Annotated in this window: 60 protein-coding genes (2 of these 60 only partly in view); 28 read left to right on the top strand and 32 right to left on the bottom strand. The window is 68.4% G+C overall.

The window, feature by feature from the left end; genetic code table 11:
* Together EV645_RS05405 and EV645_RS05410 are read right to left on the bottom strand one after the other, a co-directional pair.
* Positions 1-427 carry the 5' portion of a M4 family metallopeptidase gene (locus EV645_RS05405; protein WP_130440338.1) on the bottom strand. Its footprint begins 1,628 nt before the window's first position, so the window shows 427 of its 2,055 coding nt (coding positions 1-427); its start codon is at positions 425-427; its stop codon lies off the left edge, out of view.
* Between the two features lie 253 nt (positions 428-680).
* Complete coding sequence (locus EV645_RS05410) at positions 681-2,633, bottom strand: thioredoxin domain-containing protein (protein ID WP_130440340.1); 1,953 nt, start codon at positions 2,631-2,633, stop codon at positions 681-683.
* Positions 2,634-2,682: 49 nt separating this feature from the next.
* Between EV645_RS05410 and EV645_RS05415 the strand changes: the two genes are divergently transcribed.
* Positions 2,683-3,210, top strand: coding sequence for a nitroreductase family protein (locus EV645_RS05415; RefSeq protein WP_198681473.1), 528 nt, complete (start codon positions 2,683-2,685; stop codon positions 3,208-3,210).
* Here the strand turns inward: EV645_RS05415 and EV645_RS05420 are convergent.
* The 3 genes from EV645_RS05420 to mca all read right to left on the bottom strand — a co-directional run bounded on the left by EV645_RS05420 (position 3,207) and on the right by mca (position 5,616).
* A complete protein-coding gene (locus EV645_RS05420; protein ID WP_242000224.1) occupies positions 3,207-4,241 on the bottom strand; it encodes a copper resistance D family protein in 1,035 nt (344 codons plus the stop codon). The two genes, EV645_RS05415 and EV645_RS05420, sit on opposite strands and share 4 nt — an antisense overlap.
* Before the next feature lie 138 nt (positions 4,242-4,379).
* Positions 4,380-4,721: a hypothetical protein gene (locus tag EV645_RS05425; protein ID WP_130440342.1), complete on the bottom strand. Its 342-nt coding sequence runs from the start codon at positions 4,719-4,721 to the stop codon at positions 4,380-4,382.
* A gap of 31 nt (positions 4,722-4,752) precedes the next feature.
* Entirely contained in the window at positions 4,753-5,616 is an 864-nt protein-coding gene (mca, locus tag EV645_RS05430; protein ID WP_130440344.1) for a mycothiol conjugate amidase Mca, read from the bottom strand.
* 58 nt (positions 5,617-5,674) lie between these two features.
* Between mca and EV645_RS05435 the strand changes: the two genes are divergently transcribed.
* The 3 genes from EV645_RS05435 (at position 5,675) to EV645_RS05445 (ending at position 7,501) form a co-directional block, all read left to right on the top strand.
* Positions 5,675-6,103 carry a DUF4307 domain-containing protein gene (locus EV645_RS05435; RefSeq protein WP_130440346.1) on the top strand — a complete coding sequence of 143 codons (429 nt, stop codon included), beginning with the start codon at positions 5,675-5,677 and terminating at the stop codon, positions 6,101-6,103.
* Positions 6,104-6,322: 219 nt separating this feature from the next.
* Positions 6,323-6,835: a transcription elongation factor GreA gene (gene greA, locus EV645_RS05440; RefSeq protein WP_130440348.1), complete on the top strand. Its 513-nt coding sequence runs from the start codon at positions 6,323-6,325 to the stop codon at positions 6,833-6,835.
* 126 nt (positions 6,836-6,961) lie between these two features.
* The gene (locus EV645_RS05445) at positions 6,962-7,501 is read left to right on the top strand and encodes a class I SAM-dependent methyltransferase (protein ID WP_277877024.1); all 540 of its coding nucleotides are present in this window, start codon (positions 6,962-6,964) and stop codon (positions 7,499-7,501) included.
* Here the strand turns inward: EV645_RS05445 and EV645_RS05450 are convergent.
* The 4 genes from EV645_RS05450 to EV645_RS05465 are packed head-to-tail and all read right to left on the bottom strand — an operon-like array spanning position 7,429 to position 10,312.
* Positions 7,429-7,863 (bottom strand): VOC family protein, encoded by a 435-nt coding sequence (locus EV645_RS05450; RefSeq protein ID WP_130440352.1) that lies wholly within the window; start codon positions 7,861-7,863, stop codon positions 7,429-7,431. The two genes, EV645_RS05445 and EV645_RS05450, sit on opposite strands and share 73 nt — an antisense overlap.
* A complete protein-coding gene (locus EV645_RS05455; protein ID WP_242000225.1) occupies positions 7,860-8,468 on the bottom strand; it encodes a TetR/AcrR family transcriptional regulator in 609 nt (202 codons plus the stop codon). The genes EV645_RS05450 and EV645_RS05455 overlap by 4 nt, the downstream gene beginning before the upstream one ends.
* A 33-nt stretch (positions 8,469-8,501) precedes the next feature.
* A complete protein-coding gene (locus EV645_RS05460; protein ID WP_130440354.1) occupies positions 8,502-9,338 on the bottom strand; it encodes an ABC transporter permease in 837 nt (278 codons plus the stop codon).
* The gene (locus EV645_RS05465; protein WP_130440356.1) at positions 9,335-10,312 is read right to left on the bottom strand and encodes an ATP-binding cassette domain-containing protein; all 978 of its coding nucleotides are present in this window, start codon (positions 10,310-10,312) and stop codon (positions 9,335-9,337) included. Before EV645_RS05465 ends, EV645_RS05460 begins: the two co-directional genes overlap by 4 nt.
* Before the next feature lie 148 nt (positions 10,313-10,460).
* Here EV645_RS05465 and EV645_RS05470 point away from each other — a divergent pair, with 148 nt between their 5' ends.
* Positions 10,461-11,711: an MFS transporter gene (locus EV645_RS05470; RefSeq protein WP_130440358.1), complete on the top strand. Its 1,251-nt coding sequence runs from the start codon at positions 10,461-10,463 to the stop codon at positions 11,709-11,711.
* Positions 11,712-12,653: 942 nt separating this feature from the next.
* On the opposite strand, the gene EV645_RS05475 is transcribed toward EV645_RS05470, so the two are convergent.
* Together EV645_RS05475 and EV645_RS05480 are read right to left on the bottom strand one after the other, a co-directional pair.
* A complete protein-coding gene (locus EV645_RS05475; protein WP_130440360.1) occupies positions 12,654-13,616 on the bottom strand; it encodes a hypothetical protein in 963 nt (320 codons plus the stop codon).
* 132 nt (positions 13,617-13,748) lie between these two features.
* Complete coding sequence (locus EV645_RS05480) at positions 13,749-15,242, bottom strand: MFS transporter (protein WP_242000226.1); 1,494 nt, start codon at positions 15,240-15,242, stop codon at positions 13,749-13,751.
* A gap of 88 nt (positions 15,243-15,330) precedes the next feature.
* On the opposite strand from EV645_RS05480, the gene EV645_RS05485 reads away from it, so the two are divergent.
* Together EV645_RS05485 and EV645_RS05490 are read left to right on the top strand one after the other, a co-directional pair.
* A complete protein-coding gene (locus EV645_RS05485; RefSeq protein WP_130440362.1) occupies positions 15,331-15,774 on the top strand; it encodes a MarR family winged helix-turn-helix transcriptional regulator in 444 nt (147 codons plus the stop codon).
* On the top strand, positions 15,767-16,786 hold the full coding sequence (locus tag EV645_RS05490) for an alpha/beta fold hydrolase (protein ID WP_130440364.1): 1,020 nt from the start codon (positions 15,767-15,769) through the stop codon (positions 16,784-16,786). The genes EV645_RS05485 and EV645_RS05490 overlap by 8 nt, the downstream gene beginning before the upstream one ends.
* On the opposite strand, the gene ilvA is transcribed toward EV645_RS05490, so the two are convergent.
* Complete coding sequence (ilvA, locus tag EV645_RS05495) at positions 16,771-17,973, bottom strand: threonine ammonia-lyase (RefSeq protein ID WP_130440366.1); 1,203 nt, start codon at positions 17,971-17,973, stop codon at positions 16,771-16,773. The two genes, EV645_RS05490 and ilvA, sit on opposite strands and share 16 nt — an antisense overlap.
* Positions 17,974-18,016: 43 nt before the next feature.
* Here ilvA and EV645_RS05500 point away from each other — a divergent pair, with 43 nt between their 5' ends.
* The gene (locus EV645_RS05500; RefSeq protein ID WP_130440368.1) at positions 18,017-19,168 is read left to right on the top strand and encodes an aminoglycoside phosphotransferase family protein; all 1,152 of its coding nucleotides are present in this window, start codon (positions 18,017-18,019) and stop codon (positions 19,166-19,168) included.
* Positions 19,169-19,185: 17 nt separating this feature from the next.
* Here EV645_RS05500 and EV645_RS05505 read toward each other — a convergent pair whose 3' ends face one another.
* The 6 genes from EV645_RS05505 to EV645_RS05530 form a co-directional block, all read right to left on the bottom strand.
* Complete coding sequence (locus EV645_RS05505; protein ID WP_130440370.1) at positions 19,186-19,833, bottom strand: hypothetical protein; 648 nt, start codon at positions 19,831-19,833, stop codon at positions 19,186-19,188.
* Between the two features lie 176 nt (positions 19,834-20,009).
* Complete coding sequence (locus EV645_RS05510) at positions 20,010-21,089, bottom strand: hypothetical protein (RefSeq protein ID WP_130440372.1); 1,080 nt, start codon at positions 21,087-21,089, stop codon at positions 20,010-20,012.
* 19 nt (positions 21,090-21,108) lie between these two features.
* Entirely contained in the window at positions 21,109-22,254 is a 1,146-nt protein-coding gene (locus tag EV645_RS05515) for a hypothetical protein (protein WP_130440374.1), read from the bottom strand.
* 11 nt (positions 22,255-22,265) lie between these two features.
* Positions 22,266-23,069, bottom strand: coding sequence for an ABC transporter permease (locus EV645_RS05520; protein WP_130440376.1), 804 nt, complete (start codon positions 23,067-23,069; stop codon positions 22,266-22,268).
* On the bottom strand, positions 23,069-23,851 hold the full coding sequence (locus EV645_RS05525; protein WP_130440378.1) for an ABC transporter permease: 783 nt from the start codon (positions 23,849-23,851) through the stop codon (positions 23,069-23,071). Before EV645_RS05525 ends, EV645_RS05520 begins: the two co-directional genes overlap by 1 nt.
* Positions 23,852-23,969: 118 nt before the next feature.
* The gene (locus tag EV645_RS05530) at positions 23,970-24,917 is read right to left on the bottom strand and encodes an ABC transporter ATP-binding protein (RefSeq protein ID WP_130440380.1); all 948 of its coding nucleotides are present in this window, start codon (positions 24,915-24,917) and stop codon (positions 23,970-23,972) included.
* Positions 24,918-24,972: 55 nt separating this feature from the next.
* On the opposite strand from EV645_RS05530, the gene EV645_RS05535 reads away from it, so the two are divergent.
* A complete protein-coding gene (locus tag EV645_RS05535; RefSeq protein ID WP_130440382.1) occupies positions 24,973-25,362 on the top strand; it encodes a hypothetical protein in 390 nt (129 codons plus the stop codon).
* Here EV645_RS05535 and EV645_RS05540 read toward each other — a convergent pair whose 3' ends face one another.
* Positions 25,363-26,091, bottom strand: a complete 729-nt coding sequence (locus tag EV645_RS05540; RefSeq protein ID WP_130440384.1) for an SDR family oxidoreductase — start codon at positions 26,089-26,091, stop codon at positions 25,363-25,365.
* The gene (locus tag EV645_RS05545; RefSeq protein ID WP_130440386.1) at positions 26,088-26,861 is read right to left on the bottom strand and encodes a type II CAAX endopeptidase family protein; all 774 of its coding nucleotides are present in this window, start codon (positions 26,859-26,861) and stop codon (positions 26,088-26,090) included. The genes EV645_RS05540 and EV645_RS05545 overlap by 4 nt, the downstream gene beginning before the upstream one ends.
* Positions 26,862-27,099: 238 nt before the next feature.
* Between EV645_RS05545 and EV645_RS05550 the strand changes: the two genes are divergently transcribed.
* The 9 genes from EV645_RS05550 (at position 27,100) to EV645_RS05590 (ending at position 34,077) form a co-directional block, all read left to right on the top strand.
* The gene (locus EV645_RS05550) at positions 27,100-27,699 is read left to right on the top strand and encodes a MarR family winged helix-turn-helix transcriptional regulator (protein WP_130440388.1); all 600 of its coding nucleotides are present in this window, start codon (positions 27,100-27,102) and stop codon (positions 27,697-27,699) included.
* Positions 27,696-29,309 (top strand): MDR family MFS transporter, encoded by a 1,614-nt coding sequence (locus EV645_RS05555; RefSeq protein ID WP_130440390.1) that lies wholly within the window; start codon positions 27,696-27,698, stop codon positions 29,307-29,309. The genes EV645_RS05550 and EV645_RS05555 overlap by 4 nt, the downstream gene beginning before the upstream one ends.
* Positions 29,310-29,495: 186 nt before the next feature.
* Entirely contained in the window at positions 29,496-30,089 is a 594-nt protein-coding gene (locus EV645_RS05560; protein ID WP_130440392.1) for a hypothetical protein, read from the top strand.
* Positions 30,086-30,388, top strand: a complete 303-nt coding sequence (locus EV645_RS05565; protein ID WP_130440394.1) for a hypothetical protein — start codon at positions 30,086-30,088, stop codon at positions 30,386-30,388. The genes EV645_RS05560 and EV645_RS05565 overlap by 4 nt, the downstream gene beginning before the upstream one ends.
* Positions 30,389-30,458: 70 nt before the next feature.
* Complete coding sequence (locus EV645_RS05570; RefSeq protein ID WP_130440396.1) at positions 30,459-31,040, top strand: hypothetical protein; 582 nt, start codon at positions 30,459-30,461, stop codon at positions 31,038-31,040.
* Between the two features lie 8 nt (positions 31,041-31,048).
* Positions 31,049-32,209: a hypothetical protein gene (locus EV645_RS05575; RefSeq protein ID WP_130440398.1), complete on the top strand. Its 1,161-nt coding sequence runs from the start codon at positions 31,049-31,051 to the stop codon at positions 32,207-32,209.
* A gap of 67 nt (positions 32,210-32,276) precedes the next feature.
* On the top strand, positions 32,277-32,939 hold the full coding sequence (locus EV645_RS05580) for a nucleotidyl transferase AbiEii/AbiGii toxin family protein (protein ID WP_130440400.1): 663 nt from the start codon (positions 32,277-32,279) through the stop codon (positions 32,937-32,939).
* Positions 32,936-33,292 carry a hypothetical protein gene (locus tag EV645_RS05585; RefSeq protein ID WP_130440402.1) on the top strand — a complete coding sequence of 119 codons (357 nt, stop codon included), beginning with the start codon at positions 32,936-32,938 and terminating at the stop codon, positions 33,290-33,292. The genes EV645_RS05580 and EV645_RS05585 overlap by 4 nt, the downstream gene beginning before the upstream one ends.
* Positions 33,292-34,077: a nucleotidyl transferase AbiEii/AbiGii toxin family protein gene (locus EV645_RS05590; RefSeq protein ID WP_130440404.1), complete on the top strand. Its 786-nt coding sequence runs from the start codon at positions 33,292-33,294 to the stop codon at positions 34,075-34,077. The genes EV645_RS05585 and EV645_RS05590 overlap by 1 nt, the downstream gene beginning before the upstream one ends.
* Here EV645_RS05590 and EV645_RS05595 read toward each other — a convergent pair.
* From EV645_RS05595 to EV645_RS05605, 3 genes are all read right to left on the bottom strand, one after another.
* Positions 34,074-35,297, bottom strand: a complete 1,224-nt coding sequence (locus tag EV645_RS05595) for an AI-2E family transporter (protein WP_130440406.1) — start codon at positions 35,295-35,297, stop codon at positions 34,074-34,076. The genes EV645_RS05590 and EV645_RS05595 overlap by 4 nt on opposite strands.
* Before the next feature lie 30 nt (positions 35,298-35,327).
* On the bottom strand, positions 35,328-36,698 hold the full coding sequence (locus EV645_RS05600) for a glutamate mutase L (RefSeq protein WP_130440408.1): 1,371 nt from the start codon (positions 36,696-36,698) through the stop codon (positions 35,328-35,330).
* Positions 36,699-36,886: 188 nt separating this feature from the next.
* Entirely contained in the window at positions 36,887-38,041 is a 1,155-nt protein-coding gene (locus tag EV645_RS05605; RefSeq protein ID WP_130440410.1) for a cystathionine gamma-synthase, read from the bottom strand.
* A gap of 178 nt (positions 38,042-38,219) precedes the next feature.
* Here EV645_RS05605 and EV645_RS05610 point away from each other — a divergent pair, with 178 nt between their 5' ends.
* Positions 38,220-38,801 carry a hypothetical protein gene (locus EV645_RS05610; protein WP_130440412.1) on the top strand — a complete coding sequence of 194 codons (582 nt, stop codon included), beginning with the start codon at positions 38,220-38,222 and terminating at the stop codon, positions 38,799-38,801.
* Between the two features lie 8 nt (positions 38,802-38,809).
* Positions 38,810-40,561, top strand: a complete 1,752-nt coding sequence (locus tag EV645_RS41770) for a hypothetical protein (RefSeq protein ID WP_157997010.1) — start codon at positions 38,810-38,812, stop codon at positions 40,559-40,561.
* Between the two features lie 186 nt (positions 40,562-40,747).
* Here EV645_RS41770 and EV645_RS05625 read toward each other — a convergent pair whose 3' ends face one another.
* Together EV645_RS05625 and yczE are read right to left on the bottom strand one after the other, a co-directional pair.
* Positions 40,748-41,044 carry a DUF1905 domain-containing protein gene (locus EV645_RS05625; RefSeq protein WP_198681475.1) on the bottom strand — a complete coding sequence of 99 codons (297 nt, stop codon included), beginning with the start codon at positions 41,042-41,044 and terminating at the stop codon, positions 40,748-40,750.
* Positions 41,045-41,047: 3 nt separating this feature from the next.
* Entirely contained in the window at positions 41,048-41,704 is a 657-nt protein-coding gene (gene yczE / locus EV645_RS05630; protein ID WP_130443535.1) for a membrane protein YczE, read from the bottom strand.
* Positions 41,705-41,766: 62 nt separating this feature from the next.
* Between yczE and yczR the strand changes: the two genes are divergently transcribed.
* Together yczR and msrA are read left to right on the top strand one after the other, a co-directional pair.
* Entirely contained in the window at positions 41,767-43,209 is a 1,443-nt protein-coding gene (gene yczR / locus EV645_RS05635; RefSeq protein WP_130440416.1) for a MocR-like transcription factor YczR, read from the top strand.
* 184 nt (positions 43,210-43,393) lie between these two features.
* Entirely contained in the window at positions 43,394-44,038 is a 645-nt protein-coding gene (gene msrA / locus EV645_RS05640) for a peptide-methionine (S)-S-oxide reductase MsrA (RefSeq protein WP_130440426.1), read from the top strand.
* Positions 44,039-44,091: 53 nt separating this feature from the next.
* On the opposite strand, the gene EV645_RS05645 is transcribed toward msrA, so the two are convergent.
* Both EV645_RS05645 and EV645_RS05650 read right to left on the bottom strand, forming a co-directional pair.
* On the bottom strand, positions 44,092-45,006 hold the full coding sequence (locus EV645_RS05645; RefSeq protein WP_198681476.1) for a lysylphosphatidylglycerol synthase transmembrane domain-containing protein: 915 nt from the start codon (positions 45,004-45,006) through the stop codon (positions 44,092-44,094).
* A 90-nt stretch (positions 45,007-45,096) separates the two neighbouring features.
* Positions 45,097-46,131 carry a glycosyltransferase family 4 protein gene (locus EV645_RS05650; protein WP_130440430.1) on the bottom strand — a complete coding sequence of 345 codons (1,035 nt, stop codon included), beginning with the start codon at positions 46,129-46,131 and terminating at the stop codon, positions 45,097-45,099.
* A 161-nt stretch (positions 46,132-46,292) separates the two neighbouring features.
* Here EV645_RS05650 and EV645_RS05655 point away from each other — a divergent pair, with 161 nt between their 5' ends.
* A complete protein-coding gene (locus EV645_RS05655; RefSeq protein ID WP_130440432.1) occupies positions 46,293-48,572 on the top strand; it encodes a CDP-alcohol phosphatidyltransferase family protein in 2,280 nt (759 codons plus the stop codon).
* 12 nt (positions 48,573-48,584) lie between these two features.
* Here the strand turns inward: EV645_RS05655 and bfr are convergent, their stop codons facing one another.
* From bfr to EV645_RS05675, 4 genes are all read right to left on the bottom strand, one after another.
* Entirely contained in the window at positions 48,585-49,064 is a 480-nt protein-coding gene (bfr, locus tag EV645_RS05660) for a bacterioferritin (RefSeq protein WP_130440434.1), read from the bottom strand.
* Positions 49,051-49,260 carry a (2Fe-2S)-binding protein gene (locus EV645_RS05665; protein ID WP_130440436.1) on the bottom strand — a complete coding sequence of 70 codons (210 nt, stop codon included), beginning with the start codon at positions 49,258-49,260 and terminating at the stop codon, positions 49,051-49,053. The genes bfr and EV645_RS05665 overlap by 14 nt, the downstream gene beginning before the upstream one ends.
* 59 nt (positions 49,261-49,319) lie before the next feature.
* A complete protein-coding gene (locus EV645_RS05670) occupies positions 49,320-49,649 on the bottom strand; it encodes a nucleoside triphosphate pyrophosphohydrolase (RefSeq protein ID WP_242000382.1) in 330 nt (109 codons plus the stop codon).
* 309 nt (positions 49,650-49,958) lie between these two features.
* Positions 49,959-51,914 (bottom strand): heparinase II/III domain-containing protein, encoded by a 1,956-nt coding sequence (locus EV645_RS05675; protein WP_130440438.1) that lies wholly within the window; start codon positions 51,912-51,914, stop codon positions 49,959-49,961.
* Positions 51,915-52,049: 135 nt separating this feature from the next.
* Here EV645_RS05675 and EV645_RS05680 point away from each other — a divergent pair, with 135 nt between their 5' ends.
* Positions 52,050-52,655 carry a chloramphenicol phosphotransferase CPT family protein gene (locus EV645_RS05680; RefSeq protein WP_242000227.1) on the top strand — a complete coding sequence of 202 codons (606 nt, stop codon included), beginning with the start codon at positions 52,050-52,052 and terminating at the stop codon, positions 52,653-52,655.
* On the opposite strand, the gene EV645_RS05685 is transcribed toward EV645_RS05680, so the two are convergent.
* Complete coding sequence (locus tag EV645_RS05685; protein ID WP_130440440.1) at positions 52,626-53,144, bottom strand: DinB family protein; 519 nt, start codon at positions 53,142-53,144, stop codon at positions 52,626-52,628. The genes EV645_RS05680 and EV645_RS05685 overlap by 30 nt on opposite strands.
* Positions 53,145-53,295: 151 nt before the next feature.
* On the opposite strand from EV645_RS05685, the gene EV645_RS05690 reads away from it, so the two are divergent.
* The 4 genes from EV645_RS05690 to EV645_RS05705 form a co-directional block, all read left to right on the top strand.
* Positions 53,296-54,120 (top strand): alpha/beta fold hydrolase, encoded by an 825-nt coding sequence (locus EV645_RS05690; RefSeq protein WP_130440442.1) that lies wholly within the window; start codon positions 53,296-53,298, stop codon positions 54,118-54,120.
* An 81-nt stretch (positions 54,121-54,201) separates the two neighbouring features.
* A complete protein-coding gene (locus EV645_RS05695; RefSeq protein ID WP_130440444.1) occupies positions 54,202-55,017 on the top strand; it encodes an alpha/beta fold hydrolase in 816 nt (271 codons plus the stop codon).
* A gap of 138 nt (positions 55,018-55,155) precedes the next feature.
* On the top strand, positions 55,156-55,656 hold the full coding sequence (locus EV645_RS05700) for a GNAT family N-acetyltransferase (RefSeq protein ID WP_130440446.1): 501 nt from the start codon (positions 55,156-55,158) through the stop codon (positions 55,654-55,656).
* Between the two features lie 10 nt (positions 55,657-55,666).
* Positions 55,667-56,365, top strand: the 5' portion of a protein-coding gene (locus EV645_RS05705; protein ID WP_130440448.1) for an NADPH:quinone reductase. 324 nt of this gene lie beyond the right edge of the window; the window shows 699 of its 1,023 coding nt (coding positions 1-699); its start codon is at positions 55,667-55,669; the stop codon falls past the right edge of the window.

Raw genomic sequence — 56,365 nt, forward strand, 5'->3', positions numbered from 1 at the left:
GGCCCTTGTTGCCGGAGGCCTTGAACTTCGCGGCTTGCGCGCCCTTGGCGAGCGCCGCCGACTGGGACAGAGTCGGCTTGGTGGCGACCTCGACGGTCTTCGCGCCGCGGTTGTAGGTGACCTGACCGATCGACTCGCCCTTGCGCTTGACGATCAGGTCACCGCCGACGACCTTCAGGCCGTTGAACGTACGGTCGTAGCGGACATACTCGGTGCCGTCGGCATCTTTCACCACGTCGCGAACCTTGAGCTGCTCGCCACTGCCGAGACCGAGAGCTGCGGCCGTCTGCGCGGTCAGCGCCTGTTCGGCCTGGACGGCAGCGGGCTGGTTGAACCCGGATGCCGGAAGCGGAACCGCCCGGTCGGCGGCACCCGCGGTCGAAGCGGTGATCGTCGTGGCAAGACCCGCTGCCGCGACGATGGCCACCGCCCCTGCTGATGTCAGTCGTCTCAAGACAACATCTCCTCACGGTGTGGTCGCTGTTTGGGCGCAGCGACCGAATTCAGTTGGGGACGCGCCGGATGCTGACCCAGCAGTGCCACTGCCTCATTTGTGACACTGTGTGTCGAATCATGCGATTTCTGTTACATCCGACGTGAGGACCGACTGTTGCGGTCCGGTCGCCGTGAGTCAAGAGATTTGACCGAAACGAAGGGGAAAACCTGCGTTCGGCGAGGGGTCAGTCCGCCGGACGCAACTCGCGCCGAAGGTGTTCCGGCAACGTGACGGGCAGCCGGCAGGTGAATTTCTGACAGACGTACGCCGCGCGCTGGTCGCGACCCTCCATCAGTGGTACGGCGAGACCGGGCTCGCCCGCGACGATCGCCGTACCCCAGGGCGCGTCGGTGAACGCGATCCTGATCAACTCGGGCTGCAGGCCGACGACGGCGATCTCAAGGGGGCCGCCGGCAATCGTCTCGGCGACCGCGAGCGCCCGGCCGGCGAATCTCGGCGCCCGCTCAGCGATGGCCGCCGACGCCTTCAATGCTTCAAGAGCTGCCGTCTCGTACCGGACCGATCCGGTCAGACTCGCCAGCGTGGTGAACGCCTCGGCGGCCAAGCTGACACCGGACGGCGTGGCATTGTCCGTCGGATCCTGCGGCCGCCAGACGAGCTCCTCCGCATCCGCCGCAGTGTCAAAATAGGAGCCATCAGCAACAAACTGCTCCAGAACCCTGTCCAGCAAGGACTCCGCCGTCTCGAACCACTCGACCTCACCCGTCGCACCCAGCAATGTCAAACAGGCTTGGGCAAACGCCGCATAGTCCTCGAGTACGCCGTCCGCGCTCCCGCGAACACCATCCCGCGACGTCCGATACAGCCGCCCGTCGAGATGTACGTCCCGGATCAATCCAGCCGCGGCGACAGCAGCCTCGACGTACTGCGGTTTGCCGAGCACCACGCCCGCGCGGGTGAGGGCCGTGATCGCCAGACCGTTCCACGCGGCAACTACCTTGTCGTCGCGACCCGGGTAGGTGCGGTTGCTCCGTGCCTGCTTCAACGCTTGCCGAATGCGCTGCCAACGCCCGGCATCGTCGGGATCCTGCCGGAGCTGGAGCACCGACGAGCCGTGCTCGAAGGTGCCGGTGACGTCGCAGAGGTCGATGACCCAGTCGGCATCTTCCGTGCCCAGCACCTCGTGCAGCTGATCCGGCGTCCAGGCGTAGTACTTGCCCTCTTCCCCGTCCGTGTCGGCGTCGAGCGCCGATGCGAACCCGCCCTCCGGCGTACGGAGCTCTTCCAACAAGAAGTCCGCGGTCTCCTCGGCGATCCGCTTCGCGAGCGGATCCGCTGACCCGGTCCACCACTGCGTGTAGACGTCGAGGAGGAGCGCGTTGTCGTACAGCATCTTCTCGAAGTGCGGCACGGTCCACTGGCCGTCGACGGAGTACCGCGCGAACCCGCCGGCCAGCTGGTCGTACATCCCGCCGCGCGCCATCCGGTCGCAGGTGTGCGCGACCATCGCGAGCGCATCCTCGTCGCCGGTACGCCGGTGATGGCGCAGCAGGAAGTCGAGCACCATCGACGGCGGGAACTTCGGCGCCTGCCCGAACCCGGCGTCGACCGGATCGAAGTCGGTCTTCAGCAGCTGCACCGCCCGGTCCAGGTCGAACTCTCCCCCCGTCGGCTGCTGCTGCGCGCCGAGTTGCTCGACCACCCGCTTCCCGATCCCGTCGATCTGCTCGCGCCGGTTCGTCCAGGCGTCGGTGATCGCCTCCAGCACCTGCCGGAACGACCCCATCCCACCGCGCGCCTCCTTCGGGAAGTACGTCCCGCAGAAGAACGGCTCGCCCGCCGGCGTCAGAAACGCCGACATCGGCCAGCCGCCCTGCCCGGTCATCGCCACCGTCGCCGCCATGTAGATCGCGTCGACGTCCGGCCGCTCCTCCCGATCCACCTTCACGCTCACGAAGTGCTCGCTCAGGTAGGCCGCCGTCTCCGCGTCCTCGAACGACTCATGAGCCATCACATGGCACCAGTGACAAGCGGAGTACCCGACCGACAGGAAGATCGGCACGTCCCGCTCCCGCGCCTCCGCGAACGCCCGGTCCGACCACTCCCGCCACTCGACCGGGTTCTCCGCGTGCTGCCGCAGATACGGACTGGTCGATCGCCCGAGCTCGTTCGCCATGCCCCCACCGTACGGAATGGACCGCTCGGCGCAGCAGTTGGACTGGTGCATGCCCGTGCACCCGTTGCTCGCCAGCCGTTTCAGCCCGCTGTGGTTCGACTCTGGCTGGACCGTTACCGACGACGACGTCGAGCTGCTCCTCGACGCGGCCCGATGGGCGCCGTCCGCGGGCAACTCCCAGCCCTGGGCGTACTTCGTCGCACGCCGCGGCGAGCCCGAGCACGATCGCGTGGTCAAGCACCTCGCTCGCAGCTCCGCCCGCTGGGCGCCGAGCGCGTCCCTGCTGATCGTCACCATCGCCCATCGGTACGTCGAAGACACCGATTGGGCCTACTCCGACTTCGCGGACTACGACCTCGGCCAGTCGGTCGCGCACCTGACCCTGCAGGCCCACGCCATGGACCTCGCCTGCCGCCAGTTCCGAGCCTTCAACCTCGAGACCCTGACCGACGACCTGAAACCGGGCGCCGGCTGGCATATCGTCTCCATGATCGCGATCGGCCGCGCCGCCGAGGACCGCCCGGCAGACCGCGAACGACGCACTACCGAGGAACTCCGGACTGCCCCCTGGGACTAAATCGTCTGGGACAGGGCGATCGACAGGCCCAGGGCGAGCGCCATCACGAAGAGTTCCACGCCGACGATGCGCCAGAACGGCTGGCCGCCGTCGACGAGGTCGCCGTGGGCGCGGCCGCGGTGGAGGGCGGACAGGACGATGAGGAGCAGGAAGGCGGCGATCTTGACGATCAGCAGGGCGCCGTACGCGTCGCCGGTGAGCGGGTCGAGGATCGAGCCCCAGCCGCCGCCCTTCGCGGCCAACCGTCCGGCGGCGCTGATCAGGCCGCTGAGCAGCACGGCGATCGACGAGATGTAGGCGACCTGCCCGTAGCGCTCCAGCACGATCGGCAGCCCGGTCCGGCTCGCCCGCCCGTACCGGACCAGCCCCGCGAGCCCGCCGACCCACGTGGTTGCCGCGATCACGTGGAGGACGAGCGCCGCGCCGGCCAGTACGACGTACGACTCGTTCCGTGGGTACGCCGTGACCGCGGTCGGGATCAACGCGGCGATCGCGACCAGTACGCCGAGCCCTGCCGCCGACGACGTCTGCACCCGGCGGATGCCGATCGCCAGCGCGAGCACGAGAATGCCCGTGATCAGCAGCGCCTTGACCTCGGGCACGCCGAGCGCGTCGTCGAACCGCATGCGCAGCAACCCGACAGGGGTGTCGAGCAGGATCGCCGCGGTGACGACCGCGTTGGCGAACGCGCAGACCGCCCAGATGATCGCCGAGTTGCTCGCGTCCCGGACCGCACGCCGGCCCTGTACGCCGAGGGGACCGCCCTCGATCCGGAGCAGCACGACCGCCGCGAGCAGCGCGCCGGCGCAGCCGACCGTTGCCAACGTGGACATCAGCTTGAGCAGCGGCAGCAGCCAGGAGATGAAGAGGTCCGGACCGCCGACCCCGCCGAGGTCACGCGGCTGGCTGCCGGCCGCGAACAGCGCGACCACCAGAGCCACGGAGGCGATGACGACAGCACCGACCCCGGCCGCGACCAGACGTCCGGGCATGCGATGCCGGGCGGCGCGGGTAGCGCGAGTCGCGCTCACCGAGCGGACCGGGGAGGGGCACCATTCAGCACCCGGCTCACTATAGGGTCACGCGGAGGTGGGCTGCCCAGTCCGACACCATCTCGTGACCAGGGTGTAGCCCAGCTCCCAGGAATCGGTTACCGCACTGTCATGGCGTCAGTGCTGAGAGTGTTCCTTCGACTCCTTCGAGTCCCCCGACGCTGCATCAGTCGCCGGCGAGGTCTCCGTCGGAGTCTCCGTCGGTGTCAGGGCCGAAGTCGTAGGCGCTGCATCGCCATCCTGGGACGGCGAGCTGTCCGGACTCGCTGGGTCGCCGGACGGTGCTGGGCCGTCCGCACCAGCGCGGTCCACGTCGATGCGCTTCAGCTGTTTGCCCATGTTGCGCCACAGAAGCACCGTGGCGGCACCGAGAGCGAGCACGATCAACAGCGCGACCCAACCGGGTTTCACCGTATTCGGGTCGATCTCGGCCGTCAGAAGGGAGGTCGTCGCTGTCACGCCACCAGTCTCTCACTGTCCAGCCCGCCCGTCAGCGCAGCCCCGCGAACAGGTCATTTTCAGGCAGCTCAGACTCGACCAGACTCCGCGCAAGCTCGTAGTCCTCGGTCGGCCAGGCCGCCTGGTGCACCTCGAGCGGCACGGTGAACCAGCCGCCGTCCGGGTCGATCTGCGTGGCGTGCGCCAGCAGTGCCCGGTCCCGGACCGAGAAGTACTCCGCGCACTCGACCCGGGTGGTGATCCGGCGCTCGTTCTCCGGGTCCGGCTTCCAGTCCTTCAGGCGCTCGGCGTACGGCGATTCGAGGCCGCGCGCGACCATCGCGTCGTGCAGTGCCTTCATCCGCTCGTAGTGGAACGTGTGGTGGTAATACAGCTTCAACGGCTGGAACGGCTCGCCGAGCTCCGGGTACGCGTCCTTGTCACCAGCCGCCTCGAAGGCAGCCACGGTGATCTGGTGGCACATGACGTGATCCGGGTGCGGATAGCCGCCGTTCTCGTCGTACGTCGTGACGACCTGCGGCCGGAACTCGCGGATCAGCTTTACCAGCGGCGCGGCGGCGTCCTCGACCTTGAGCGCGCCGAAACAGCCCTCGGGCAGCGGCGGCAGCGGGTCACCCTCCGGGAAACCCGAGTCGACCCAGCCCAGCCATTCCTGCCGGATGCCGAGGATCTCGCGGGCCGCGTCCATCTCCTTGCGGCGGATCTCGGTGATGTTCGCCAGCACCTCCGGGCGGTCCATCTTCGGATTCAGGATCGATCCGCGTTCGCCGCCGGTACAGGTGGCGACCATCACCTCGACGCCCTCAGCCACGTACCTGGCCGTCGACGCGGCTCCCTTGCTCGACTCGTCATCCGGGTGGGCGTGCACATGCAACAACCGAAGATCTCCACTCACAAGACACAATGGTCCTCCAACCTCCGGCAAAACCCACGACCGACCCCCTGGACTACCTGTGACCGAGTCATCTGCCGCCACCCCGACCTCCGACCTCAACACGCGGTACGGCAGGCGCGGGCGGTCCCGGCGGCCGCTCGTGATCGGCGGCCTGGGGGTCGTGATCCTGGCCGGTCTGGCGTGGCTGGTGTGGGCAGCCTGGGTGCAGTCGAATCCGCCGGTCACCTCGCAACTGAACGGTTTCGAGATCGTCTCGCCGACGAGCGCGAAGGCCACGATGCAGGTGGACCGGACCAAATCGGTGGAAGCCAGCTGCCGACTGCAGGCGAAGGCTGCCGACTTCTCGATCGTGGGAGAGGTGACCGTGACGGTGAAGGCGGATTCGCCCCGCCACCAGGTGCTCCCGGTCACGCTGACAACGCAACGCTCTGCAACCGCCGTCGTCCTCGTCGGCTGTACGACGGCGGACCAGCACCGCCCGCACTGACCCGCGCTCACGCCGGCCAACCTGACACGGCAACCGATTACCGCGATTCTCGCCACAGGGCGGCGAAAACCTTCCAAGCAAGCGTTTTCCAAGCGTTTGAGTCGCCCTAGAACCCCTGCGTGATCGGCGGTCTCTTGCTACGCTCGTTTGATTGGTCGCCGTCGACGACGGCGGCCAGCAGTATTTTCCTGCCCATTCCATCGACACAAGGAGCAGCCCGTGACGCAAAAGATCGCTGAGGACAGCGTTGTCTGGCTGACGCAGGACGGTTACGACCAGCTGAAGTCGGAGCTCGAGCACCTCAAGGGCCCGGCCCGCGCGGAGATCACGCAGCGGATCAGTGAGGCCAGGGACGAGGGCGACCTCAAGGAGAACGGCGGCTACCACGCCGCCAAGGACGAGCAGGGCAAGATCGAGGCCCGGATCCGGCAGCTCGAGGACATGCTCCGTCGCGCCCGGGTCGGCGAGACCCCGAAGGCCGGCGGCAAGATCGAGCCCGGCATGAAGGTGTCGATCACCTTCGCCGGTGACGACGACGTCGAGACGTTCTTGCTCGGCTCCCGCGAGTTGCTCGCGCTGGACGCGTCGGTCGACATCGACGTGTACTCGCCGCAGTCCCCCCTCGGAGCCGCGATCCTCGGCAAGAAGAAGGGCGACAAGGCCACCTACGAGGCGCCCAACGGTAAGCCCGTAACGGTCCAGATCGTCGCCGCGGAGCCGTTCACCGGCTGACCCACCAAAGCTCGCAAGCGCCCCGGTGGACACCCCACCGGGGCGCTTGCTTTTGAGGGTCAGGTAATCCGGAGGCGGCTTCGCGACCGCGACATCATCCGGGACCAGGACGGGCCCGCACTCGAGCTGGGGTGCGGGTCAGGCCGGTTGCTGCTGACCTACCTCGCCGAAGGTCTGGACGTGTCCGGGAGCGACATCTCGCGCGACATGCTCACGGCCTGCCGGCAGGACGCGGCACGGCTGGGCCTGGAGCCCACCTTGTACGAGCAGCCGATGCAGGAGCTCGCCGTACCAGGCAGGTTCCGGACCATCTACATCCCGTGCGGCAGCTTCTCCTGCATCATGGACCGGCAAGAAGCCCTCCAGACTCTCCGCCGGTGCCACGATCACCTCGCCGTCGGCGGCGCACTCGCGTTCAACGTCTTCCCGGTCGGCATCAACTACGCGGAGCCACCCGCCGACAACTTCCCCACTCCCTGGGCGCCCGCGATCCAGGTCGACCTACCCGACGGCGTCACCGTCACCGGCGACTTCACGCCGGCCCAGTTCGGGCCTGAGCACGACTACACGATGGCGATCACCGCCGTCCGCCGCTACTGCGCGACTGGGGCGAACAGCTCTAGCTGGATGTTGTCCTGGTCGCGGAAGACAAGGACGGAGGCGTAGGGCTCGTCGGCGATCGGGGACTGGGTGAGGGGCTTGTCGGCGACGTCGGCGCGGACAACGCCGTGGGCCTCGAGGTGGTCCTGCCAGGCTTCGAGGTCGGCGCGGGTCGCGACCGTGAAGCCGGCGTGGTCGAGCCCGGTCACGGACTCGGCGCAGAGGGCTCCGTTGTTGGTGTCGTGGTGATGCAGCGCGATCATCAGCTGCTGGTCCGCGTCGGCGAGAATGCGGCCGACACCGCCCTGGTGCGGTACGTCGAGGATCGGATGGACGTCGAACACGTCGCCGTACCACTGGACGCTCGCGTCGAGATCGGTCACGGTGAGAGCCAGGTGATGGAGTCTGGGCTGCGTGACTGTGGTCATGATTCCCCCTTGTGCTGCGTGGCGTCCCCGTACTGAGCGAGGAACATCCGGGTCACGTCCTCGATCAGACCGGTCCACCGATCGCCGCCCGGGTCGTTGGAGATCTGCTGGCCGACCAGGCCGGTGGTGATCGCGGTCCAGATGTCGAGGTGCCGTGGATCGTGCACGCCGTTGCGTGCGAGGAGGTCGCGGGCCAGCGCGAGTGCGCTGAGCGCGATCCCGTACGACTCGGGCGACGGCGTGAAGCCGGGGACCGAGTGCTGGAACAACAGTTGGTACCGCGGTACGTCGGACACGCAGAAGTCGCTGAACCGGCGCACCGCGGCGGCCATGTCCGCCACCGGATCGTCGCTGGCCGGCAACGAGCTCATGAACTCCACGAACGACTGTGCGGCCTGCGCGAACATCGCGTCCAGGATCGCGTTCTTGGACTCGAAGTACGCGTAGACCGTCGGCGTGGTGATCCCGGCGCGCTTGGCCAGCTCGCGCAACGACAGCGCGGCCAGCCCGTTCTCCCGCACCAGACCCCAGGCGGCGTCGAGCACCGCCGCCCGGGCATTCGCCCGACGGGCCGCACGCCAGTCCCCGTCCGAACTCTTTAACACAGTTCGGATTATTTGCACGGTGTTTAAATCTTGTCAATGCCCAGTGGCACTCCGGTACTTGCGGACCGCCAGCGGGGCGAAGATCGCGATGATCGCCGCACACCAGATCAGCGAGAGCCAGACCGGGTGCTGGGCGGGGAAACCGTCGGGGCTGGCGAACGGCGACGGGTTGCCGAACAGGTGCCGGCAGGCCGCGACGATCGAGGAGATCGGGTTCCACTCGGCGACCGGTTGCAGGGCGCTCGGGAGTTGCGGCGTCGGGACGAACGCGTTCGAGAGGAAGGTCAGCGGGAACAGCCAGATCAGCCCCGCGGACGCCGCCACCTCGGGGCCGCCGACGGACAGCCCGATCAGCGCACCCACCCAGAGCATCGCGAACGCGAACAGCAGCAGGATCGCGAACGCCGCCAGCGCCTGACCGAACCCGTTGTGCCAGCGCCAGCCGACGATGAATCCGCAGAGCACCATGATCAGCATCACGAACGCGTTGAAGACCAGGTCGCCGACCACCCGCCCGGCGATCACCCCGGACCTTGCCATCGGCAAGGACCTGAACCGGTCGATCAGCCCCTTCGACATGTCGTCGGCCAGCCCGACGCTCGCCGACGCGACCGCGAACGCCATCGTCTGCGCGAAGATCCCGGCCATCAGGAACTCCCGGTAAGCACGCGGTCCGGGAAAACCGGGGATCGGGATCGCGTTCCCGAACACGTAGGCGAACAGCAGCACGAACATGATCGGCTGGATGGTCGCGTAGATCAGCATGTCCGGCGTCCGCGGGATCCGCTTCAGGCTCCGCCACGCCAGGATCCCGGCATCCGACACCGCCCGCGCGACCGGACTCACCCGGGCCGGCACCTCGATACTCATATCGACTCCTTCTGCTCAGCCTCGTGCCCGGTGAGGGTGAGGAACACGTCGTCCAGCGTGGGCCGCCGCAGGCCGATATCAGCGATCCGGATCCCCGCGGCGTCCAGCGTCCGGATCACCTCGACCAGCGCACTCGAACCACCCGGAGCCGGCACCGTGATCCGGCGCGAGTGCTCCTCGAGCGACGTCGCTTCCGGATCGGCGATCCCGAGCGCGCTGGTGAGCAGCTCCAACGCCCGGGTCAGATCGGCCGCGTCGTGGACGACGACCTCGATCCGCTCGCCGCCGACCTTCGACTTGAGCTCGTCCGCAGTACCGCGGGCGATCACCGAGCCGTGGTCGACCACCGCGATGCTGTCGGCCAGCTCGTCGGCCTCCTCCAGGTACTGCGTGGTGAGGAGGATCGTCACGCCCTCACTGACGCGATCGCGGATGATCTGCCACAGGTCGAGCCGGGATCGCGGGTCGAGCCCGGTCGTAGGCTCGTCGAGGAACAGCACCTTCGGATGCGCGATCAGCGAGCCGGCCAGGTCGAGCCGACGGCGCATGCCGCCGGAGTACGTCTTCAGGATCCGGTCCGCGGCGTCGGTCAGATCGAACGTGGCCAGCAGCTCCTCCGCCCGGCGCTTGGCCTGGTCGCTCGGGAGCCGGTAGAGCCGGCCGAACATCCACAGGTTCTCCCGGCCGGTCAGTAGTTCGTCGACGGCGGCATACTGCCCGGAGAGGCCGACGAGCCCGCGAACGGTGTCCGCCTCCTTCACCACGTCGTGCCCGAGCACGCGGGCTGTGCCGGCGTCCGGCCGGAGCAGCGTGGTCAGCACCCGGACTGCCGTGGTTTTGCCTGCCCCGTTCGGCCCGAGCAGGCCGAGCACCGTCCCCTCCGGCACGTCGAGATCGATCCCGTCGAGTGCCTTGACCGTCGACTTCCTGCCTTTGAATGTCTTCACGAGGCCGGTCGCCTCGATTGCAGCCATCCGCACGTCCCCCTTCTGGATGTGACGCAGGCCACCATCCTGCCGGAGAGCGCCGACAATTTCACCCGGGAATTATATTGAGTCTCATCGACTCAACTTTGTTGATACTTGAGTCGACAGGACTCAACTCAGGCTCTACGGTCGCGGAATGGGCATCCTCCGTCACCCTGACTTCCGCCGGCTGTGGGCCGCCGACCTACTCAGTCAGCTCGGTTCCCGCCTGAGCATGAGCGCGATCCCGCTGCTCGCCGTACTCACGCTGAACGCGTCGACACTGCAGGTCTCGCTGCTCCGGACCTGCGAGACGGCGGCCTGGCTGGTCCTCGGCCTGTTCGCGGGCGCGTGGGCCGACCGGATCCGCTGCCGCCCGGTCCTCGTGTACGCCGACCTACTGCGGGCGCTGCTCTACGCGTCGATCCCGATCGCCTGGTGGTTCGACGTACTCACGCTCACGCAGGTGTACGCCGTACTCGTGCCGGCCGGGATCCTCACGGTGTTGTTCGACGTCGCGCACAATTCGTACCTGCCACGGCTGCTCGAGCGTGATCGCCTGCTGCCGGGCAACGCCAAACTGGCGGCCAACCACTCGATCGCCGCGGTGGTCGGCGCGGGCGCCGGCGGCATCCTCGTCCAGTGGCTCGGAGCGGCGCTGACCATCGGCCTCGACTCTTTGAGTTTCCTCTGGTCAGCCGTGTGGCTGCGCTCGATCCGGGCACCCGAGGCCGAGCCGGTCAAGCCCGAACGGCCTGACCTGCGGCGCGAGATCGCGGACGGGATGCGGCTCGTGTTCCATCACCCGCTGCTGCGGCCGCTCGCTCTGAACACCATGGTGACGATGCTCTTCCAGGCAGCGGCAGGCGCGATCATGGTCGTCTACCTGGTCCGCGCGGTTCATTTGCAGCCGGCAACGATCGGCGTACTGAGCATGATCGGCCTCTGCAGCGCGATCGTCGCATCCGTCGTCACCGAGCGACTCAGCACCCGGTACGGCGATGCGCGCACGCTGCTGCTGTCCTCGACGGGGATCGGTGTCGCGTTCACCGTGCAGGCAATGACCGCGCCGGGCTGGCAGGTCAGCTGGTTCGTCGTCGGCACGTTGCTCGCCGGCTTCTCCATCATCGTCAGCTACATCCTGCAGGTCAGCACGCAGCAACGGCTGTGCCCGCCCGAGCTCCAGGGCCGGGTGAGCGCCACCATGAGCTTCGTCAGCTGGGGCGCCACACCCCTCGGCAGCCTGCTCGGCGGGGCACTTGGCACAGCGTTCGGCCTGCACACCACGTTGTGGATCGCAGGCCTCGGCACCCTCACCGGAAACGCTGTCCTCTACCTCTCCCCACTTCGCACGCTACGCACGATCCCCTCCCCCAACCCCCACCAACCACTCCACCCCGCGCCGTGAACACCATGGGTTATCCCCTGGTGTTGCCGGTTCTCCCCCGTTCACAAGAGGTGAGAACCACCAACTCCACGGGATAACCCCTCGAATGCGGGCCTGGGCGGCGGGGCTGGCACAGCGGGGCGGGGCGGCCGCGGCGGGGCTGGCGGGACGGGGCTGGAGCGGCCTCGCCCCGCGCCGTTAACACCATGGGTTATCCCCTGGTGTTACCGGTTCTCCCCCGTTCACAAGAGGTGAGAACCGGCAACGCCACGGGATAACCCCTCAAATGCGGGCCTGGGCGGCGGGGCTGGCACGGCGGGGCGGGGCTGGCGCGGCGGGGCGGGCTGGCGGGGCGTGCTGGCGGGGCGTGCTGGCGCGGCGTGCTGGCGGGGCGTGCTGGCGCGGCCCCGCCCCGCGCCGTTAACACCATGGGTTATCCCCTGGTGTTACCGGTTCTCCCCCGTTCACAAGAGGTGAGAACCGGCAACGCCACGGGATAACCCCTCAAATGCGGGCCTGGGCGGCGGGGCTGGCACGGCGGGGCGGGGCTGGCGCGGCGGGGCGGGCTGGCGGGGCGTGCTGGCGGGGCGTGCTGGCGCGGCGTGCTGGCGGGGCGTGCTGGCGCGGCCCCGCCCCGCGCCGTTAACACCATGGGTTATCCCCTGGTGTTACCGGTTCTCCCCCGTTCACAAGAGGTCAGAACCGGCAACGCCACGGGATAACCCCTCAAATGCGGGCCTGGGCGGCGGCGCAGGGCTGGGCGGCTAGGCGGGGCTGGGCCGGCCGACGCGGGGGGCGGGGCTGGCATGGCCGGGCGGGGCGGGGCAGGGCGGGGGCGGCGGGGCTGGCTCGGCGGGCTGGCTCGGCGCGGCGGGGCGGGCTGGCGCGGCGGGGCGGGGCGGGGCGGGCGAGTCCGCGCCGCGCCGGGCCGCGGCACCACCCGGCGGGCGGGGCGGGCGGGGGTTAGTCGGAGGTGATTTGGGCGGTGCCGACGAGGACTTCTACGTCCAGGGCGGCGCGGCCGCGGCCGATCTCGACGTCCTTGGACTGGCCGGAGACGGCGCCGGACCAGGTGACGCGGCCGAGCTGGGCCTCGGTGTGGACGTGGACGTCGGAGCCGCGGCGGAGCGTGACCTGCGCCGTACCGGACTCGACGCGGACGCGGGAGCGGCCCTTGGTGATCTGGGCGTCCAGGGTGGCCGAGCCGGCCTGCACGAGTACGTCGATCGGGCCGTCGACGTCGGTGACCTTCGCCGTACCGGCGGTGACGCGGACGCGGGTCAGACCGGGCAGGCGCTCGGCGTTGACGCTGCCGCCGGTGACCTCGACCTCGACCTGCAGGCTCGGGTTGACGCGGACCGACAGCTCCTTGGCGAGACCGTTGACGTGCGCCTTCAGGTCGGTCGGGTTGCGCAGCATGCTGAACCCGTCGATCGAGACGCCCATGTCGCCTTCACTGCTGATGGCGAGCGTGTCCCCGTCGCGCTTGATCAGATGCGGCCCGTCGACAGCCACGCCGTTCACGGCCGGCTCACCGATCAGCCGGACCCGCCGCCCGATCGCCCGCACCGTAACCCGCTGTACCCCCGCCGGAACCGGCACGTTGCTGTGCTCCTCTTCAACCGGCTCAGCCTCGTCCTCGGCATCCACGACGTCCTGAACCGAGGACGGCTCGACGACCGGCTCTGCCACAGGCTCGGCGACTGGCTCGGCGACTGGCTCAGCCGTGGGTGAGTCGACTGCATCGGCCCAGACCGAAGTGGACGGCTCGTCGGCAACCGGAGCTTCTGCCGCCGGAGCCTCAGGCTCGGATGGGGTGGTCTTGATGGCGGCGATCAGGGTGGTGGCCTCCTCGGTGGAGAGGTGGCCCTTGGCGACCCGGTCGAGGATGTCCTTGACCTGCTGGTCGTAGCTCTGGTTGCTCATGTCCCCCAGTGCAGCACCCCGACGGGTCGAAACCAATCGGGGAATCCCCCGAAAAGCAGTGGTGCGGACCCCCGAAAGAAGTCCGCACCACTCATCTATAACCTCACAGCCCCGCGCGGGAGCCGGTTGTTGTCACGCCGCCGGCGTCATCTCCTCCGACGCCAGCTCGTCCTGTACGGCGGTCAGCTCGGCCGCCTCCTCCTCTTCGACGGCCCGGCGAGCCTTCAGCCCGCGCAGACCGGTCAGTGCGATCACCAGTCCGAGCGCCGCGATCCCCGTCACGACCCCCAGTCCGGCCTTGTACGCCGGCAGCATCCCGGCCGCCGTGGTGACACCGACCGACTGGCCGCTGATCACCGCGGTCACGATCGCCAGAACCACCGCGCCGCCGACCTGGTTCGAGGTGTTGAACAGCCCGGACGCGAGGCCCTGCTCGTGGTCCGGCACCCCGGACACCGCCTGGATGTTCAGCGACGGGAACCCGATCGCAAACCCGAGCCCGAGCAGCATGATCGTCGGGAACACCGTCGAGAAGTACGCCGACTCCGGGCCGATCCGCAGGCTCAGCGCGTACCCGGCGACGAACAGCCCCATCGCCAGAATGATCATCTTCTCGGTGCCGACCCGGTCCACGATCTTGCCGACGTTCGGCGAGAGCGTGGCGACCAGCAAGCCGGCCGGGAGGAAGCCCAGCGCGGTCTGGAACGACGACCAGCCGAGCAGGTTCTGGAAGTACATCGTGCCGATCAACTGGAAAGCGACGTACGAACCGAAGACGGTCAGGATGGCCAGGTTCGCCCGCCGCAGCGACGGGTTGCGCAGGATGCCGAGCCGGACCAGCGGGTGCTTGGTGCGCTGCTCGATCACGACGAAGCTCGTCAGCAGCACGATCGCGAGCGCGAACAGCCCGAAGGTCTGCACCGACACCCAGCCGGCGTGTTCGGCGCCGACGACGGCGTACACCAGGGACAGCATTCCGCCGGTGACGGTGACCGCACCCGGTACGTCGTACCCGCCGGCAGCGTCGTCACGCGGGCTGTTCGGGATCAGCTTGAGGCCGAACAGCAGCACGATCAGGGCGACCGGGCCGGGCATCAGGAAGGTCCAGCGCCAGCCGACCTCGGTCAGCGCGCCGCCGAGGATGAGGCCCATCGAGAAGCCGCTGGCGGCGCAGGTGGTGAAGATACTGAGGGCGCGGTTGCGATCCGGGCCCTCGTGGAAGGTCGTGGTGATGATCGAGAGCGCTGCCGGGGCCGTGAACGCCGCGGCGACACCCTTCACGAACCGCGCCGCGATGAGCAGTTCGGGGTTGCTCGCCAGCGAGCTCAGCATCGAGACGACGGCGAACACGGCCAGCGCGATCAGGAAGACGCGACGCCGGCCGAGCAGATCGGCGGTCCGCCCGCCGAGGAGCAGCAGGCCGCCGTACCCGAGCACGTAGCCGGTCACGACCCACTGGAGAGACGAAAGGGAGACGCCCAGGTCGGCGCCGATGGACGGCAGTGACATGCCGACCATGGACACGTCCAGGCCGTCGAGGAAGATCACGCCGCAGACCACGAGGAGAGCGCCCCAGAGGCGCGCGTCCCAGGTCATGCGGGCCGGTGATGTGGTTTGCGTAGTCACGAGGAGAGACTATTCCATGCACATGCATCTAATGTCTAGGCATTAAATGCGTTTGCATTGAATGCGCGTGCATGCTATCGTCACCGGCATGGCCGCTACGAAGGTCAGCGTTGGGACTGGTGAGACCAACGCCGATGTGCGCGAATGGCGCGAGCTCCTGGCTCGCCACGCCGACCTGACCTGTGCTCTCGACCGGGCGCTGCAGGTGGGCCACTCGCTGGGCATGAGTGAGTATGAGGTGCTCGAGCGCCTCGCCGAGCTGCCGGAGCACTCTGCGAAGGTGGCGACGATCGCCAAGTCCGTGCATCTGAGCCAGAGCGCCCTGTCCCGGGTGATCGGCCGCCTCGAGGTCGCCGGCCTGGTCGAGCGGCACATGTGCCCGGAGGATCGCCGCGCGATCAACGTCCGGCTGACTGACGAAGGTCTGCAGCTTCAGGGCGAAGCACAGCCGACCCAGCGTCGTGTTCTCGCCGATCGCTTGCACGCACCTCTCGTGAAGAGCTGCGAGCCTCTACCCTCGACGGGTGACTGAGACCTTCGACGACGCCCGCGAGGTCATCGCGGACCTGCATCGCATCGTGACGCCGTCAGGCGTCCAGGAGAGCTACGAACTCACAGCCGGTGGCATCGACCACTGCGTCTACGCCCGCGGCAGGGATCGCTCGAACCCGGTCATCTTCTTCATCCACGGCGGTCCGGCCTCGCCGCTCGCCCCGGCGGCCTGGCAGTTCCAGCGGCCGGTCGAGGAGTACTTCACCGTCGTCACCTACGACCAACGCGCCGCCGGTCGCACGCTGCGCGCGGTCGACCCCGAGACGATCTCGGACACCCTCACGGTCGCGCAGTACGCCGCGGACGCGATCGAGCTCGCCGAGCAGATCAGGGATCGGTACGGCGTCGAGAAGCTGATCCTGCTCGGGCACAGCTGGGGCAGCATCGTCGCCCTGCAGGCCGCGCTGACCCGCCCCGATCTCTTCTACGCGTACGTCGGGATCGGCCAGATCGTCGACGGCCACGCCAACGAGGGCCTGTGTTTCGAGTACGCAATGCAGCAGGCCCGCGCGCACAATCACACCGAAGCGCTCGAGCAGCTCGCGTCGATCGCGCCGTACCCCGGTGACGAGCCGGTGACCCGCGAGCGGATCATCATCGCCCGGCAGTGGGCGCAGTACCGCGGCGGCCTGTCGGCGTACCGCGAGGACTCGCTGTACTACTTCCAGGCGCCGCTGCTGTCACCGGAGTACACGGTCGAGGAGACCGAGACGATTGGCGAGGGCAACGAATTCACGTTGGGCCGCGTGCTGGACGAGATGCTCACGGTCGACTACACCGGGGTGACGGAGTTCCCGATCCCGGTGCTGATGTTCTTCGGACGGCACGACTACACGACGCCGACGAAGCCGGTGGAGGCCTGGCTCGAGGCGGTCGAAGCGCCTTATAAACAAGCGGTTTGGTTCGAGCACTCGGCACATCTCGCGCCGTGGGAGGAGCCGGGCAAGTTCCTGATCAGCCTGGTCGACCACGTTCGTCAGTTGAGCGTGTAGCTGTAGCCGTTGGCAACGAGTCCGGCGAGGACGCGTTCGCGATGGTCCTCGCCGCGGAGCTCGAGCTGCAGGGCGACCTCGACCTCCTCGAGACTCAGTGTCTCGGAGATCCGCTCGTGCAGGATCTCGATGATGTTCGCGTCCAGCGCGGCGAGCTGGTTCAGCAACGTGGCCAGTCCACCGGGTGTGTCCGGGATCCGCACCCGCAGCGACAGGTACCGCCCGGCCGCCGCCATACCGTGCCGGATCACTCGCATCAGCAGCAGCGGATCGATATTTCCGCCGGACAGTACGACGACGACCGGCGGCTTGAACCGTTTCGGCGCGTCGAGTACGGCGGCAACCGCGGCGGCGCCGGCCGGTTCGACCACGAGCTTCGCACGCTCGAGGACGAGTAAGAGGGCCTTGGACAACGAATCCTCGTCGACGGTCCGCACCTCGCCGACGTACGCCTGCACCGCCTCGAACGGCACCTTCCCCGGCAGCCCGACGGCGATCCCGTCCGCCATCGTCGCCATCTGCTCCAGTTGCACCGGCTCCCCCGCCTCGAGCGACGCCGGGTACGCCGCGGCCCCGGCCGCCTGTACGCCGACAACCTCGATCGGCATCCCGTCGCGCTGCATCGCGGCCGAGATCCCGGCCAGCAACCCGCCGCCACCGGTCGGTACGACGACGGTCCGCACCTGTGGGCACTGCTCGACGATCTCGAGCCCCGCGGTCGCCTGACCGGCCACGATGTCGGGATGGTCGAACGGATGGATCAGCACCGCACCCGTCTCGGCCGCGAACGCGCGCGCCGCGATCAGGCAGTCGTCGATCGACGTGCCGACGAAGCGGATCTCCGCGCCGTACGCCCGGGTCGCCTTCTCCTTCGGGATCGGCGCGCCGTGCGGCATGAAGACGGTCGACCTGATGCCGAGCAACTGCGCGGCGAGCGCGACGCCCTGCGCATGGTTGCCGGCGCTGGCCGCGACCACGCCCCGGCTGCGCTCGGCTTTCGACAGGCGGGCCATCCGCACGTACGCGCCGCGCAGCTTGAATGATCCGGTCCGCTGGAGGTTCTCGCACTTGAGGAACACGTCGCCGCCGACGAGTTCGCTCAACCACCGCGAGTACTCCAACGGCGTCGGCGCCACCACGTCGTGCAACAGATCGGCCGCCCGCGCAATGTCCCTGGCATCGATCACAAAATCACTTTACGTTTCGCGGTAGGCACATACGCTGCAGCTCATGAGAGTCACGGTTGTCGGCGTGTCCGAGGTGCCCCAAGAGATCGAGGTGCCGGACGGGACCCAGTTCCTCAACGTCGAGCCGGCAATCCGCGCGTTGCGGGACCAAGGCATCGGCACCGCCGTACTGACGTGTCTGTCCGAGGAGCCGCTCACCTATCAGGTGCTGCCCTCTGATGGCTTCGTCAGCTCGGACCTGGCGCCGTGGACAAAGCCCGAGTGGTACGACGAGGCGCTGCCATGGATCGCTGAGCAGGTAGAGGCGACCGGTCCGTGGACGCAGGTCCGCTCGTGGGGTCTGTCGAACGTCCTTCGCATCCCGACAATCGACGGTGATGTCTACTTCAAAGCAATCGCTCACTCCACCACGATCAAGCCGACCCGCCCGGACCCACTGCCTCTCCTGTTCGCGCACGAGCCCTTGTTCCTGCAGAAGGCCTCCGAGGACCACCCCGGCGGCGTCCCGGCGCCACTCGCCATCGACTCGCAGCGAGCTTGGATGCTGCTGCCCGACCTCGGCACACCACTGGCCGCCGAGACCGACGTCGACGTGTGGATCGACTTCGTACGCCGTCATGCGCGCCTGCAGCGCAGCTATGTGAATCACCCTGAACGCCTGCTGGAAATGACCTGCGCCGACCGCCGCCTCGCCGTACTCGACGCCGAACTGGAGCGCGTACTCGGCCCCACCCCGGCAACCGAGCGGCTCGAACCGCACGAACGAGCCCGGCTGCCTATCCGCGCCAAACAGTTGCGTGAGGCAATCACCGAGCTGTCGTCGATCGGCCTCCCCGAAACCCTGCTCCACGGCGACCTGCACCCCGGCAACGTGGCAGTCCGGGACGGTCAGGTGCTGGCCTTCGACTGGACGGACGCATCCTGGTCGCACCCGTTCCTCGACCTGGTGACGTTCATCGAGGAGGAGCGCTCACCGCTGTCGGCGGACCCGCGGGTCCTGGACGCGTACCTGAGCGAGTGGGAGGAGTACGCGACCCCCACAGACCTACGCCACGCCCTCGACCTCGCCACACAACTGGGCGCCCTCCACCAAACCATGACCTACGCCCACCTCCTCGACCACGTAACCGGCCCCAGCAAAGCCTCGATGCTCCGAGGCGGCGTGTGGTGGCTACGCCAACTCCTCAAGCCGTAACCAGGGCGCGGCACCGGTCAGCGGTGGAGGATTGCCAGTTGGTTGCGCATCCCGCGGCGTACGGGTGGGTCCAGGTGGCGATCCCAGTCGGGTCTGCGTTCGCCTCGTAGGAGGGCGTAGTACGCGAGCGCCTCGGCCAATGCTGCCTCGCGCAAATACCCGCGGGCGACCGGCTGCTTGCCCCGCCCGTTGGGTCGCGGACGACGTTCGTACGCCGCGTTGGCGGTGAAGATCCCGAGCCCGTAGAAGACGGTGATGAGGTCGGTGAGCGGCTCATGGTCAGGTCGGCGCGTGAGCGTGATCCGGTCGCCGCCGAGCAGCAGTTCGTGCCCGACCTCGTGCGCGTAGATTGCGATCAGCGCGACCGGATCGGCGGCCAGCGCGGGTGACAGTTCGATCTGGTTCTGGTCGGCACCGCGGCTCCATCGACCGTGCTGTTCCTTCACCACGGCAGTCGTCCCGCGGTTCGACGGGCGACGTACGCCATTCAGTTCGAAGCTCAGCCCACACTGCCCAGGCCGCAGATCCATCCACCCATCAACCCGACCGCACAGCTCGGTCGCCGCGGCCCGGCTCCCGTCGTACCCGTCCGGAATGACATCGGCCGGCAGCGCGATCGGCCGAAGCAGGACATCCCGGCCGAACTCCGCGACCAACCAGTCCATCGACGACCGGATCCAGCGGCGACTACCACCAGGCAGCCGTTCCCGCGGCGCCTTCAGTTGGGACCTTACTTGCTGGCTTCGTCGCATCATCCCGATCGGATTCCTCACCCGCCGGATCATGCCTGCCCGGCGTCACGCCAAACCTTCCGGGGTCGTTCCGTCACCGTCGGTTGACATCAGCCCAGCGGAGCACCCTCTTGGATCGACGCGATCTCGGCGTCCTTCACCATCGCCGCGAGCCGCGCGAACGTACGCATCCGCACCGACCGGTCGAGCTCCGTCGGCATCACCGGCAGGATCGACACCGGCCACAACTCATGTCGCCGCAAGCAGTACGCCGCCAGCGCCTCCGACGCCCCGCGCTCCCCCAGATACCCGAGCGTCTGCAGCGCCGAACGCCGACCGGGCACCCGCTCGACCGCCTGGTTCGCGAGGAAGATCCCGAACCCGTGGAAGATCGCGAACAGATCGGTCACCGCCTCATCATCCGGCCGCTGCCGGTCGATCAGGTGATACCCCCACAGCACCTCGTGCCCGAGCTCGTGAGCCGTCGCAGCCACCACCGCAGACGGGTCCGCGAGTACGTCGGCCGACAGCATCACCGCAGTACCGTCGAGGTCGCCGCTGCGCAGGTCCAGCCAGCAGGCGCGCGATCCGCTGCCCGGCGGCTTCGACCAGACAGCCTCGGCTCGGTCGCACAAAGCGGCCCGCCGATCGAGGTCGGTCTCCTGGACGATCGCCGTACTGCGGTTCAGCTCGGCCTGCAGCTCCCGCTCGGCAAGCACACCGATCTCGGGCGCAAAACCCGCGGCAGCGAGGGCATCGACCTCGGCCGGCGTCATTGTTGCCCGCAGCCCCGACACCGCCACGATGTTCGCGCGCTGCTCCGCCCGAAGACGGTGAACGGCCGCGCTGCGGGCGGCGGCGCGGACCTCGTCCATCCGGAAGCTGAAGCGGATCCGGTCGTCGGGCACCTCCAGCCAGGCGCAGACCTTCAGGCAGAGCTCACGGGCCGCACGCTCCGAACCGTCGTACCCGCGGGGCACGAACTCGCTCGGCAGCACCGGCGGACGACGCAGCGGCTCGACCCCGAACCGTTCGGTCAACCAGTCCAACGTGTCTTCGATCCATTGTTCGGGTCCCCCAGGCAGCATGACCTTCGGCCCATAAATGAGCCCCCGGTCCCGTTGCCGGCGCCGCCACGCACCGATCAGATTCATACCGAACTGACGCGACCCGACGGCTGCCCGTTCCATCGCGACTATTGCGGCTGGATCACCACCCGAGGACGGAGGGCGGACCTCCGATCAACTCGTCGAGCCGGGCCGTGAAGCGCTCACGTGGCTCGGGATCGAGGGCAGAGTGCCAGGCCGGCACGAGCGGACCGTCCCGCAGCAGCCGATGCTGCCGGAAGCGGTACGCCGCGAGCGCCTCCGCGACGGCCGTTTCGCCGAGGTATCCGAACGTCTCCACAGTCGGCGTCCCGAGCGTGGTCTCGTCGAGCGCGGCGTTGGCGTGTGCAATGCCGAAGCCGTGCAGCACCGCGAAAAGGTCAGTCAGCGGCTCCCGCAGTACGCCGGTCGCACCTGGCACGTCAGACGGCATCAGGACCTGATGACCGAGCTCATGCGACGCAGCGGCCATCAGAACAGCCGGATCCGCGAGTACGTCGGAACCCAGCATCACCGCGGTGTGTCCGGGCAGAAGCTCGACCCCGGGCAGGCAGTAGGTCAGATCGGTCCATCGGCCAGCCGACGACGATTCCAGGCCTGCCGCCTCGGGGTCCGGCCGATCCGGCCGCTGCAGCAGCTCGGCTCGCCGCACCGGGTCAGGCTCGGCCGCGATCTCCCGGCAGCGAACCAGCTCGGTGAGGAAGTCGAGGAACGCAAACCGCTGGATCTCTGGCAGCAGCCCGACATCGACGCCGTCAAGCTCATCCGGCACAGCGTCGCCGACACGGCACTCCACCAGCAGCTCTGCGAGCCGATCACTCGGCGCGGCGCCCAGGACGCGTGAGTGCTTCCGCACGGCAGCGATGTCCGCCGGATCCGCACCGCGGAAGGCCGGCAGGCTCTGGGCGACGAAGGCATCGGCGAGCGTTGCCCCCAGCAACTGACCCGCTTCGACCACCTTCTCCAACCGGAAGCTGAACCGGATCCGCCCCGACGGGATCCCCATCCGCTCGGCCACCAGCAGGCACAACTCCCGAGCTGCCGCCTCCGAGCCGTCGAACCCAGCCGGCACGAACTCGCCCGGCACGACCGCAGACCGGCGCAGCGGCTCGGTCCCGAAGTGGTCGATCAGCAACCGCAACGAATCGTCGACCCATTGCCGTGCCCCGCCCGGCAACTCGACCTTCGGCGCCCGCACGAGATCGCTGAAGGACATGTCCATGCCCTCTGCGACGTCAGCCAGCAGCATCGCGGTTCCAGCTACTTGAGGAGGAGTTTGCCGAGGCGGCGGGAAGCGACGTACATGCCGAGGGTTCCCATGACAGCCAAGTAGAGGGCGTGGACGACGAGGAACCAGTCAACGGTGCCGGTGGTGAACGCGCGCTCGAGCACGACACCTTGGTAGAGCGGGGTGATCTCGACGAGCCAGCGGATCACGCCCGGATATGTCTCGACCGGGTAGAAGGTGGCCGAGAACAGGAACATCGGCATGATCGCGAGCTGCACGAACTCGAAGTCCTGCCAGCTGCGCATGAACGTGGTCAGCGCCATCCCCGCACCAGCGAACGCGAACCCGATCAGCACCGAGGCCGGTAGCGCGAGCAGCGCCCACCACGACGAGATCAGGCCCATGACCAGCATGACCAGGACGAACATCGCCGAGTAGATCGCCCCGCGCAACAGCGCCCAGGTGATCTCGCCGGTCGCCACGTCCCACGGCCGCAACGGCGTCGCGAGCATCGAGTCGTACAGCTTGGCGTACTTCATCCGGAAGAAGATGTTGTACGTCGAGTCGAAGATCGCGCCGTTCATCGCCGAGCTGGCCAGCATCGCCGGCGCGACGAATGCGGCGTACGCGATCTTGGTGCCGTCGGACAAGGTGAAGTCCCCGACGAGGTGAGCGACGCCGATGCCGATCGAGAGCAGGTAGAACACCGGCTCGAAGAACCCGGACAGGAACACGACCCACGATCGCCTGTAGAGCAGGAAGTTCCGCTCGACGATGTGTCGGCCACCACCGAGCCGAACCGGAACCGGGACAACCCGGGCAGCGATAGTTGCCATCAGCGGATCAACTTTCGGGTGAAGCCGCGGACGGCGAGCCAGGTGCCGGCGATGAACCAGGCCAGCAGGTAGACGACGTTGACCAGCGCCAGCCATGGGTTCACCGTGCCGAGGCTCAGGTTGCGGCACAGGTCGACCCCATGCCACAGCGGACTCACGTACGCGAGCCACTCGATCCAGTTGGGCAGCTGGGAGACCGGGAAGAACGCACCGGAGAACAGGAACGCCGGGACCACGCCGAAGCGGAAGACCATCGCGAAGCCCGAGTCGTTCTCCAAGGTCGTCGCGTACGCCGCGATCGGGCCGGCGACCGCCATCCCGACGAGCAGCGCGACCGGCAGACCGAGGATCCCGAGCGGCGACTTCAACCCGCCGAACAACGCGATGATGACCAGGAACACCGCACACGAGCTCAGCACCCGGAACGCGATGAACGCCAACTGCCCGTAGACCACGTCCGCAGGCCGCAGCGGCGTCGCGATCATCGAGTGGAAGAACTTCTGCCATTTCAGCCCGGACATCACCGGGTACGTCGACTCGCCGACCGCGATCTGCAACGCCGTCGAGGCGAGCAACCCGGGCGCGATGAACTGCAGATAGCTGACCCCGCCGAGCGCGCCCGTTCCGTTGCTGTCGACGAACGAGCCGAGCCCGATCCCCATCGCGGCCAGGTAGAGCATCGGCAGCAGGAAGCTGCTGATCATCGTGCCCTTCCAGGTCCGCTTGTAGACGGTCAGCCAGTAGTCGAACATCCGGCGACCGTTCTCGAGGGCGACGGTCATAGGGCCTCCCGGTCTGGACTGGGGAGCGCAGGGAGCGCAGCGACCGGAGCGACGAGGGAAGGCCGGGAATCACAGCCCCATGACCCGCCGCGACGGAGTCGCGGCATCAGTAGCGCCATCAGTCCACCAACGTCCGGCCGGTGAGGCGCAGGAACACGTCCTCCAGCGTCGAGCGGCGGACGAGAACAGCAGCCGGTTGCAGACCGCGCTCGTGCACGGCGGCGACGGCGCGCTCACCGTCGTCGGTGTAGAGCAGCAGGCGGTCCGGCAGCACTTCGATGCGCTGGGCAAGGTCCTCGACCTTGCCGGCCAGGGCGTCGTGGTCGGCCAGCATCACGTCAGGACCGAACCGAAGCTCGGTCACCTCGCGCGTCGAATAGTCGCGGATCAGGTCGGACGGCGAACCCTCGGCCGCGATCAGTCCACCGTCCATCACCACGAGCCGGTCGCACAGCTGCTCGGCCTCGTCCATGTAGTGGGTGGTGATGATCAACGTGACGCCGGCCTGCTTGAGCCGGAACAGCTTGTCCCACAACAGGTGCCGCGCTTGCGGGTCGAGGCCGGTGGTCGGCTCGTCCAGGAGGAGCAGGTCGGGCTTGCTGACCAGGGAGCGGGCGATCGTCAGCCGGCGCTTCATCCCGCCGGAGAGCTCGTCGACCTTGACCTTCGCCTTCTCGGTCAGCGCGACGAACTCGAGCAGCTCGTCGGCCCGCTCGCGGCACTCGGCGCGGCTGAGACCGAAGTACCGGCCGTAGATCGTGAGGTTCTCCCGGACTGTCAGCTCGGTGTCGAGGGTGTCGTCCTGCGGGCAGACCCCCAGCCGGGCGCGGATCGCCGGGCCGTCGGTGGCCGGGTCGAGGCCGAGGATGCGCAGGGTGCCGCCACTGGTCGGGGAAACCGCGCCGATCATCCGCATCGTCGACGACTTGCCCGCGCCGTTCGGCCCGAGGAACCCGAAGGCCTCGCCGCGCCACACGTCCAGGTCGATCCCGCGAACCGCTTCGAAGTCGCCGTACGACTTCCGCAGCTCGCGGACATGGACCAAGGACTCCCGCTGCTCACTCACCTGCTCGACACTAGACGCACCTCCGGACAGTTTCTTCTCGTTTTGGGCAGGCGGGATGGCATTCACTGTTGACGATCTTCAGCGGCTGAGCGATCTGACGGTCAGCGCCTGGCAGGACAGTCTCGACCGGGACTGGTCGGCCCCGGCCGGCAACCTGAGCTGGACCTGTCTGCGGACGGCGGACCACACCGTGGACACCGTGCTCGCCCCGGCGATCTTCCTGGCTTCGCGGAGGCTCGACGACTATCCGTCGTACGGCATCAGCACACCCGGCCCGGACGCTGCTCCCGCGGTGTTCGTCGAGGCCTTGCAGACCGCGACAAGGATCCTGATCGCGGTGGTCGGCGACGCCACCTCGGATGTCCGAGCAGTGCTCTGGCGACGGCCACGCGTCGAGCCCCGGGGACCTCAGGCCGCTAGGGCGGCTCGAACCCGCCGGGCCTGATCAGCCGCGGCCGACGTACGGCATGCCGGCGGCCATCACGGTCAGGGTCGGTACGGCGACCGTGGTCGGGAGCTTCGCGATCTGTACGACGAAGTCCGCGACGATCTTCGGGTCGAACGTCGGCTCGACCGCGATCGAACCGTCCGGCTGGAGCACGCCCTGCTCCATCCGCTGGGTCATCGCGGTCGAGGCGTTGCCGATGTCGATCTGACAGGCGGTGATGCCGTGCGCGCGCCCTTCCAGCTCGAGGCCTTTGGTCAGGCCGCTGATGGCGTGCTTGCTCGCGGTGTACGCGATCCCCTGCGGCCGCGGCACATGCGCCGAGATCGACCCGTTGTTGATGATCCGCCCACCCTTGGGGTCCTGCCGCAACATCAGGTCGAACGCCGCCTGCGCACACAAGAACGACCCCGTCAGGTTGGTGTCCACCACCCGCCGCCAGTCCTCCTCCCGCACATCCTGCACCCCAGCCGCCGGCGACCCCGTCCCCGCGTTGTTCACCAACAAATCAACCCGCTCAAGCCCCCCGAAAAACCCCCGAACGGCACTCCCATCAGCCACATCCAGTACTGCGAAGTCCACTGCCCCGTTCCCAGCAGCAACGGTTTCTTGGAGCTTCTCCTCAGTCCTCCCAGTCACCCACACGCGGTACCCGGCCGCCGCGAGTGCCAGCGCCATCTCCCGCCCCAGCCCGGATCCACCGCCGGTCACCACAGCCACCTGCGTCATCGCGCCACCCTTCTGCCTGTTCTGACTGGCGTCCAGGATGGCAGCAACGCGGCAGCGACCGCCGTCATGACCAGCAACTCCACCCACACACCACCACCGAGCGGCGGCACCAGTTCCTCGGTCAAGTTCCACGCAGCATGCACGAGGATCGCCCCCGGCACCCCGCCGCGCAGCTTCTCGCTCACGAACAACATGACGAACGTCAGCGGGAACAGCTCCAGGAAGAACGTCACCCCCGCCGCCGTGAACAGCCCGTCATCGTGCTGCCCCGTGCCGTTCAGGAAGTACAGCGGCACATGCCACAACCCCCACGCCGCCCCGAGCACCACCGTCGTCCCCAGCGGACCGAAGTACTCCCGCAACCGAGGCTGCACATACCCGCGCCACCCAAACTCCTCCGACACCGGCCCTGCCAAGAACGTGTACGCCGCCGCGCCGAGCACCCCTCCGGCTCCCGCGACGACCGAGGCAGCGTGGTCAGGCAACTCGGGCAACTGCCCGCCGATGATGCACGCACCCAGCGGACCGATAGCACCAAGTACGACGGCAGCCACCGGCCAGACCGGCGACCAGCGGACCATGCGCCGCCGCTCCCGGTACAGGAGCCACATCACCAGCGCGGCCAGCGACGGCCCCGACGCCGCCAGCGAGAACACGAGCATGCCCACGCCTTCATCCAGATTCACCCCGAGTACGCCGAGCACCGCCCACGGCACCCACGTCAGAACAAGACAGATGACCCCGAACTCCACCAGCCGCCGCTTGATCACCGACCCAGCCTCCCGGCGGGCGCAGCGCTCGGACCAGGGTGCTGGACCGACCTCCGAAGGGGATCCAGCACTACCTCGCGTCACAAACACCCCCTTCCGCCGTCGAAAGAGTGAAGGACCCACGTCCTTCGCTGCGGACAGTAACCATCCGGCAACCGAGCGCAAATAAGTGGCGGCTCACTTGAACATCTTGGAAACTCATTTGCGTGTATCACGCAAGCATGTATATGCTTGCAGCATGCAAGTAAACGACGCGTACTCTCCGCAGACCCCCATCGAGGGCGTCATGCACGCGTTCACCCGGATCGGACGCCGGCTCAAGGCCAAGCAGCCCGGTGACACGATCGACCACAGCGCGCACGTCGTGCTGTTCGCACTGCGGTGCAACGGTGCACTGCGCCTGTCCGACCTCGCCGGGCGACTCGAGCTCGACGCTTCGACCACCAGCCGGCACATCCGGTCCCTGGAGCAGCTGGGCCTGGTCCGCCGCTCCCCCGACCCCGACGACGGCCGCGCCTTCCGGGTCGAGCTGACCGACGAGGGCATCGAGCAGTGGGAAGCCAGCGCCCGTCACCGGATGGAGCTGCTGAGCGCCGCGATGGAGGGCTGGTCCGAGGAGGACGTGCAGACCTTCGAGCGGCTGATGACCCGCTTCGCGGACGGCGTCGCCGCCCGGACCGAAGCACCCTCCAGCGCCGCCTGGGCCGAGAAGGGGTGGGCCGCCGTGGCCCCGAGACCTTCCCCCCGGGCAGAGCGCAGTACAGACCAAGACTTCGCGGCCAGCGGCGACCCCGCAACCCGTGAGAACACCGACAAGAACCTGGAGAGCACCAAATGAGCACCACAGAGCCTGCCACCGCCGGCGGCGCTGCGCCTGATAGCGGTCCTAGCTACCTGTCCCACAAGCAGATCCTGGTGATTCTCGGCGGCCTGATGGCCGGGATGTTCCTGGCCGCGCTCGACCAGAGCATCGTGGGTACGGCGCTGCCGCGTATCGTCAGCGACTTCAACAGCCTCGACAAGTTGTCCTGGGTGGTCACGGCGTACCTGCTGACCTCGACCGCCTCGACCCCCTTGTGGGGAAAGATCTCCGACCTCTACGGCCGCCGCCCGCTGTTCATCGCGGCGATCGTCACCTTCCTCGGCGGCTCGGTGCTGTCCGCGCTGTCGCAGAACATCGAGCAGCTGATCGGCTTCCGCGCCGTCCAGGGTCTGGGCGCCGGCGGTCTGATGTCCCTCGCGTTCGCCACCATCGGCGACGTGATCCCGCCGCGCGAGCGCGGTAAGTACATGGGGTACTTCGGTGCCGTCTTCGGCCTGTCCTCGGTGGCCGGCCCGCTGCTCGGCGGTCTGCTCACCGACGGTCCCGGCTGGCGCTGGATCTTCTGGATCAACGTCCCGATCGGTCTCGTTGCCCTGGGCATCGTTGCCGCCGTACTCCGGCTGCCGCACGTGAGGCGCTCGCACAAGATCGACTACCTCGGCGCATCCACCGTCGCCGCGGCCGTCACCTCGTTGCTGCTCGCCGTCTCCTGGAGCGGTCCGAGCAACGGCTGGGGCAACGCGACCACGCTGGCCCTGCTGATCGGCTCCGTCGTACTTGCCGTCGCGTTCGTCTTCATCGAGCTGCGGGTGGCCGAGCCGATCATCCCGATGGACCTGTTCAAGGGCCGGATCTTCTCCGGGTACGCCGGATACGCGTTCCTGCTGGGCTTCGCGATGTTCGGTGCGCTGATCTTCCTGCCGCTGTACCTGCAGGCCGTCAAGGACCTGTCGCCGACCCGCTCCGGCCTGGCGTTGCTGCCGATGATCGTCGGTATCTTCTCCGCGTCGATCCCGAGCGGCCAGATGATGAGCAAGAGCGGGCGGTACAAGCACTTCCCGATCATCTCCGCGGTCCTGGTCAGCGGCGCGATGGTGCTGCTGTCCACGCTGAGCCTGACCACGCCGTACTGGCAGCTGGCGATCTACATGTTCGTGATGGGCGCCGGTCTGGGTCTGTCGATGCAGATCACCGTCACCGCCGCGCAGAACAGCGTGCCCCGGCAGCACATGGGCACGGCGACCTCGACGATGACCTTCTTCCGCTCGATGGGTGGCGCGATCGGTACGGCGGTCTACGGAGCCGTACTGACCACCCGGCTGAAGACCCACCTGTCCGACATCGTTCCGAACGCCACGCAGTCGATGGTCGACGGACTGGCCAAGGCCGCCAACAGCGTCCAGGCACTGCACGGGCTGAAGGAGCCGCTGAAGGGCTTCGCACTGCACGGGCTCGTCGACGCGATGGACGACGTCTTCCTGGTCTCGCTGCCGTTCCTGGCGATCGCGCTGATCCTGGCGATCATCACCCCGGAGCAGCGGCTGGCCGGCCGTCACGACGGCCCGAAGGCCGAAGGCGAGACGGAGGACTCGTTGGAGTCCTCCGCAGCCGCCGCAATGCACTGACGCAGCACTGAGGTTTACCGCACTGAGACCAAACTCCGGTTGACCTACCCGACAGCCGCCCTGGGAAGCTTCCAAGGGCGGCTGTTCTTTTGCTCTCGGTGAGACGAACGGCCCGCCTGACCCCGCCGGGGTCTTAGTTTCGACAGCAGAGTGTGATGCACCGCGACGATAGGGACAGCCTCACGGATGAAGACTCTTGACCGGCCGTTGGACGACGACGACCGCGCGATGGCGGACCTCGCCGAGGTCCGCGACTGGCGACGGCTCGGCGGACCGCAGTCGGGCGGTACCGGGCCGGACCCGGTGCGCCGCCTGATCCGCAGGGTCAAGTCCGCGACCAACTGGAAGCCGTGGCCGATCACCCGCAGGACCGTGATCGACGACCAGCTGGACGGTTGGGGTTTCCTGACCCGCCGCAAGACCGAGCTCGCCGTGTACGACGACCAGGTGTTGCCGCACAGCCCGTTCAGCGGCTGGGTCGCGTTCGCGATCGAGCGCACCGACATCGACGCGGCGATCGCCGGACTCGACGAACACTGGCCGGCGAAGTTCGACCTCGCCTGCCGGCACTGGGGACAACCGGCGTACGTCGGAATCGACAGCAAGACCGGATTCGTCGACGACTGGTCACCAGGCGCCGGCGCCGACCGTCGCCACCTCGCCGTGTGGACGCCGCCCGGTGCAGAGATCCACCTGTACAGCAACAAGCCGACACCGCGCCCCTTGTCGGTATCGGTCGGAATCAACTACACGGTCTACCTCACCGAGGAGGGGACATGAGGACACCAGTTCACGCGACCCGGGAACGGCAACGCGACGACCTGTTCGCGAACGTCGGGAACCCGCCGCCGACCGGAGCCGTCGACAGTAGCGTGTCGGAGACCTCGCTCACCGCTCTCGCCCACGACCGCCTCGCGACTGCGGCCGGTCCGGCGGTCAGCCCGGCGGCGCTGGACCCGAGCCTGCGGGCCGGGCTGCTGCCACCGGGCCAGACGCGGGCAGCCGGCAACACGGGCGCTCGTCCTCAGACCGGCGGATCGACGGCCCGCGGCACGGACCGGAACGGCCCCGCCCGCTAGACCGGAACGCCTTGTTTTTCAGCACATTCGATCACCCCGACACCGCACCGACGGAAGGAACAATTCCGGAATGAAAACGCTGGACAGGTCACTCGACGAAGACGATCGGGCCTTCGCCGACTTCGCCGATATTCGCGACTGGTCGGCAATCGCCGGACCGAACAACAACGACAGCGGACCGAAGGTCGTCCGGGCGATCGTTCAGCGCGTCACCTCGGCCTCCGACTGGCAGCCCTGGCCGCTCGCGCAGGGCGAGGAGATCGACCGCGCGGTCGCTTCGTGGGGCTTCACCACCAAGCGCAACAGCACGATCATCGTCTTCCCGGGCATGGCGTTCGCGGATGCCAAGAACAGCGGCTGGTGCGCGTACGACATCGAGCCGGGCGACATCGCCGAGGCCGAGGCAGGCCTTGACGCCCACTGGCCGGAGCACTTCGAGCTGGCGCGCAAGTACTTCGGCGAGCCGACGTACGTCGGTGACGACAGCCAGCCGGGATTCCTCGACGCGTGGGGTCCGGGCGCCGGATCCGACAAGCGCCACCTCGCCACCTGGCTGCTGCCGGGCGCGCACCTGCGGCTGTTCAGCACCAAGCCGACCACTTCCCCGCTGACCCCCGCGGTCGGCGTCAGCTACGCGGTCTACATCAACTAGGAGACGTAATGACGACCCCTACACAGGAAAGCCCCGCGTGGCCGCAGGGCAGCTGGATGCAGTCAGGTGAGTGGCTCGCCAAGCTGAACGAGAACGAGCAGGCGAACCTCCGCGCCTTCGTCGGTATGACGCCGGAGCAGCGGACCGCCTCGATGCAGTACGCGAGCCTGGACTCGCGCCAGCAGGCGAACCTGATGCGCGCGGCGAACACCGACCCGTTGCGCGACCGGGTGAACGCCGCGGTCCGTGGCGCGGTCGCGCGGGTTCACCTGGCGTACGACAACACCCAGCACCGGCTGAGTGAGGCGGCACAGACCCTGGCCACTCAGGCCCGGGAGTACCGCGACGCCGCGGTCGGCGGCGCCACGCGTGCCTACGAGAACACGCGCGACACCGTCGTACAGGCCGGGCGTGACGTCCGGGACACCGCCGTACAGGCAGGTCGCGATGTTCGGGCCGGTGCCGAGGAGCTCGGTCAGCGGGCCGCCGGCGCGTACAACACCGGCGTGGACCGCGTGAACGAGTTCGGAAACCGGGTCGCCGAGACCTACCAGGGCGCGCGGGAGAGCGTCGTCGACGCGGCGCAGCGCGGTCAGGTGCGCCTCGACCAGGCGTGGCAGGCCGGCGCCGATCGGCTGAACGAGACCGGCCAGCAGATCGCCCAAGGCGCCCGGGACCTCCGGACCGCTGCGGTCGGCACCGCCCGGGACACGCGTGACGCGGTCGTCGGCGGCGCGCGGACTGCCCGCGACGCGGTCGCCGCGGCGCCCGGCAAGGTCGGCCGGTGGTTCGAGGGCAAGTTCAACAACACCATGCTCAAGGCCGAGAGCTCGCTGGCGTCGTTCAACGCCGGTCGGCACAACCCGCCGCTGGGCGCCGACATGAACCAGGCGATGGACGGCAAGACGCAGCTGGCGATGATCCAGCAGTGGAGCGAGAACCTCCCGGGTCAGATCACGGTCGAGTCGAACGAGGCGATCCAGAACCTCGCCCAGGCGTCCCAGGCTCAGATCGACGCCCAGAACGCGGCCCGCCTCGCGGGTGGCGTCGCCCCGGCCAGCCAGGCCGTCGGCCAGCCGCCGCAGCCGCAGACCGCGCAGCAGGGTGAGCAGACCGGCCAGCCGGCCAACCTCACCAAGAACAACGACAAGGGCGGCCTCAACCGCTGACCCCGATCACCCGAAGACGCCGCCGAGCCTGGCTCGGCGGCGTCTTCGTGTCCGGCAGACTGACCCCATGAACCCGCTGCAGACCAAGCTGGCCACCATAGGCCTGGAAGCCTTGGCCGACTACGGCTTCGTCCTGGCCGGCGGCTACGCCCTCCAGGCCCACGGCTACGGCACCCGCGAATCCGACGACATCGACCTGTTCACCAACGTCCTCGACCCCGAGACCTTCGCCGAGGCCGTCGAGCAACTCGTCACCGCCTACCGTGCCAGCGGTCTCACGATCGAGGTCGCCCGGCAGGTGTCGACGTTCGCCCGGCTCGTGGTGACGGATGATGACGGGCCCACCGCCAAAGCAGACCTGGCCGTCGATCACCGCCTGCTCCCGCCGACGACGACCAGCCTCGGACCGGTGCTCTCCGAGGCGGACGCGATCGGCAGCAAGGTCGGAGCTGTGTACTCACGGCTCGAGCCCCGCGACCTGATCGACGTACAGGCGGTGCTCGACAGCGATCGCTACACCACCGACGCGCTCCTCGCGCTGGCCGATCAGCGCGAGGTCACGCCGTTGGACCGGAAGATGTTCGCCGGCCAGCTCCGTGCGGGCAGCCGGCTGCCTGATGCTGGGTTCCAGTGGTACGGCGCCCCACCTGAGCTGATCGCGCGAATCCGTCGTACGGCGGAGGAGTGGGCCGAGCGGCTGGACCGCTCATCAGGGAGGATGGACGGGTGAACGAGCCGCGCCCGGCCCAGCCCGGAGACTCCTACGCCTCCCGGATCCCCTACGTCGTACCGGACTCGCTGGACCAGCTGACCGGGCCACGGACCGGGATGGTCGAGATCCCGGTCTCCGTGGCCTGGGGACCGCAGCGGGTCTACGACCTCGGCAATCCTGTCGACCGGCTGTACCTGTACCAAACGGTTCTCAGCGAGGCCTCGACACTCGACCAGCTCACCCGGTTGGTGAACAAGGACCTGCTGATCGAGCTCTGGCCGCAGATGCACCTGCCGCGGTACTGCGTCCGGCGGTGGCACACCGCGTTCCCGCAGCTCGCCCAGATCGGCGCGGGCGGGATCTGGCAGTGATGGACCCCGAACACGCTCAAGTCGCTCGCATCGGCCTGTCCGCAATTCGCGACGACGGGTACGCCCTCGCCGGTGGTCAGGCGTACAAGGAGCACGGGATCGGCGTCCGGACGCCGCACGACGTAGACCTGTTCACCGACCGGCAGGGCGACTTCGGGCAGACGATGGACCGGCTGCAGTCGGCGTACCGCGACGAGGGTTACCAGGTCGGCCTGCTCGAGCAATCGGGCGAGCACGCCAAGCTCAGCGTGAGCAAGGACGGCCGTAGCACCGAGGTCGACATCGGCCGCGACTTCCGCAGCCGGCCGCCGGTCGAGACCGAGGTCGGCCCGATGCTCTCGGTCGAGGACTCGGTCGGCTCGAAGGTCGGCGCGGCCTACGACCGCGTCGAGGCGAAACACTTCATCGATCTCGAGGCCGCAGTACAGTCCGGCCGGTACTCGCGCGACGACCTGCTCGCCCTCGGCGACGAGCGTGAGTTGTCAGGCATCGACCGCGACGGCTTCGCCTACCAACTGGACCAGGCCGCGCGGATCCCCGACGCCAAGTACGCCGAGCACGGCTTCAGCGCCGAGCAGACCGCGGCGCTCAAGGAGGACCTGGGCAACTGGGCCCAGCAGATCCGGACCCGCGCGTCGCACCCCGACATCGACACTGCGATGCGCGTCACCGAGGCCGGCCAGGCGCGGGCCGGATCAGGACCTGCGAACCAGACGCAGGGCGCGGCCGCCCATCGTGGGCCCTCGCTGGGCCAGGAACGTTCTAAGGGCGAGCGGGGTAGCTAGTCCTCGGCGGGGGTCGGGCGGGGGCGGCGTCTGGGGAGTTGGCGTGGGGGGTCGGGCTCTGGGTCGTTGCCGGCCAGGTGGTTGACGATGGCGTTGAGGACGGCGGCGGTGGGGACGGCTACCAGGGCGCCGACGATGCCGGCGATGATTACGCCGGTGGCGATCGAGAGGATGACGGCGAGCGGGTGGACGCTGACCGCGCGGCCGAGCAGGAACGGCTGCAGGACATGGGCCTCCAACTGCTGTACGCCGATCACGACCGCGAGCATGACGATCGCGACAATGGGGCCCTTGGCAACCAACGCGACGAGGACGGCGACCACGCCGCTGACCAGCGCGCCGATCACCGGTACGAACGCGCCGACGAACACCAGGATGCCGATCGCGCTCACCAGCGGCAGGCCGAGGATCGCGGCGCCGAGCGAGATGCCGATCGCGTCCACGGCGGCGACCACGATCGTCGCGCGGACGAACGCGGTCAGCGAGACCCAGGCCCTGCGCCCGGAGGAGTCCGCCTTGTCGCGGGCCCGGCGCGGGAACAGCCGGACCAGCCACGCCCAGATCTGATCGCCCTGGTACAGGAAGAAGAACAGGCAGAACAAGGCGATGAAAAGGCCGGCGACGACATGCGTGGCCGTCGTACCGACCGCCGCTGCCTGCTGACCGATCGCGCCGCCTGAGGTGATCTGTTCGCGCAGTGTCTTGATCGCGTTGGTGACGTCCTGATCGGTGAGGCCGAAGTTGATCCGGCCCAGCTCGCGCAGCTTCTGCACACCTTCGCCGACCTGGGTCGACAGGCTGTCGAACTGACCTGCGATCTGCGTGCCGACCAAGGTGAGGAGGCCGGCCACCAGCACGACCGTCGCGATCACGGTGACCCCGGCCGCGGCACCGCGCGGGAGGCGAAGCTTCTGTAGGCCGTTGGTGATGGGCACGAGCAAAGCGGTCAGCAGTACGCCGACGGTCACCGGTACGACGACCTCGGACAGGTACCGGATGCCGTACCCGATCACGACCACGGCGGCCACGATCACCAGGAACCGCCACGCCCAGGTGCTGGCGATGTACATCCCGCGCGTCACGCCGGCGTCGTCCACCGGCGCCACGTCATCGGCAAGCCTCTGCTCCTCCGGCTCGGCGGTCTCCTCAAGGATCTCGTTGTCCGCCACCGGACTCTGATCCTCGGAGACCTCCGCGTCGTCCCGCCCCGCCTCGCTCATCACACCTCCGCAGCTCGGTTGCTGCTGAGACTAGTGCCCGCGCTCACCGGTTCCATGAATGTGGGCCGCCAGCCCCTCCGCCGCCTTCGGCTCGTCATCCGCGAGCAGACCGACGGCTGCGAGCACGTAGTCCGCGTCCACGCACACCTCCGCCCGCTGCGGGACGAGCCAGCCCTCCTCCTGCGCATTCGTCCCGATCGAGCCCAGGATCCGGGCGGCGACCTCCGGCGGGTTGTGCCGCAGTACTCCCCCGGAGCCGACCAGCAGATCCACCTCGCGCAGGTCCTTCCCGGATCGCTCGATCACCCGCCCGCCCGGCCCGAACACGATCCGCTGCCGTCCCGCATGCCGCCTCAGCGCGACCGTCGCGGCAACGCTCGCCAGCGTCTCGTCGTACGACGCTTCCTGCCGGTCGCGGGGCAGGAATGAAGTATCGTCATGCCGACGTTCGGCAGCTGCGTGTACTTCGGCCACGTTCGGGATGAGCCCGGCCTCGGCGCCCGCGGCGACCACCGGTACGGCGCTCCAGCGCATCCCGAGATCACCCTCGACCGTACGGGTGACCGGATGCGTGGCGACGACCTCTCGGCCGAGGTTGGCGTCCTCGGGGTCGAGCTCGATCACCGAGTGCACGTCGGTCGTCGCGCCGCCGATGTCGACGACCGCCACATCGCCGTGCAAGCCGGCGAGCACCTCGACACCCCGCAGTACGACGTCCGGCGTCGCGGCGCGGATCATGCTCGCGAACGACGGATCGCGCGACAGGTTCTTCCCGCCGATCACATGCGCGAGGAACATCTCCCGGATCGCCGCCCGAGCACTGTCCGGCGCGAACACACCGATCTCCGGCACGACGTTGTCCGCGAGCACGTGCGGTACGGCGGCCTCGGTGAGGATCGCGCCGATCTCGTTCCGTGCTTCGATGTTGCCGGCGACAACGACCGGTTTCCGCCACTTGTACCTCGCCAGCGTCTCGGTCGCCTTCAGCAGCACCGCCGAGTTGCCGCCGTCGGTCCCGCCGAGCAGCAGCACGACGTCCGGGCGATCCTTGCGCAGCTCCTTCTGACTGGTTGCCGTCAGTCCACCGTTGACGACGGCAACCACCCGGCCGCCGCTCGACAACGCGACCCGCTTGCCCGCCTCCGCGGTCACGAGCTCTTCGTTGCCCACGACACCGATCCGCAGCCCGCCGCCCGCACTCGAACAGGCCAGCACGTCGGCCTTCTTCACGCCACGATCGACCTCCTCGAGCGCGACCCGGCAGGCGTTCCAGCCGTCCATCACGTCGGTGTCGATCGTCGTACGGTGCTCGGCCCGGGCGACCAACTCGCCTGAGCCGACGTCCACGGCAACCGCCTTCGTGAACGTCGACCCGAAGTCGACGGCCACCACCAAACTCACAACCACTCCCCTCGCCTCCACCGCAACACCCACTCCGCCCCCGCCGCCGCCCCCGCCCTCCGGCGTTCGAGGGGTTATCCCTTCGAGTTGCCCCTTCTCCCCCCTTCACAGCGCCTGAGAACCGGCAACGCGAGGGGATATCCCCTCGCATTGACCGGGACGCGGATGCTGTCGCCGGAGGCCGGAGGTCAGGAAAGGGCGCGGTCGAGGTCGAGCAAGAGGTCGTCGACGGTCTCGATGCCGACGCTCAGGCGGATCAGGTCGGCCGGCACCTCGAGCGGCGTACCGGCGACCGAGGCGTGGGTCATCTTGCCCGGGTGCTCGATCAGCGACTCGACGCCGCCGAGGGACTCGCCGAGCGTGAAGACCTCGGCCTTGTTGCAGATGTCCAGCGCGTGCTTCTCGCCGCCGGTGACGCGGAAGCTCACGATCCCGCCGTACCGCTTCATCTGCTTGGCGGCGGTCTCGTGGCCCGGGTGGCCGTCGATGCCGGGGTAGAGCACCTGGCTGACGGAGTTGTGCCGCTGCAGGAACTCGACGACCTTCTCGGCGTTGTCGCTGTGCCGGTCCATCCGAACGCCGAGCGTCTTGATGCCACGCAGCACCAGCCACGAGTCGAACGGTCCGGCGACGGCGCCGATCGCGTTCTGGTGGAAGGCGATCTTCTCGGCCAGCTCGGCGTCACGGACGATGAGCGCGCCACCGACCACGTCGGAGTGCCCGCCCATGTACTTCGTGGTCGAGTGGACGACCACGTCCGCGCCGAGCTCCAGCGGCTGCTGCAGGTACGGCGAGGCGAACGTGTTGTCGACGACCAGCAGGGCGCCGGCATCGTGCGCGATCTGGGCGACGATGGCGATGTCCGCGACGTTCAGCAACGGGTTGGTGGGGGTCTCGAGCCAGACGACCTTGGTCTTCCCAGGCTGAATCGCGGCGCGGATCGCGTCCGGGTGGGTGACCGCGGCCGGCGTCATCTCGACGCCCCAGTTGCCGAGCACCTTGGAGAACAGCCGGAACGTGCCGCCGTACGCGTCGTCGGGGAACACCACGTGGTCGCCGGGCACGCACAGCGAGCGGATCAGGGTGTCCTCGGCCGCCAGCCCGCTGGCGAACGCGAACCCCCGGTTGCCCGCCTCGATCGCGGCCAGGCACTCCTCGAGCGCCGTCCGGGTCGGGTTCGCGGAGCGGGAGTACTCGTAGCCGTTGCGCAGCCCGCCGACGCCGTCCTGCTTGTAGGTGCTGGTGGCATAGATCGGCGGGACCACCGAGCCGGTGGTCGGATCAGGCTCGTTCCCGGCGTGGATGGCGAGCGTTTCGAAGCCGTAGCGGTGTTCCGTATTCACCGGACCAGCGTACGGCCTGGTCCTATCCGGCCGTGCACGCCGTCCACAGCTGGGGCGATCGGATGGATCCAGGTTGTCCACAGGCGCGTCGTACCGGCTGGCGAATGACCCATTGCGCCGCCTACGGTTGCGGTCAGTGGTTGCCGCCGGGGACCGAGAGGAAGGACGACGGGGCCGGATGAAGACGCAGGACAGGCCGCTCGACCAGGACGACCTGGCGATGGCGGATCTCGCCGAGATCCCGGACTGGGGCACGATCGCCGGTCCGGACGGCGACGAAGCCGGTCCGGAGGTTGTGCGCGCCCTGGTGAACCGGGTGATGGGTCAGACGACCTGGCAGCCGTGGCCTTTGGAGGCCGGCGGGGTCATCGGCGACGAGATGGTCTCCTGGGGTTTCACCACCCGGCGCGGGACGACGATGATCGTCTTCGACGGGCTCGCGTTCCCGGACTGCCCGGAGAGCGGCTGGTCGGCGTACGACATCGGTCCGGACGACATCGCCGCCGCCGAGGCCGGGCTCGACACACACTGGCTGGCGAAACTCTCGCTCGCCACCAGGCACTGGGGTCAGCCCGACTACCTCGGTGATGAGAGCAGTGTCACGTTCGTCGACGAGTGGGAGCCAGGCGCCGGCACCGGCCGCCGGCACCTCGCCGTCTGGCTGCGCCCGGGTGCGCAGATCCACCTGTACAGCAACAAGCCCAGCAAGGACCCGCTGACGACGTCGGTCGGGGTCAACTACGCCGTGTACATCGACTAGGAGACCTGATGAGCGAGCCCTCTGCTGAGCCCCGCCAAGGGCGGATCTCCCGTTGGCGTGCGCGGTCACGCGGCACGAAGACGATGAAGGCCGGCTACGCACTGGCCGCACGCGACGTGAAGAACTGGGACCGGGAAGTCCTGGCCCGCATCGGCACCGCCCGGATGACACCGGCGCATCTGGCGCGACTGTCGCAGGTAGGCGTCAACGGGCAGGTCCGCCCGGACCTGCATGCCGGCACCTCGCAGTCGATGAGCCAGCGTGCAACCAACCGGATGCAGCTGACCCAGCGCCAGCAGACCCAGACCAGGAACCCGTTCAGCCGGGTGGCGCAGCGGTACTCCCGCTGGCAGGACGTCCGGCACGGAACCAAGATGGTCAAGGCCGCGATGGTCCTGGCCGCCAAAGAGGCGAAGAACGCCGATCCCAACGTCAGACTGGCGATGGGCAACAACCCGACCATCACCCCGGCCCAGATCTCCAACATGGTCCAGGGCCAGTTGGAGACCGCCTTCAGACCGGAGGTGTATGCGCCACAGCCGGGCCAGGGCGCCGGCCAGCAGGGTGTCGGTCAGCAGCAGGTTCAGGGCGCCGGCCAGCAGGTTCAGGGCCAGGGCCAGGGGCAACAGGGTCAAGGTCAGCAGGTTCAAGGTCAGGGCCAGAGGCAACAGATCCAGGGCGGGCGGGTGCAGGCGCAGCCACAGCGGGGAGCTGCGGTGATGCAGCAACTGGTGGCCGCGGCAGGCAGCCAGGCGGCTGGGGACACCGAACAGGCGCTGGTCCAGGCCTTGGCCGAGTTCCAGCGGCTGCAGGGCGAGATCAAGCAGCTGATCGAGACCCGCATGGCCCAGATCCAGCAGGAAAACACCAACCTGACCGCCCTACTGAACGAGGTCAATCGCTCCGGCCAGCAGGTCAACCAGCAGGTCAACCAGCAGCCGGCCCAGCGACCGGAGATCGACCCGAACGTCCACAACGTAGGCCAGCACGCGATCATCCAGACTGAAGATCCTGCCCAGCAGCAGCCCGGCTCCCAGCAGCCCGAAGGCCAACAGGTCGCCGAAGGCCCGGAGGCCGGCGACGGCGAGCAAGGCGCAGACGGCCAACAGACCGGCGACGGTCAGCAGGTTGGCGACGGTCAGCAGGTCGGCAACGGCCAACAGGTCGGCGATGGGCAGCAGGTTGCCGGAGGCACGCAAGTTGCTGAGGGACAGCAGGCTGAGGGTGGTGAGCAGGAAGCCGGTGAGGGAGCACAGCAGCCGGTCACCGCGAACGGTCAGCAGGTAGTCCAAGCCGGCCAGGAAGGCACTCAGCAGCAGGCCGAGACCGCCGCACAGCCGGTCAGCAGGAGCGAAGACTGGACCAGGACCGCCGAGGCCCCCGAGGCCCACGCCGAACAGCCCGTCGCCCCTCCAACCCAGGGCCAGCCTCAGATCCAAGGCCAGCCCCAGGGCCAGCCTCAGATCCAGGGCCAACCGCAGGCCCAGGGCCAGACCCAAGGCCAGGGCCAGCCCCAGGTCCAGGGGCAGCCTCAGGCCCAGGGGCAGCCTCAGGTCGAGACCGGCGGCGACCCCAAGGAGGTCAGGGCGAAAGAGGAGGCCGCACGGGCCGCCGCAGCAGCCGGAGATGTCGCGCCGGTCCGCAACTCGACCCAGGCGGAAGCCACCAAGACAGCGGAGTCCGCCAGACAAGACACTGGAACGCGAGCCACCGGCCAGACCGCAAGCAGGAGCCCGCAGCAAACCGGCCCCGCCAAATAACCACCACCACGCACTGACACGACGAACGCCGCCGGCCCCCGGCGGCGTTCGTCGTACCCGCCGACCCAGCAGCCTTCGTCGTACCCCCGGCGACCCCAGCAGCCTTCGTCGTACCCCGCCTGTCGCGCGGCGGCACCCGTCGTACTGCGCCGGTCCCGCGGCACCGAGGGTTCGTCGTACTGCGGGCTAGAAGTCGACGAGGTCGAGCCGGGTCTCGACTGGCGTGCCTTCGGTCAGGGACTCGGCGACGCGCACCGGCTTCTTCACCGGGAGCAGGTAGCTGCCGGACTTGCTGGGGAACAGCGAGGTCTGCCACGTGCTTGCGCCGACCGTCACGCTGACCCGCACCGACCCGAACCCTTTGCGCCGCCCTGCCGTCAGATCCGCGATGTCGTCGCTGATCTCCTCCGGGACGGCGACGAAGTACCAGCTGCCTTCGCCCGGGTACTGCCACAGCGGTGCCGAGAACCGATAAGTGCTCACACCTCAGGATTTCAGGCGGACGGTGAAGATCGGTAGCAGGAAATGGACGAGCGGTCCGATCGCGAGGGCGTACACGACGGTGCCGACGCCGATCGATCCGCCGAGGAGGACGCCGGTCGCGAGGACGGTGAGCTCGATCGACGTACGGACGAGCCGGACGCTCAGGCCGGTACGACGGACCAGCCCCGTCATCAGCCCGTCGCGCGGACCTGGGCCGAACTGCGCGCCGATGTAGAGCGCGCCGGCGAGCGCGTTGACGACGACCCCGGCCAGCATGAACACGATCCGGAGCCAGAGTGCGTCCGGGCGGTCGACCGTGGCCAGCGTGAGGTCGGTGACCAGGCCGATCACGATGGCGTTGCTGATCGTGCCGAGACCGGGCCACTGCCGCAGCGGGATCCAGGCCAGCAGTACGACGAAGCTGACCGCGATCACCACAGTGCCGAAGCTGAACGGGAAGTGCTTCGTGATGCCGGAGTGGAACACGTCCCACGGGTCCAGACCGAGGTTGCCCTGGATCATCAGGCCCATCGAGGCGCCGTACAGAGTCAGTCCGACATACAGCTGGACGAGGCGTCGCGGCAGGTGGCCTGCTTTCAGCTGCTGGATCGGGTTGATGGGCGCGAGCTGGCGCGGCGGGGCATCCGGAGTGGCGGTCACATTCTCCATGTCAGCAGTAAGTGGCCTGGTATTCGATAGCCAATTACGTCATAGTGGACTGCATGAAGGGGCAATATCTCCCGGCCAGCACTCTCGTCGGCCTGCTCGGCGCGTGGGCCGACGGCACCGGACCGGCGTACTGGCTACTGGCCGAGCGGCTCCGGTTGCTGATCGCGGACGGCCGGATCACGCCCGGTTCGCGGCTGCCGAGCGAGCGCGAGCTGACCGAGAGCCTCGGCGTGAGCCGGACGACTGTCGCGTCGGCGTACCGCGAGTTGCGCGACCGCGGGTACGTGATCAGCCGCCGCGGTTCGGGCAGCGTCACCGCTCTCCCGGGACGGGTCCAGCCTTCACTCAGCCGGCACCACGCGCCGACGTTCGAGACCGACGGACACTACGACTTCACCGCGGCCGCACCCGCCGCGATCCCGGGGATCAGCGCGGCGGTCGCATCGGCCATGGACGACCTGCCTGCGCAGCTCGCCACCCCGGGCTATCACCCACAGGGCTTGCCGGAGCTGCGCGCAGAGGTCGCAGCCGTGTACGCCGAACGCGGGCTGCCGACCTCGCCAGACCAGATCATCATCACCGCCGGCGCGCTGGCCGCGACGTCGATCGCGATCCGTGCGATGACGCAGATCGGCGACCGGGTGCTGACCGAGAGCCCCACGCATCCCAACTCCGTCGACGCGATCCGGCACAGCGGATGCCGCATCGTTGCGACCCCGATGGGTCCGGACGGCTGGGACCTTCCGTTGCTGGAGGCAACCATCCGGCAGACGGCACCGCGGGCCGCGTGGATGGTCGTGGATTTCCAGAACCCGACCGGGTGGTTGATGCCGGCGGCAGACCGCAAGCAGTTGGCGGCCGCGTTCGCGCGCAGCCGGACGACGGTGATCGTCGACGAAACGCTGTACGGGTTGTCGCTCGACGGACAGGAGATGCCACCACCGTTCGCGTCGTACAACCCGGAAGGTGTGATCACGGTCGGCTCGGCGAGCAAGTTGTTCTGGGGCGGCCTGCGGATCGGCTGGATGCGGGTGCCGGAGGCGCTGGTCGCCCAGGTGCTCGACGCCCGCGCGTCGCTCGATCTCGGGGCACCTGTGCTCGAGCAACTAGTTACAGCGCAACTACTCCGGCAGCGGGAGTCTTTGTTGCCGGACCGCCGGCTGATGGTCGCCCGCCAGCGCGACGCCCTGGCCCAGGCCGTGTCCGAAGAGCTGCCGTCGTGGCGGTTCCGGCTGCCGGGCGGCGGCCTGTCGTTGTGGTGCGAGCTGCCGGAACCCGTCGGCTCGAGCCTGGTCGGACTGGCCGAGCGGAACGGCGTACTGCTGGTGGCCGGCGCGCGATTCTCCCCGGATGGCGGCCTGGAGTCGTTCATCCGGTTGCCGTACACGCTCCCCGCGGACGCGCTCCGTGACGGAGTACGCCGGCTCGCCGCGTCGTACGCATCGCTGACCAGCGGTATGCCCCGTGCGCGGCGCTCCGCCGCGATGATCGCGTGACTGCGGATCCCCACGCCATCACAATCGCGTCTCACACTCCCCCGCCCGAGGCGTTCCTCCGCGAACGCCCGATTGTGATGGCGTGGGGATCCGGCACGTCATCGCGCGGTAAGGGGTGCGGGGAAGGTTCGCCTTACATCTGGCGTTGAGAGCCTATGAGAGTCACTCTGCGAGAGGCGTGAGAATGTCGTTCTTCACCCGCAACACCGCCATGGTCGAGCCGTCGGCCGCCCTGCCCGGGCGGGAGACCCCCGGGTTCGCCGTACCGGACGAGAACATCGTCCTGCACACGCCGCAGACCGCCGCCGCGCCCGAGGGGTTCGAGGAGGTCTGGTTCGGCACCGGATGCTTCTGGGGTACCGAGGAGATCTTCTGGCAGCAGCCCGGCGTGTACACCACGGCCGTCGGCTACGCGGGCGGTTACACCCCAAACCCGACGTACGAAGAGGTCTGCACCGGCCGCACCGGCCAGACCGAGGCCATCCGTGTCGTCTACGACCCCACCAAGACCACCTTCACGGACCTGCTGAAGGTCTTCTGGGAGACCCACGACCCGACACAGGGCATGCGCCAGGGCAATGACCTCGGCTCGCAGTACCGCTCGGCCATCTACTACACCACCGACGCCCAGCGCGCCGAGGCCGAACGCACCCGCGACCTGTACGCCCCCGTCATCAAGCCCCTCGGCTACGGCGACATCACCACCGAGATCGCCCCCGCCACCACCTTCTACTACGCCGAGGGCTACCACCAGCAGTACCTGTTCAAGAACCCGAACGGCTACAGGTGCCACAGCAACACCGGGGCTAAGTTCCCGGCTGACGTCTGACAGATCGACCGTGATGCCCCTGGACTCTCCGAGTTCAGGGGCATCAGGCGTATTTAGCGCGCGACTTGTTCTGGCGTAGCGGTCGGGCTGGGCGCAGTGTTCTGGGTGCGGCGGCGGGCGGCCAGCAGGATGACGGCCCCGGGGAGGGTTGCGACGAGGGCGAGCATGCCGTAGGCGACTGCGACGGTGACGCCCAGTGCGGCGCCTAGTCCGACGGAGCTGAAGGCCCAGGCGGCTGCGCCCTCGCGTGGGCCCCAGCCTGCGATGTTGGTCGGCAGGGCCGAGGCTGTCAGCACGACCAGTGCCAGAGGCAACAGCCGAGTCGGCGACACATCGGCTCCGGTCGCTCGGACGGCGATCAGGAACACAGATGCGTGGCCGAGTACGGCGACGGTGGAGGCGAGCAAGATGCCTGGCCAGGCTCGCGGCGCCAGGACGGCGTCGCGGAGATCGCTGGTGAAGGCGCGTCCGATCCGCGAGGAGAGGTTGAGGAACAGGGGTACGGCGATGAGCGCCACACTGGCGATGACCACGACCGTCACGGCGGGCGAGGGGACAAAGGAGCCGGCAGGCCAGGACAGCAGGAACAGCACGGCCGCTGTCAGGACGAGCTGCACAGCAAATCCTGACGCCCGCTCCCACGCAACGGCCCGCAGGCTACGGCCCAGGTCGCCGACCTCACGGCCGTGCCGCACGGCGCGGTGTACGTCGCCCACCACCCCGCCGGGCAGCGTGGCGTTGAGGAACTGGGACCGGTAGTACGCCGCAACCGCAGTCCTCAGCGGCAACTCGACGCCGAGTCCGCCGGCGACGAGCCTCCACCGCCATGCGCAGCACAGCGTGGTCAGCGAGGTGATTGCGAGCGCGGCGGCGATCGGCCAACCGGTCGTCAGTCGGAGCCCGTCCACCAACGGGCCCGTGCCGACCCGCCACACGAGAACGGCGAGAATCGCGGCGCCGCCCGTCACGCGGGCCCAGGTCCAGAGGCTACGGCTGATGGCAGTTCCGATCTCTTAGTTGGGCTCGTACCAACAACACGGCTGTCACCTGCCGCTGGTTCATCCGCCGACCTCCGACAGCACGGCCGAGAGCTCGCGGGAAGTCTGCGCCCAGTCGGACAATGTCAGGCGCCGCGATCCGGCCGTCGCGCGCAGCCGGGCGCGCTCCACGGGGTCACCCAGCCATCGACGCAGCGCCCGCGCGAGAGCGTGTGGGTCGCCCGGCGCGACCAGCAGGCCCGGTCGGCTGCCGTCGGGGGCGTGACCGAGAGCCTCCGGTACGCCGCCGACCTCAGCGGCCACGACCGGCAGCCCGCGGGCGAGCGCCTCGGTGACGACCATGCCGTAGGTCTCGAACTGGGAGGCCAGCACCAAGACGTCTGCCTCTGCGTACGCACGCTCGAGTTCGGCGCCCGTGAGCGGGCCGGTGAAGCACACCCGGTCGGCCAGGCGCGGGTCCCTGGCCTGCCGGCGCAGTCCAGCGACGTACGACGTATCAAGGTCCAATGAACCGACGAAAACGCATCGCCAGTCCGGACCGTCCACCGTGGCCAGCGCCTCGAGCAGGAGGTGGGGCCCCTTGGCCGGGGTGATCGCTCCGACACAGAGCAACCGCCCGCCGGACACCGAGCCCGATGCCAGGTCGGCCTTGTCGACGCCCGGCCGTACGACGTACACGCGATCCTCTGGCAGCGCGTAGTGGTCGAGCAGCCACCGCCGGGTCCAGTCGCTCGTGGCCACGGTGGCTGATGCCGCCAACAGCGCGGCGACCTCGCTCGCCTCGTCCCGCGGCATGTGCAGGAGTACGACGAGCCGCAGCCGGTCAGCCTCCGGCTCCAGCACCTCCGGGACCACCGACGCCAGCAGGCCATCGACCAGCACCACTCCACCGTCCGGGACCCGAGCCAGCGTCGCGCCAATGGCCAAGCACGCCGCCGCATCAGGGTGGGGCCACTGCCCAGCCATGGCGTCCTCGTGGACCGACCAGCCGAGTGCCATGAGACCGTCACAGACCCGGCGGTCGTAGACGTTGCCACCGCTCGGCCGCCGCGGGTCATCGATCCCATCCGGGATCAGGACGTGCACCTGCCTCACAACGACGGCTCGTAGCGCGCGCCGGGTTCGCCGATCCAGAACGCGCGTGCTTCGATCGGCACCGCAGCCTCCTCCCGCCCGGGTGAACCGGTGCGACGCTGTTCTCGTATGACTCTCGTACCCGTAGATACGGAGGCAGTGTGCGCCAGGTTCAGGGTCGAGTGCCCAACCGCATCCTGACCGGCCCGCTCGTCGGCTTCGCTTGTCTGCTCGTGTTCCTCGGCGCGCTCGCAGCGGTCACTGGCCTCGACGTCGCCGGCTGGGTGACCGGCGTCGCCTGCGGAGCCGGCCTTGCCGCGCTGCTCGCGCGCGCGATGGCGCATCACCGTCGTGACGGGCTCGGACCCGCGGACAGAGTGACACTGACTCGCGCGGTCCTCGCCTGCGGGGTGGCGGCGCTCACCGCGGACTCGTTCGGCAGCCAGTCGCCGGTGGCGATCCTGGTGACGCTCTCGACGATCGGGCTGATTCTCGACGGAGTGGACGGCCAGGTCGCGCGGCGTACCGGCACCGTTTCGGCGTTCGGCGCACGCTTCGACATGGAGGTCGACGCGTTCCTGGTCATGGTCCTGAGCGTGTACGTCGGCAGTACGACGGGTTGGTGGGTGCTTGCCATCGGTGCGGCCCGCTATCTGTTCGTGGCGGCCAGCTGGGCGTTGCCGTGGCTGCGCGGTTCGCTCCCGCCTCGCTACTGGGCCAAGGTCGTCGCCGCGATCCAGGGCATCACCCTCACCGCCGCGGCGGCCGGTTTCCTGCCCGATGCCGTGACCACGCTGGTGCTGCTGATCGCCATGGCACTGCTGGCTGAGTCGTTCGGCCGTCAGATTTGGGGGCTGTGGCGCCAGGCCGGAAGCCCGCCCGGCACTCGTGCCGCGTTGACGTCGGCACTCGCAGTGCTCCTCGTCTGGGCTGCGCTCCTCGTGCCCGACCACACCACCAACCTGTCGCCGGCCGCCTTCCTCCGGATCCCGCTCGAAGGCCTGGTGTTTGTCCTCCTGGTCTGCCTACTGCCAGCGAGACTCGCGAGGGTCCTCGCTCTGATCGGCGGTCTCGCCGTCGGGGTGCTGCTGATTCTGCGGCTGCTCGACAGGGGCTTCTACTTCGCCTTCGACCGCGCCTTCCACCCCGTGTACGACGCGGCGTACGTCGGCTCCGCGCTGGGCCTGCTCAGCGACTCGATCGGCCGCGTCGGCGCCATCGCGGTCTTCATCGGAGCCGGACTCCTCCTTGTGGCCCTGCTCGCTCTGCTGCCGCTGTCGGCAATGCGGGTGACCCGGCTCGTGGCCAGACACCGGCGGCCGACGCTCCGGGTCGTAGCCGTCCTGGCCGTGATCTCGATCGTGCCCGCGCTGACCGGCGCCTGGCCGGAGCCCGTACGACAGCCCGTCTCGACCTCCGCAGCCCGGCTCGCCACGCAGGTCCGTGACGACCTCCGCGACCAGCGGGAGTTCGTACAGGCGCTCAAGCAGGATCCCTTCCGCAACACCCCGGGCAACGAGCTGCTCACCGGCCTGAGAGGTAAGGACGTGCTCCTGGTCTTCGTCGAGAGCTACGGACGCACGGCGCTCGATTATCCGGTCGTTGGGTCGGCGCTCGAGGCCGGGGACCGACGGCTGCAGCAGGCCGGCTTCTCCTCGCGCAGCGGCTTCCTCACCTCACCGACCTTCGGCGGAATCAGCTGGCTGGCGCACTCCACCCTGCAGTCCGGGCTGTGGGTGAACAACCAGCAGCGGTACGACCACCTGGTCACGCTCGACCGGGTCACCCTCACCGACGCGTTCGGCCGGGCCGGCTGGCGGACGGTCGCCGACGTACCGTCCAACAACGAGGACTGGTCGGTGGCGAAGACCTACTACCACTACGACATGGTGTACGACCGCCGGAACGTGGGGTACGCCGGGCCGTCGTTCAGCTATGCCTCGATGCCTGACCAGTACACCCTGGCCGCGCTCCAGCGGCTGGAGCTGGACAAGCCGAACCGGGCTCCCGTAATGGCCGAGGTCGACCTGGTCTCCAGCCACACGCCCTGGGCGCCGCTCCCCCGGATGGTCGACTGGAGCCAGGTGGGCGACGGCTCCGTCTTCGACCCGATGCCGGCCGAGGGCGACGCGCCGGAAGACGTATGGCGAAAGCCGGACCAGGTGAAGGCCGCCTACGCACAGTCTATTGCCTACTCGCTAGACGCTCTGACCTCGTTCGTCCAGCAACTCCACGACCGCAACCTGGTACTCGTCGTCCTCGGCGACCATCAGCCGGCGAGCATCGTGTCCGGCAACGGAGCGAGCCACGACGTACCCGTGAGCATCATCGCCGCCGACCCAGCCGTGACAGATCGCGCAGCCGGCTGGGGCTGGCAGACCGGACTGCGACCAGCCGCCGGCACACCGCCCTGGCCGATGGACACCTTCCGCGACCGCTTCCTCACCACCTACGCCCGCTAGTACCGCAGTCGGTCACTTGGCTGGGGTCAGTTGCTGGGCCAGGTATTGCTGGAGGCCGATGCGGTCGATGGCGTCGAGTTGGCTTTCGAACCAGTCGACATGGTTCTCTTCGTCGCGGACCATTTCCTCGAAGACGGCCGCGGAGCCGTGGTCGCCGAGGTCGTGGCACTCCTTCGCGGCGGCGTTGAACTGGGCGACCGCGGCGAGCTCGCCGTCGAGACCGAGGCGGAGCATCTCCTGGGCGTCCTCGCCGACGGCGATAGGTCCGAGCTTCTGGAGGTTCGGGTGGCCGTCGAACAGCAGGATGCGGCTGATCAGCGCGTCGGCATCCTTCATCTCGTCGATGGACAGGTCGTAGAACGCCTTGCCCAGCCGGCCGAAGCCCCAGTTGTCGAGCATCCTGGCTTCCAGGAAGTACCCGTTGATCACCGTCAGTTCGAGCGTCAGCGCCTCGTTGAGCAGCACCACGACGCGTGGGTCAACCGGTTGCACTTGCCACCTCCGTGAGCGACTGTGCCGAGACAGACCTCCCATGCTGGCACAACAATCGCTTCACGGAGAAGACACAACTGCCGCAATTCCGCCCCGCCCCGGTCGCCCCGCACACCTGCGCAAGCGTCCGGGCGCCGTCGTCGATGCTCCGACGGACGTCCCGGTCACTGACGACCTCACAGTGGCAGACGATCACACAGGAAAGGCTACCCTAACGACCCGGCCTAAGCATGGTCGCGTCCATCACACGAACGGCTAGCGGACGCCGGTCCAGATGACTCGGTTGTCAAAGGTCCCACGCTCGGCGGCCTTGGCGGCTCGGGTCGTTTCGAGGTCTTCCCTGGTTGTGCCCAGGTCGGCCGCCAAGGCGTAGACGACCTCGAGGATGTCCGCAAGCTCCTCGACGGCGGCCTCTCCGTCGGCAGCAAGAAACTCGTCAACCTCCTCCAGCAACTTGTCCCGCAGCCGACGCCGGTACTCCGCAGCCCCGGCCCGGTAGATGACCGGCTCAGCACCACTCCCCCGAATGATCTCCGGAATCCGATCCCTCACAAGCTTCCCGTCAGCATTCATCTGTTCCTCCATCACGCCCAGACCCTAGTTCAGCGCAGTGTGGAAGCCGGTCCGGTGAATGCGAACTTCGTTTCCGTTCGTGCGATGTCGACCTGATACATGACGTACAGCCGCAGCGGCGTGCAGTACTCGTATGGCCTGCTCCTGCAGGATAGGAACCTGTATCGGCACTCGACCACCACTCCAGTCAGCGGCAGGCACCGGGTGACGGCGACCAAGCTCGGGAGCGGGTGGACGAGCGTCCACGCCTCACGCACCATGGGCAGTCCTCTAACCGGCGAATAGGCCGAGGGGCGCCTCCAGGGAGGCGCCCCTCAGGTGTCAGCCGGCGCGGTAGAGGGAGCCGCCGCCGGAGATGGCGATGCTGGTGGCTTTACCGCCGACGTTGAGGTTGACGATGAACGTCGTACCGGACTGGCGGACGCTGTAGGTGACCGAGCCGGTCGAGCGGACCGGGACGACGAACGACAGGATCGACGCCGTCGTGCCGGAGCGGGCCAGCATGAGGGTCGGCGCGGACTTGCGGACGAAGCTGCTCGGGTAGACCCAGCCTTGGATCGGATTCGTCTGGGCCTGCTTGACCAGGATCGCGCCTGCGGGCAGCGCCTGCTTGAACGGGATCTGGAACAGGATCGTCTTCGTCGTGTCGCCAGGCGCAGCCGCAACCGCGGTGGTCCGCGAGTACACACTCGCCCGCTGATCGGACGGCAGATGCCACAGCGTCTGGAACGCCTGAGCCGTCCTCGCCGACGCGCGGTCCCACGTCACCAGCAAATCCGGGTCCTTGAGCACCAGGACCGAACGCACGCGACTGATCCCACTCCCGGGTGCGTCGCTGAACACATAGGCCTCGGCATTCGTCTTCACCGATGACGCGGTCAGCCGGGTCGTCGGGTTCAGGTACGTCGACAGTGGCGTCGTCATGTCGCTGTGCGCGTTAGGGCTCACGACCCAGGTCCGATAAGCGCCGGCGTTGTACGCCGCATACCCGCCGTCGACGATGATGTCCCGCCCGCGCGCCGTGTACGTGATGCTCGTGTGGTCGAAGTGCCCGTGGAACGCCCGCGGCGGACCGAACCTGATGCTGTACGACGACTCACCCGTGAACCCACGCGCCGCGTCGGTACCCCAACCGGTCCGCCCGAACACGTAGCCGGCCGAGTAGATCCCGACCCGCCACGGCGGCGCCGTACCCTGCGCGCCGAAGGATCCGGCGTACTCCAGCGGCGTACCCACCCACGGGTACGTCGACTGCACCTCGGTGTCGCCGAGCTGATGGAGCTTGCCGAGCGAGTTCGTTGCCAAGGCCAAGAACTTCGCCAGCAACGCGCGCCGCGTCGAGATCGTCGTACCGGGGTCGACTCCGCAGTTCTGCATCACGGCGATCGCTCGGCCCCAGAGCGAGTAGTTGAACGACGCGTACCCGGTCGACTGTTCGTTGGTCGCACCCTGGGAATCGATCGAAGTCGTGATGCCTGCCGCGAACCGTTGCTGTGCAAGGTTCTTGTAGTCGGTGCGATTGAGCGTGCACCCGACGCCGAACAGCGCGATGCTCTCGTCCGTACCGTGGTTCCACGCACCGCTCCAGTAGTTCGTCAGGAACCTCGCGTGACTCAGCAACGCCGTGTCCAGCCAGGCGTAGCGGGTCGGCAGTGTGGTGACCTTCAGCCCGGACAGGATCGCCTGGCGCAGGCAGATGAGCACGTTCGTCCGGTGCATCGTGGACTCCCACGCGCCCACGTTCGCCTTCCACGAGTACGGGTTGTCGCGGTACCAGTCGTACGCGATCGTGTTGACCCGCGTCAGCGCGGTCAGATCGCCTTGGCCGGCCGCGACGATGCCCTGCCCGAGCCAACGCAGCGAGTGGAACCACATGTACCAACTGGCGTTCTTGTACGGGTTCGACGCCCAGTTGATGTTGCCGCCGCCGTTGCCGACCTTGTACGCCGCGTACGGTCCCCACTGGAACTTGTCGGCGTACAGGTTCGCCACCGGGTTCGTCCTCTCGATCCCGCTGAACCCCGGACACGCGTAGAACGGCGCCGCGAGCGACTGGACTTTGTTGTTGGCACCGATGTCCGTCGCCGGCGGAGCAGTCGGCGGTACGACATTGGTTGCCCCCGGCACGAATTGCGCCTCGAGCGGATCCTCCGGCCCGGGCACGATCTGGATGCCCGGCGTAGCTTCCGGCGTACGTGTTTGCCCTGTTGCCGTTCCCGCTCCCAGCACGAGAACGACGATCCCCGCGGCCAGTCCGGCCGCTCCCCTGAATCGCATGCTGTTGCACCCCCACTGCTCGCACCACGGTCGGCACGCAGATTCAGCGGGGGCGGACAGCTCTCCGAGGTTCAGTTTTCCTACTAACCTCGATGCAGCCGCAGCGCAGAAGGTTGCGGCAGGGATGATGGGGCGGTGTCGATTGCCGCGAACCATGAGTTGACTCCGCAGACCAACACCGGCCGCCCAGGGCGTTTGATCCTGCTGAACGGCACCTCGAGCTCCGGGAAGTCGAGCATCGCCGAGGAACTGCTGGCCACGTTGGACGGCGCGTGGTTCCATCTGGCGATCGACCGGTTCCATAGCGTTCGCGCCCGGCGTGACTGGACCGAGGAGACTTTCTTACCCGTCTTCCAGCGCACGGTCCTCGGGTTCCATCGGGCCGTGGCGGGGATGGCCGCGGCGGGCAACGACGTGGTTGTCGATCACATCCTCGGCGAACGCTGGCGACTCGAGGACTGCCTGACGGTCTTCGACGGCCTCCCCGTCCTCTTCGTAGGCGTCCGCTGCTCCCTGCCCGAACTGGAACGGCGCGAACGCGAGCGCGGGAACCGGACCATCGGCAGAGCCGCGGTCCAGTTCCCGCTCGTGCATCAGCATGGCAAGTACGACGTGGAGGTCGACTCGGAACACAACACCCCCGCTGAGTGCGCCGCCCTCATCCGCGACCGTCTCGGCCAGGCTCCTCCGGCGGCCTTCGACGAGCTGCGGTCAGCCCATGGTTTTCTGGCCGTCGATTGACTCCCGGATGATGTCGGCGTGGCCGGCGTGCTGGGCGGTTTCAGCGGTGATGTGCAGGAAGACGCGGCGAACCGACCAGAAGACGCCCGGGGGCTGCCACGGAGCGGCGGGCAGTTCGTACGACGCGTCGAGGTCGAGCGCGCGCACCAAGTCGTCGGTGGCGGCGGCGATCTTCTCGTACTCCGCGAGTACGCCGGCCAGCGTCTCGCCCTCGACCAGCCGGAACTGGTTCTCCCACGCCGCGATCACCTCAGGCGTGTACTCCGTCGGCGTCGCCGCGCTCTCCCCCTTGCCCTGAGCGAAGTCGGCCCAGTGCTGCTCGACCGACGCGACATGCTTGATCAGCCCACCGACCGTCAGCGCACTGACCGTACTGCGGGTGTTCGCCTGCTCGTCCGTCAGACCCTGCGCGGTGTGCCGCAGGAAGCCCCGGTGCTTGGCCAGGAAGTCGAGAATGTCTTGCCGCTCACCGCTCTGGTTCGTCGTCATACCCTGACTCTAGGGACAGAACCGGCCAGATACTGACCTCTTCTCCAAGAAGAGGGACGCGCGCCGGTCGTCCCAGGTATCGTGACCCGAGGCTGGCTGGGGGACAACCTTTGTACACAAGGGGTTTTCGAGCTGAGGGGGTTCCGAACACATGGGAACGATCACTACCAGCGACGGCACCGAGATCTTCTTCAAGGACTGGGGCGAGGGGCAACCGATCGTCTTCAGTCACGGCTGGCCGTTGTCGGCCGACGACTGGGACAACCAGTTGCTGTTCTTTCTCTCGAAGGGCTACCGCGTCGTCGCACACGACCGCCGCGGGCACGGCCGGTCGACGCAGACCGGTGACGGGCACGACATGGACCACTACGCCGACGACCTGAAGGCTGTCGTCGACCACCTCGACCTGCACGACTGCATCCACGTCGGTCACTCGACCGGCGGCGGCGAGGTCACCCACTACCTGGCCCGGCACGGCGAGGACCGGGCCGCGAAGGCAGCGCTGCTCTGCGCGGTCCCGCCGCTGATGGTGAAGACCGACGCGAACCCGGAGGGCCTGCCCAAGGAGGTCTTCGACGACCTGCAGAACCAGCTCGCCGCGAACCGTTCACAGTTCTACCGCGCACTTCCCGAAGGGCCGTTCTACGGCTACAACCGGCCCGGCGCGGAACCGTCCGAGGCCGTCATCGCGAACTGGTGGCGCCAAGGAATGATGGGCGGCGCGAAGGCCCACTACGACGGCATCGTCGCGTTCTCCCAGACCGACTTCACCACCGACCTGCAGCAGATCACCATCCCGGTCCTCGTGGTCCACAGCGAGGACGACCAGATCGTCCCGTACGCCGACGCCGGTCCGAAGTCGGCCGCGCTGCTCAAGAACGGGGTCCTCAAGACGTACAAGGACCTCCCGCACGGCCTACCCACGACACACGCCGACGTGGTCAACGCCGACCTGCTCGAGTTCTTCCAGTCCTAGTCCCGCAGTTCCGGGCACCACAGGCTTCGTCACGCTCCCGCGCGCCCTCCCGGCGACAGTCGCTTGACGAAAGGCTCATCCATGCACCAGCACCGCACGCGAGTACTCGCCGTACTGGGCGTAGTACTCGCCCTCGTGCTTGCCGCCGTGACACCGGCGGCGGCATCACACCCGAGCGGCCCCAAACCCACCATTGTCCTGGTCCACGGCGCGTGGGCCGACGGATCCAGTTGGCAGAAGGTCACCAACAAGCTCCTCGACGACGGCTACACGGTCCGCGTCCCACCCAACCCACTCCGCAACCTCACGACGGACGCCGCGACGATTCGCGACTTCCTGTCGACGCTGTCCGGCCCGATCGTGCTGGTCGGCCACTCGTACGGCGGCGCCGTGATCACCAACGCCGCGACCGGCAACGCGAACGTCAAGGCACTCGTGTACGTCGACGCCTTCGCCCCCGCCGAGAACGAGACGGTCCTACCGCTGGCAGGTGCCGGGTCCGCGCTCAACGTACCCGACCCGACGACCGTGTTCGACTTCGTCCCGTACCCCGGGGCGCCGGCCGGTGATGTCGATCTGTACCTCAAGCACGACACCTTCCTGAACTCGTTCGCCTCCGGGTTGTCGCACAGCGCCGCGGAGAGGCTCTACCCGTCGCAGCGACCGCTGACCTTCAGCGCCGGCAACGTCCCCTCCGGACCGCCGGCCTGGGCCTCGATCAAGTCCTGGTACGTCCTCGGCACCAAAGACCTGATCATTACCCCGGCGTCGCAGAACATGATGGCGACCCGGGCCCACTCCATCATCACCCGCATCCCGACCGGCCACCTCGGACTCATCTCCGATCCCCGCCCGATCACGAAGGTCATCGAAACCGCAGCCCGCTCCACCCGCTGACGAACCGCCGCGGGTCGTTCGCCGCCGACCATCCCATACCGTTTGGTATGGCATCCCATACCGTTTGGTATGGACGATGCGGTCCGGCGGGATAATCCGGGCGACCCGCGGTTGTCCGCGGGGCTAGGCTGCCCGCTCATGGACGACGGTTTGGAGATCCGACCGCTGCAGCCGGGCGATCCGCCGGTGATCGCGGCGGCGATGGCTGCGTTGGGGTGGGACAAGCCGGAGAGCCAGTACCAGCGGTACGTCGCCGAGCAGGCCGCCGGGACTCGGGACGTCCTGGTGGCGACAGTCGACGGCGCGTACGTCGGCTACGTGACCGTTTACTGGATCTCACCGTACTTCGGGACCATCCCGGAGATCTCGGACTTCAACGTGTTGCCGTCGTACCGGCGGCGTGGGATCGGGTCGGCGCTGATGGACGCCGCAGAGGCCAAGGTGGCGGAGCGGTCCCCGGTGGTGGGGATCGGCGTAGGGCTGTACCCGGACTACGGACAGGCACAGCGGATGTACGTACGGCGCGGGTATCTCCCGGACGGCCGCGGCCTGATCTACGACAACCGTCAGGTCGCGCCGATGGAGACGATCCGCAACGACGACAGCGCCTGCCTGATGTTCACCAAACAACTGAGGTAGCGTCGGGGGCGTGCGTGCGATCGAGTACTCGCGAACCGGTGAACCTGACGTCCTGACGCTTGTGGATCGGGCCGTGGCCGATCCTGGGCCAGGCGAAGTGCGTGTGCGGATCCATCGGTCGGGCGTCAACCCGACCGACTGGAAGTCGCGCCGGGGCAGCGAGGCCGGTACGCCGGTCGACCCGGCCCAGGTGCCGAACCAGGACGGCTCCGGCGAGATCGACGCCGTCGGCCAGGGCGTCGACGCGGGCCTCGTCGGCCGCCGCGTCTGGATCTGGGAGGCCGCGTACCAGCGCCCGTCCGGAGGAACAGCCCAGGAGTACGCCGTGGTGCCGGTGCGTCACGTGGTGGAGCTGCCGGACGAGGCGTCGTACGACCTCGGCGCTTGCCTCGGCGTGCCGTTCATGACCGCGCATCGCTGCCTGACGGTGACGGAGGACGGTCCCGATCACCTCGGCCCGGGGAAGCTGGCGGGTCGCACCGTGCTGGTGGCCGGTGGCGCCGGCGCGGTCGGTAACGCGGCGATCCAGCTCGCGCGCTGGTCGGACGCGACCGTGATCACGACCGTGAGCAGCCCCGAGAAGGCGAACCTGGCCGCGCTCGCAGGCGCCGACCACGTCATCAACTACAAGCAGCAGGACGTGATCGAGGAGATCCGCGAGATCGTGCCGCACGGCGTGAACACGATCGTCGAGGTGTCACCCGCGGCG

Source organism: Kribbella rubisoli (assembly GCF_004217145.1).
Classification (GTDB): domain Bacteria; phylum Actinomycetota; class Actinomycetes; order Propionibacteriales; family Kribbellaceae; genus Kribbella; species Kribbella rubisoli.

Coding starts and splice junctions, on each gene's coding strand:
- EV645_RS05410 (WP_130440340.1), bottom strand. CDS start 2,633: ATGGCGAACGAGCTCGGGCGATCGACCAGTCCGTATCTGCGGCAGCAC.
- EV645_RS05415 (WP_198681473.1), top strand. CDS start 2,683: ATGCCCGTGCACCCGTTGCTCGCCAGCCGTTTCAGCCCGCTGTGGTTC.
- EV645_RS05450 (WP_130440352.1), bottom strand. CDS start 7,863: ATGACCACAGTCACGCAGCCCAGACTCCATCACCTGGCTCTCACCGTG.
- EV645_RS05460 (WP_130440354.1), bottom strand. CDS start 9,338: ATGAGTATCGAGGTGCCGGCCCGGGTGAGTCCGGTCGCGCGGGCGGTG.
- EV645_RS05465 (WP_130440356.1), bottom strand. CDS start 10,312: ATGGCTGCAATCGAGGCGACCGGCCTCGTGAAGACATTCAAAGGCAGG.
- EV645_RS05470 (WP_130440358.1), top strand. CDS start 10,461: ATGGGCATCCTCCGTCACCCTGACTTCCGCCGGCTGTGGGCCGCCGAC.
- EV645_RS05475 (WP_130440360.1), bottom strand. CDS start 13,616: ATGAGCAACCAGAGCTACGACCAGCAGGTCAAGGACATCCTCGACCGG.
- EV645_RS05485 (WP_130440362.1), top strand. CDS start 15,331: ATGGCCGCTACGAAGGTCAGCGTTGGGACTGGTGAGACCAACGCCGAT.
- EV645_RS05500 (WP_130440368.1), top strand. CDS start 18,017: ATGAGAGTCACGGTTGTCGGCGTGTCCGAGGTGCCCCAAGAGATCGAG.
- EV645_RS05505 (WP_130440370.1), bottom strand. CDS start 19,833: ATGGACTGGTTGGTCGCGGAGTTCGGCCGGGATGTCCTGCTTCGGCCG.
- EV645_RS05510 (WP_130440372.1), bottom strand. CDS start 21,089: ATGGAACGGGCAGCCGTCGGGTCGCGTCAGTTCGGTATGAATCTGATC.
- EV645_RS05515 (WP_130440374.1), bottom strand. CDS start 22,254: ATGCTGCTGGCTGACGTCGCAGAGGGCATGGACATGTCCTTCAGCGAT.
- EV645_RS05520 (WP_130440376.1), bottom strand. CDS start 23,069: ATGGCAACTATCGCTGCCCGGGTTGTCCCGGTTCCGGTTCGGCTCGGT.
- EV645_RS05525 (WP_130440378.1), bottom strand. CDS start 23,851: ATGACCGTCGCCCTCGAGAACGGTCGCCGGATGTTCGACTACTGGCTG.
- EV645_RS05535 (WP_130440382.1), top strand. CDS start 24,973: ATGGCATTCACTGTTGACGATCTTCAGCGGCTGAGCGATCTGACGGTC.
- EV645_RS05540 (WP_130440384.1), bottom strand. CDS start 26,091: ATGACGCAGGTGGCTGTGGTGACCGGCGGTGGATCCGGGCTGGGGCGG.
- EV645_RS05550 (WP_130440388.1), top strand. CDS start 27,100: ATGCAAGTAAACGACGCGTACTCTCCGCAGACCCCCATCGAGGGCGTC.
- EV645_RS05555 (WP_130440390.1), top strand. CDS start 27,696: ATGAGCACCACAGAGCCTGCCACCGCCGGCGGCGCTGCGCCTGATAGC.
- EV645_RS05560 (WP_130440392.1), top strand. CDS start 29,496: ATGAAGACTCTTGACCGGCCGTTGGACGACGACGACCGCGCGATGGCG.
- EV645_RS05565 (WP_130440394.1), top strand. CDS start 30,086: ATGAGGACACCAGTTCACGCGACCCGGGAACGGCAACGCGACGACCTG.
- EV645_RS05570 (WP_130440396.1), top strand. CDS start 30,459: ATGAAAACGCTGGACAGGTCACTCGACGAAGACGATCGGGCCTTCGCC.
- EV645_RS05575 (WP_130440398.1), top strand. CDS start 31,049: ATGACGACCCCTACACAGGAAAGCCCCGCGTGGCCGCAGGGCAGCTGG.
- EV645_RS05580 (WP_130440400.1), top strand. CDS start 32,277: ATGAACCCGCTGCAGACCAAGCTGGCCACCATAGGCCTGGAAGCCTTG.
- EV645_RS05590 (WP_130440404.1), top strand. CDS start 33,292: ATGGACCCCGAACACGCTCAAGTCGCTCGCATCGGCCTGTCCGCAATT.
- EV645_RS05595 (WP_130440406.1), bottom strand. CDS start 35,297: ATGAGCGAGGCGGGGCGGGACGACGCGGAGGTCTCCGAGGATCAGAGT.
- EV645_RS05610 (WP_130440412.1), top strand. CDS start 38,220: ATGAAGACGCAGGACAGGCCGCTCGACCAGGACGACCTGGCGATGGCG.
- EV645_RS41770 (WP_157997010.1), top strand. CDS start 38,810: ATGAGCGAGCCCTCTGCTGAGCCCCGCCAAGGGCGGATCTCCCGTTGG.
- yczR (WP_130440416.1), top strand. CDS start 41,767: ATGAAGGGGCAATATCTCCCGGCCAGCACTCTCGTCGGCCTGCTCGGC.
- msrA (WP_130440426.1), top strand. CDS start 43,394: ATGTCGTTCTTCACCCGCAACACCGCCATGGTCGAGCCGTCGGCCGCC.
- EV645_RS05670 (WP_242000382.1), bottom strand. CDS start 49,649: ATGGAGGAACAGATGAATGCTGACGGGAAGCTTGTGAGGGATCGGATT.
- EV645_RS05675 (WP_130440438.1), bottom strand. CDS start 51,914: ATGCGATTCAGGGGAGCGGCCGGACTGGCCGCGGGGATCGTCGTTCTC.
- EV645_RS05685 (WP_130440440.1), bottom strand. CDS start 53,144: ATGACGACGAACCAGAGCGGTGAGCGGCAAGACATTCTCGACTTCCTG.
- EV645_RS05690 (WP_130440442.1), top strand. CDS start 53,296: ATGGGAACGATCACTACCAGCGACGGCACCGAGATCTTCTTCAAGGAC.
- EV645_RS05695 (WP_130440444.1), top strand. CDS start 54,202: ATGCACCAGCACCGCACGCGAGTACTCGCCGTACTGGGCGTAGTACTC.
- EV645_RS05700 (WP_130440446.1), top strand. CDS start 55,156: ATGGACGACGGTTTGGAGATCCGACCGCTGCAGCCGGGCGATCCGCCG.